The 41,417-nt window shown below is 61.7% G+C and carries 38 protein-coding genes and 1 tRNA gene; 28 read left to right on the forward strand and 11 right to left on the reverse strand.

What is annotated here, in order from left to right:
• Positions 1-12 precede the first annotated feature (12 nt).
• From CHY22_RS08160 to aroF, 10 genes are all read right to left on the reverse strand, one after another.
• On the reverse strand, positions 13-1,014 hold the full coding sequence (locus CHY22_RS08160; RefSeq protein WP_089573425.1) for a hypothetical protein: 1,002 nt from the start codon (positions 1,012-1,014) through the stop codon (positions 13-15).
• Positions 1,014-1,463 carry a DUF4869 domain-containing protein gene (locus CHY22_RS08165; RefSeq protein WP_089573426.1) on the reverse strand — a complete coding sequence of 150 codons (450 nt, stop codon included), beginning with the start codon at positions 1,461-1,463 and terminating at the stop codon, positions 1,014-1,016. Before CHY22_RS08165 ends, CHY22_RS08160 begins: the two co-directional genes overlap by 1 nt.
• Before the next feature lie 131 nt (positions 1,464-1,594).
• Positions 1,595-2,032 (reverse strand): type II 3-dehydroquinate dehydratase, encoded by a 438-nt coding sequence (gene aroQ / locus CHY22_RS08170; protein WP_089573427.1) that lies wholly within the window; start codon positions 2,030-2,032, stop codon positions 1,595-1,597.
• Positions 2,033-2,096: 64 nt separating this feature from the next.
• Positions 2,097-3,347, reverse strand: a complete 1,251-nt coding sequence (locus tag CHY22_RS08175; RefSeq protein WP_089573428.1) for a shikimate kinase — start codon at positions 3,345-3,347, stop codon at positions 2,097-2,099.
• Entirely contained in the window at positions 3,348-4,493 is a 1,146-nt protein-coding gene (gene pheA / locus CHY22_RS08180) for a prephenate dehydratase (RefSeq protein WP_089573429.1), read from the reverse strand.
• Between the two features lie 136 nt (positions 4,494-4,629).
• Positions 4,630-5,727 (reverse strand): chorismate synthase, encoded by a 1,098-nt coding sequence (gene aroC / locus CHY22_RS08185; RefSeq protein WP_089573430.1) that lies wholly within the window; start codon positions 5,725-5,727, stop codon positions 4,630-4,632.
• A 1-nt stretch (position 5,728) separates the two neighbouring features.
• Positions 5,729-7,048: a 3-phosphoshikimate 1-carboxyvinyltransferase gene (gene aroA / locus CHY22_RS08190; RefSeq protein ID WP_089573431.1), complete on the reverse strand. Its 1,320-nt coding sequence runs from the start codon at positions 7,046-7,048 to the stop codon at positions 5,729-5,731.
• Positions 7,042-8,148 (reverse strand): 3-dehydroquinate synthase, encoded by a 1,107-nt coding sequence (gene aroB, locus CHY22_RS08195; protein WP_089573432.1) that lies wholly within the window; start codon positions 8,146-8,148, stop codon positions 7,042-7,044. The genes aroA and aroB overlap by 7 nt, the downstream gene beginning before the upstream one ends.
• 36 nt (positions 8,149-8,184) lie before the next feature.
• Positions 8,185-9,099: a prephenate dehydrogenase/arogenate dehydrogenase family protein gene (locus CHY22_RS08200; RefSeq protein ID WP_089573433.1), complete on the reverse strand. Its 915-nt coding sequence runs from the start codon at positions 9,097-9,099 to the stop codon at positions 8,185-8,187.
• A gap of 3 nt (positions 9,100-9,102) precedes the next feature.
• Entirely contained in the window at positions 9,103-10,125 is a 1,023-nt protein-coding gene (aroF, locus tag CHY22_RS08205; RefSeq protein WP_089573434.1) for a 3-deoxy-7-phosphoheptulonate synthase, read from the reverse strand.
• Positions 10,126-10,329: 204 nt separating this feature from the next.
• On the opposite strand from aroF, the gene CHY22_RS08210 reads away from it, so the two are divergent.
• The 19 genes from CHY22_RS08210 (at position 10,330) to rsfS (ending at position 30,203) form a co-directional block, all read left to right on the forward strand.
• Positions 10,330-10,406, forward strand: a tRNA-Arg gene (locus CHY22_RS08210).
• Between the two features lie 76 nt (positions 10,407-10,482).
• Positions 10,483-13,200, forward strand: a complete 2,718-nt coding sequence (locus tag CHY22_RS08215) for an HAD-IC family P-type ATPase (RefSeq protein ID WP_089573435.1) — start codon at positions 10,483-10,485, stop codon at positions 13,198-13,200.
• A gap of 103 nt (positions 13,201-13,303) precedes the next feature.
• Complete coding sequence (locus tag CHY22_RS08220; RefSeq protein ID WP_158551198.1) at positions 13,304-14,446, forward strand: zinc ribbon domain-containing protein; 1,143 nt, start codon at positions 13,304-13,306, stop codon at positions 14,444-14,446.
• A 107-nt stretch (positions 14,447-14,553) separates the two neighbouring features.
• Entirely contained in the window at positions 14,554-15,096 is a 543-nt protein-coding gene (locus tag CHY22_RS08225) for a peptidylprolyl isomerase (protein WP_055249980.1), read from the forward strand.
• A gap of 11 nt (positions 15,097-15,107) precedes the next feature.
• Complete coding sequence (locus CHY22_RS08230; RefSeq protein WP_233502854.1) at positions 15,108-16,412, forward strand: tetratricopeptide repeat protein; 1,305 nt, start codon at positions 15,108-15,110, stop codon at positions 16,410-16,412.
• A gap of 127 nt (positions 16,413-16,539) precedes the next feature.
• Positions 16,540-17,571, forward strand: coding sequence for a rod shape-determining protein (locus tag CHY22_RS08235; protein ID WP_006236061.1), 1,032 nt, complete (start codon positions 16,540-16,542; stop codon positions 17,569-17,571).
• Positions 17,572-17,649: 78 nt separating this feature from the next.
• Positions 17,650-18,591: a rod shape-determining protein MreC gene (gene mreC, locus CHY22_RS08240; RefSeq protein WP_089573437.1), complete on the forward strand. Its 942-nt coding sequence runs from the start codon at positions 17,650-17,652 to the stop codon at positions 18,589-18,591.
• Between the two features lie 11 nt (positions 18,592-18,602).
• A complete protein-coding gene (locus CHY22_RS08245; RefSeq protein ID WP_089573438.1) occupies positions 18,603-19,169 on the forward strand; it encodes a hypothetical protein in 567 nt (188 codons plus the stop codon).
• A 13-nt stretch (positions 19,170-19,182) separates the two neighbouring features.
• On the forward strand, positions 19,183-21,252 hold the full coding sequence (gene mrdA, locus CHY22_RS08250; RefSeq protein WP_089573439.1) for a penicillin-binding protein 2: 2,070 nt from the start codon (positions 19,183-19,185) through the stop codon (positions 21,250-21,252).
• Between the two features lie 9 nt (positions 21,253-21,261).
• Positions 21,262-22,488 (forward strand): FtsW/RodA/SpoVE family cell cycle protein, encoded by a 1,227-nt coding sequence (locus tag CHY22_RS08255; RefSeq protein WP_022094759.1) that lies wholly within the window; start codon positions 21,262-21,264, stop codon positions 22,486-22,488.
• 18 nt (positions 22,489-22,506) lie between these two features.
• Positions 22,507-23,436, forward strand: coding sequence for a hypothetical protein (locus tag CHY22_RS08260; RefSeq protein ID WP_089573440.1), 930 nt, complete (start codon positions 22,507-22,509; stop codon positions 23,434-23,436).
• Between the two features lie 10 nt (positions 23,437-23,446).
• Positions 23,447-25,324: a TIGR03960 family B12-binding radical SAM protein gene (locus CHY22_RS08265; protein WP_089573441.1), complete on the forward strand. Its 1,878-nt coding sequence runs from the start codon at positions 23,447-23,449 to the stop codon at positions 25,322-25,324.
• Positions 25,321-26,133, forward strand: coding sequence for a TIGR03936 family radical SAM-associated protein (locus CHY22_RS08270; RefSeq protein WP_089573442.1), 813 nt, complete (start codon positions 25,321-25,323; stop codon positions 26,131-26,133). Before CHY22_RS08265 ends, CHY22_RS08270 begins: the two co-directional genes overlap by 4 nt.
• A gap of 67 nt (positions 26,134-26,200) precedes the next feature.
• Positions 26,201-26,575: a 50S ribosomal protein L21 gene (rplU, locus tag CHY22_RS08275; RefSeq protein WP_035138585.1), complete on the forward strand. Its 375-nt coding sequence runs from the start codon at positions 26,201-26,203 to the stop codon at positions 26,573-26,575.
• 33 nt (positions 26,576-26,608) lie between these two features.
• Complete coding sequence (rpmA, locus tag CHY22_RS08280) at positions 26,609-26,866, forward strand: 50S ribosomal protein L27 (RefSeq protein WP_089573443.1); 258 nt, start codon at positions 26,609-26,611, stop codon at positions 26,864-26,866.
• An 85-nt stretch (positions 26,867-26,951) separates the two neighbouring features.
• Entirely contained in the window at positions 26,952-28,418 is a 1,467-nt protein-coding gene (obgE, locus tag CHY22_RS08285) for a GTPase ObgE (RefSeq protein ID WP_199408773.1), read from the forward strand.
• 3 nt (positions 28,419-28,421) lie between these two features.
• Positions 28,422-29,099 (forward strand): nicotinate-nucleotide adenylyltransferase, encoded by a 678-nt coding sequence (nadD, locus tag CHY22_RS08290; protein ID WP_089573445.1) that lies wholly within the window; start codon positions 28,422-28,424, stop codon positions 29,097-29,099.
• A gap of 9 nt (positions 29,100-29,108) precedes the next feature.
• Entirely contained in the window at positions 29,109-29,720 is a 612-nt protein-coding gene (yqeK, locus tag CHY22_RS08295) for a bis(5'-nucleosyl)-tetraphosphatase (symmetrical) YqeK (protein ID WP_089573446.1), read from the forward strand.
• A 27-nt stretch (positions 29,721-29,747) separates the two neighbouring features.
• A complete protein-coding gene (rsfS, locus tag CHY22_RS08300; RefSeq protein WP_006236081.1) occupies positions 29,748-30,203 on the forward strand; it encodes a ribosome silencing factor in 456 nt (151 codons plus the stop codon).
• Positions 30,204-30,301: 98 nt separating this feature from the next.
• Here rsfS and dinB read toward each other — a convergent pair whose 3' ends face one another.
• Positions 30,302-31,555: a DNA polymerase IV gene (gene dinB, locus CHY22_RS08305; RefSeq protein WP_089573447.1), complete on the reverse strand. Its 1,254-nt coding sequence runs from the start codon at positions 31,553-31,555 to the stop codon at positions 30,302-30,304.
• Between the two features lie 201 nt (positions 31,556-31,756).
• On the opposite strand from dinB, the gene rpsP reads away from it, so the two are divergent.
• The 9 genes from rpsP to ppdK all read left to right on the forward strand — a co-directional run bounded on the left by rpsP (position 31,757) and on the right by ppdK (position 41,276).
• Positions 31,757-32,098, forward strand: a complete 342-nt coding sequence (rpsP, locus tag CHY22_RS08310; RefSeq protein ID WP_022094749.1) for a 30S ribosomal protein S16 — start codon at positions 31,757-31,759, stop codon at positions 32,096-32,098.
• A gap of 3 nt (positions 32,099-32,101) precedes the next feature.
• Positions 32,102-32,386: a KH domain-containing protein gene (locus CHY22_RS08315; RefSeq protein ID WP_089573448.1), complete on the forward strand. Its 285-nt coding sequence runs from the start codon at positions 32,102-32,104 to the stop codon at positions 32,384-32,386.
• A gap of 4 nt (positions 32,387-32,390) precedes the next feature.
• Positions 32,391-32,912, forward strand: coding sequence for a ribosome maturation factor RimM (gene rimM / locus CHY22_RS08320; protein WP_089573449.1), 522 nt, complete (start codon positions 32,391-32,393; stop codon positions 32,910-32,912).
• A gap of 10 nt (positions 32,913-32,922) precedes the next feature.
• Positions 32,923-33,681, forward strand: a complete 759-nt coding sequence (trmD, locus tag CHY22_RS08325) for a tRNA (guanosine(37)-N1)-methyltransferase TrmD (protein WP_089573450.1) — start codon at positions 32,923-32,925, stop codon at positions 33,679-33,681.
• Positions 33,682-33,683: 2 nt separating this feature from the next.
• Complete coding sequence (gene lepB, locus CHY22_RS08330) at positions 33,684-34,247, forward strand: signal peptidase I (protein WP_089573451.1); 564 nt, start codon at positions 33,684-33,686, stop codon at positions 34,245-34,247.
• Between the two features lie 59 nt (positions 34,248-34,306).
• Positions 34,307-35,218: a glycine--tRNA ligase subunit alpha gene (locus tag CHY22_RS08335; RefSeq protein WP_006236091.1), complete on the forward strand. Its 912-nt coding sequence runs from the start codon at positions 34,307-34,309 to the stop codon at positions 35,216-35,218.
• Positions 35,219-35,221: 3 nt separating this feature from the next.
• Positions 35,222-37,318: a glycine--tRNA ligase subunit beta gene (gene glyS / locus CHY22_RS08340; RefSeq protein WP_089573452.1), complete on the forward strand. Its 2,097-nt coding sequence runs from the start codon at positions 35,222-35,224 to the stop codon at positions 37,316-37,318.
• A 34-nt stretch (positions 37,319-37,352) separates the two neighbouring features.
• On the forward strand, positions 37,353-38,228 hold the full coding sequence (locus tag CHY22_RS08345) for a pyruvate, water dikinase regulatory protein (protein ID WP_089573453.1): 876 nt from the start codon (positions 37,353-37,355) through the stop codon (positions 38,226-38,228).
• A gap of 297 nt (positions 38,229-38,525) precedes the next feature.
• Positions 38,526-41,276, forward strand: coding sequence for a pyruvate, phosphate dikinase (gene ppdK, locus CHY22_RS08350; protein ID WP_089573454.1), 2,751 nt, complete (start codon positions 38,526-38,528; stop codon positions 41,274-41,276).
• The last annotated feature ends 141 nt before the right edge of the window (positions 41,277-41,417 follow it).

Raw genomic sequence — 41,417 nt, forward strand, 5'->3', positions numbered from 1 at the left:
TCCCCGCCGTATCTAGTCTGCCCTCAGGCACTCGGGCAAGACGCTTGTAACTGCATTCATCGCTTGTGGCTTGAGATACTGCTCGTTGAGCTTTGCCTTTTTGTAGGCATAGCGAGTGTCTGCCGAGTATTTGATCAGCACGTCGGTAAAGAATCGCTCCCAGCTCAGATAGTCACGGCTTTCGATGTAGCTCGATGGGTCCTCGAGAATCATAGGAATGTCGTTGCTGGGGATGAGGCCGGATTGCAGAAGCGTCCACTCAAATGATTCCGGGAGAAACAGACGAACGTTCTTGTAAACGCGCTGTCCCAGCACCTTTTCGATGTAGGGGCCAAACGCTGCGCCGTCTCCTATGGCAAGGATGTTTTGCTCGGGACATTCGTGAATCGTTCGTTTTAGGTTTGCTACGCCGGTGGCGGAATAGCATGGGATTCCCAGTCGGTTGCAAAGGGCGCTGTAGAATTGATAACCCGATTTGCTGTCCTCGACAACTGCGGCGTCGGGTATCTCGAATCCAACATTTAGATCCTGATACAACATGCTTGCCGTGTGGTCATATAGCGGCTTGGTCACCGAGTAGAAGCGTCTGTCGCTCTTGCGGCCATTAATTGTCTTGCTTGTGGTGTTGACTAGCTTTAGGATCTCGTCGACGCTGTAGGGGAGCTCGTTGGCATCGCGACGAGATATCAGAACAAAATAGTTGGACGAGCCGTTTACGGCTTTGGCGAAGTCCTTTGAGTAGATAAACTCGTTGCCCTCATCTAGAAAGACGATTGAATCTTCGATGATCGACAGCTCGCGCTCCCAGCGTCTGCCGGAAAGCGTTTCGCAAGGTACGTCGCAGCTGAGCGTGACGCCGCTCTCCGGTCCACGATCGTTGTAGTCGCGAATCATCGAGATGAGTGTCGTTTTGCCCGTGCCGCTGTTGCCGCGGATGAAGGAAATATTGCGTTTAAAGGTGAGCGTGTATTTGACTTTTGCGCGCTCCACGACAACGGTGTGTGTTCCCTTCATTATTCATCAACATCCAAAAAGTCATTCGTGGCGCCGACAAGCTCCTGCATGTTCCTGACGATGCGGCCATCGTTATTAATGCGAATCTCAAAATGCTTCCAGGGGAATTTCATGATGTGGTAAAGGGTTACCAGCACATCCTGCTCTTTGCCAATTTTGAGCAGCCAGCGGGCGCAGTTATCTCCGCAAGTGGATGCATTAAACACCATGTTTGGTAGATTGCGCATCAGCAGCAGCGTCTTAACGCCGCCGGAAAGCTCGAGGGGCGTAATCGAACCGAGCTGTTTGCTGATGATGTTGTGGGGGCCGATGAGCTCTGATCCGTCCACGCTTTTAATCATCTGTGCGGCCATAGGGTCTTCGAACCATGAGTCCAAGTATGAGTTCCTAAAATAGGTTTCGGTATCGTAGATGGAACCGGGGAAATCCCCCAGGTGAATACTCAGCATGTGGGTCTCCAGACGTTGTGTGACTGCAACGATTATATGCCAGTAATTAAATGTCGGCAGCAGCGAGGTCGCTGCTGCCGGCGCTGGAGTTCTGTTCGTGTGAATCGGTGCTAATAAATTGATCCGCGACGCTACTTTACGAGATGCTTTTTCAGCAGCTCCAACGCGTGGGCGTAGCCTTGGAGGCCTTCGCCGGTGATGGTGGCGAAGCAGGCCAAGCGGGCGTAGCTCACCTGGCGGAAGTCCTCGCGCGTCTCTACGGCGCTGATGTGTACCTCGACGGCAGGGATGGCGACGGCCTTGAGGGCGTCGAGGATCGCCACGCTCGTATGCGTGTATGCCGCCGGGTTGATGACGATGCCGTCGACCTTGCCGTAGGCCTCCTGGATCTTGTCGACGATGCTGCCCTCGTGGTTGGACTGGAAAACCTCGACCTCGTCGAAGCCCTGTGCGGCGCCCGCTTCCTGGCAGATCTGCACTAGGCGGTCGTAGTTGTCGCTGCCATAGATGCCCGGCTCGCGAATGCCGAGCATGTTGAGGTTGGGGCCGTTGATGACGAGTGCTTTCATGTTTGCTTCCTTTGCGGTCGAGAAACCGCCACATAGGTGCCTGTCCCCTTTGTGGTGGTTTTGGTTAGAGAGCGGATGGGAGGGTGTCGAGGAGGGCTTGGGCGGTGTTGGCAGCGCAGTCGCGTGAGTCGATGATGTAGTCGGCCCAGGCGCGGTAGCGCGGCATGCGCTGCTCGGCCAGCTTGTCGATGCCATCGCGGGCGGTGATGGGGCGACCCTTGTGGGCGAGTTCGTCGAGCTTACGGTTGAGCATCACGATCTGGCTGTTCTGGTGCAGTAGCGGGTAGTTCTCGTCGCGCGTGACCACGCCGCCGCCCGTGGAAAGCACCAGGCCGCTGCGCTTGGAGATGCCGGCCAGCGCCGCCGTCTCCTGTTCGCGGAAGGCCGCCTCGCCGCGCTCGACGATAAAGTCGGCGCAGGGCATGCCCAGGCGCTCCTCGAGGGCGCGGTCCAGGTCGATGTGCTCTCGCCCCGTGAGCAGGGCAATCTGCTCGCCCACGCGGGTCTTGCCCGAGCCCGGCATACCGATCAGCGCGATGTTCTGTTCGCGGCGTGACAGGCGCTCCGTTACGTCCAGAATGCGCTCACGCGAAGTGACCTGGCCGGTGTAGCGCTCAACGGCTTGCACCGCCTGGGCCACGAGCATCAGCAGGCCGCCTATGCAGGGGATGCCGCGGCGCTCGGCCTCGAGCATCAGGCCCGTGCGTGCAGGGTTGTAGACAATGTCGATGACGCCTTCGAGCGCATCGAGCCCCTCGAGCGTGCAGGGGGCATCGGGACAGTGGGGGAACATGCCGGCGGGCGTGCAGTTGACGAGCAGTGCGGCGTCGGACTGCTGCGCGATGTTGTCGTAGTTGACTTCGCTCGTGCGGCCGACCGGCACGACGATGGCGCCCAGGTCGCCGAGCACCATGCTGGCAGTGGTGCCGGCGCCACCGGTGGCACCGAGCACGAGGGCCTTCTTGCCGGCAACCTCTACGCCCAACTCCTCGACCAGACACTGAAAACCAAAGTAGTCGGTGTTGTCGCCGCGCAGGCGGCCGTCGGGCAGGCGCGTGATGGTGTTGACGTTTCCCATACGCTCGGCGAGTGGACTCAGCTCGTCCAGGTATTCCATGACGGCGCGCTTGTAGGGGATGGTCACGTTGGTGCCCTCCCATTCGTCACCCGTCATAAAAGCCTGGAGGTCCTCGGGCTCGCGCTCAAATCGTACGTACTCGAGCCCCGCGAGCTCCTTGTAGATGGTCGGGGTGTAGCTGTGGCCCAGCACGCGGCCCAGCACGCCGTAGGGGCGGGTTGCGGCGACATCGGTCATCTAGAGCACCTCCGTGTAACTGCCAAAGTAGGTGAAGCTCTCGCACACGTCGTCGATGGAATCGAGCAGGTCATTGAGGGCCTTGCTGCCAAAGGGGCAGTCCAGGTCAAAGTAGAACATAAACTCAAAGTCGTGCCCGGGGATGGGGCGGCTCTCGAGCTTGATGAGGTTGATATTGAGCGCGTAGAAGCGCTCGAGTACGCGATAGAGCGCGCCCGGCTCGTTGGCCGTGGTAATCATGAGCGAGGTGCGGTTGGCGCCGGGGTAGACGCGTGGCTCGCGGCTGATGACGACAAAGCGCGTGTAGTTGTTGTCCGAGTCCTGGATGTTGGGCTCCAGTACCTCCAGGCCGTAGAGTGCGGCGCAGCTGCGCGATGCGATGGCGGCAACATCGGTGCGCTCGGAGCTGGCGACCATCTCGGCCGACATGGCGGTGTTGGGGTACTTGGTGGCGTGCAGGCCGTGCGCCTCGATAAAGCCAGCGCACTGCGCGATGGCCTGACCGTGGCTGTAGACCTCGCGTATGCCCGCGAGCTTGGTGCCGGGCTTGACGAGCAAGTTGTGGTCGATCTTGAGGCGCAGCGAGCGCACGATGTGGAAGTCGAACTGGGCGAGCAGGTCGTAGACGGCGTTGACCGAGCCGGCGGTGGAGTTTTCGATGGGCAGCACGCCAAACTCGCAGAAGCCGTCGCGCACGGCTCGCATAACGCCTTCGAAGGTCTCGAAGAACGCAATATCGGGCACGTCGAAGAGTTTGCACGCGGCGATTTGACTGTAAGCGCCCTCAACGCCCTGGCAGGCGACGGTAGCCGTCTGGGGGAAGGGCGTGTCAAAGGCCACGGCCGTGGCGTGGGCCTTTTGTGAGACGGTGATGCCCTTGAGCTCGTTGATGTAGCGCTGCTGCTCGGCCTTGCTCATGCTCATGAGGAGGCGGAACAGGGTGATGGTCTGCGCCTCGTAGCGCTCGGGCGCGCGGCTGGCAAGGTTGTTGAGCTTGGAGCGCTCACGGGCGGGGTCGAAGACGGCCTTGCCCATCTCGATTTTTGACTTGGCGACCTCGGTGGCAATGTCCATGCGCTCGACAAAGCTGTTGAGGAGCGTGGTGTCGATGCCATCGATGGCCTGACGAATATCGGCAAGGTCCATGGAGACCCCTTTCACGAGTCGGTGATTTTTCTGGGACGGGGATTAAAAAATCATTAGGTACACAATGATTTTTTAATCCCCGTCCCAGAAAAATCACTGGGTGGGCGTGGGGGCCGGAGTTGGCCCCCGGAGATTTTTAGAGCTGGCCTGCGTCCTCGAGGAGAGCGTCCCAAATCGCGAGGGCGGCGGCTGCTTCGGCTACGGGGACGGCTCGGGGGACGATGCAGGGATCGTGGCGGCCGTGGACCGAGAGCTCGGCATTTTCCATAGCGTCCATGTCCACCGTCTGCTGCTCACGACCAATGGAGGGCGTCGGCTTTACGGCCATGCGCCACATGACGGGCGCGCCGGTCGAAATACCGCCCAGGATGCCGCCGGCGTTGTTGGACTCGACCTCGATCTCGCCGGTCTCGGCATCGATGCGATACGGATCATTGTTCTCGCTGCCGCGCATGGCGGCCACGGCAAAGCCCATGCCAAACTCCACGCCCTTTACGGCGGGAATGCCAAACGCGATCTGCGCGATGCGGTTCTCGATGCCGTCGAACATGGGGTCGCCGATGCCCGCGGGAAGCCCGTAAATGCCGCACTCCACGATGCCGCCGATGCTGTCGAGTTCGTCGCGCGCGGCTAGGATTTCCTCGCGCATGCGGCCGGCTGCGGCGGCGTCAATGCAAGGAAGATCGTTCGTCAGGATCGCCTTGCGGTCGGCCTCGCGATAGACCATATCGTCCATCGGCAGGTCGGAGATGCCGCCGATCTGCGCCACATGCGCCATGACCTTAATGCCGCGGGCCTCAAGTGCCTGCAGCGCGATGCCGCCCGCGATGCATAAGGGTGCTGTTAGGCGGCCGGAAAAGTGCCCGCCGCCGGCGACATCGTGCATGTTGTGATACTTCATGCGCGCAGGGAAGTCCGCATGTCCCGGACGGGGCTTGCGGCGCAGCTCGGAGTAATCCTTGGAGCGCGTGTTGGTGTTCTCGATAATCGCGGCAATGGGCGCGCCGGTGGTGTGCCCATCGACCACGCCGGCGATGATTTGGGCGGCGTCGGCCTCGCGGCGCTTGGTCGCGGTCTCGTCGCGACCGGGGGCGCGACGGTTCAAAAAGGCCTGCAGCGCTTCTTGGTCAACGGCGATGCCGGCGGGGACGCCATCGAGCGAGCAGCCGATGGCGGGGGAGTGCGACTGGCCGAAGATGCTTACGTGCAAGACGTTGCCAAAGGTCGAGGACATGCTATTCCTCCTCGAGTGTGACCTTGCCGCCCAGCAGGCGGTAGTGGTCGAAGAAATCGGGATAGGACTTGTTGACGGCCTCGGCGCCGTGGATCACGACCTCGCCGGCGGCGCGGCTCGCGGCGATAGCGGCCATCATGGCGATGCGGTGGTCGTTGTGCGAATCGACCTCGCCGCCGGTGAAGGCATCGACACCCTTGATGATGAGGTCATCGCCGGCAATGCGCACCTGCGCGCCCAGCGCGGTGAGCTCGCGGGTGGTGGTGACCAGGCGGTCGGATTCCTTGATGCGCAGACGGGCGCAATCGCGGATAAAGGTGCGGCCCTGTGCCAGTGAGGCCACGGCCGAGATGACGGGCACCAGGTCCGGAATGTCGTGGGCACTCATCTCAAAGCCGGCGAGCTTGTCGGACTGCACGGTGGCGGCGTTGGTGGAGCGCACGATGCGGGCGCCAAAGCGCGAAAGCGCGGCAAGCACGTTACGGTCGCCCTGTGCGGAGCTCAGCGACACGCCCTCGACGGTGATGGGGTCGTTGCCGATGGCACCGGCGCACAGCCAAAAGGCGGCGTTGGACCAGTCGCCCTCGACGGCTACGCTGCCGGGCGTGCGGTACGAGCCGCTGCTCACGCGGAAGTTCGTGACCTCGGGCTGGCCGTCCTTGGCCGGAATACGCTCGACGTTGACCTCGACGCCAAAGGCCTTCATGGCCTGGATCGTCAGGTTGATGTAGGGACGGCTCTCAATGAGGCCGGTTACCTGCACGCAGGAGGGCTGGGCCAGCAGCGGGGCTGCCAGCAGAAGGCCGGAGATATACTGCGAGCTCACGTTGCCCGGAAGCACAAAGGTGCCCGGGCGCATGCGGCCGCTCGTCTTGAGCGGAAAACCGCCCAGACCCTGTAGGTCGCAGCCGGCGGCGATGATCTCGTCCGAGAGCGGGGAGAGCGGGCGGGCGCCCAAGCGCCCCTGACCCACAAAAGTTGCTTCTGCACCCAGCGCGCAGGCGACAGGCAGCATAAAGCGGAGCGTGGAGCCGCTTTCACCGCAGTCAAGCGTGCCGCCGGCAAGGGCCTTGAGCAGGCCAAACTCAACACTCTTCATGGTGGGGTGGACCTGGAAGCCGTCCTCGACGGTCTCGATGCGAGCACCCAGGGCCGTAAGGCAACGCACCGTGGCCTCGATGTCGGCGCAGGTGGTGTTGCAGGTGACGTGCGTCTCGCCGTTGGCGAGCGCAGCGCAGATGATGAGGCGATGCGCCATCGACTTGGACGCGATGGCGGGAACGGTGCCCTTGAGCGGGGACGGGGTGATGCGGGCTAGCATGCGGATGCGTCTCCCTTCTGGCCGAGGCCCTCGGCAATGAGTTCGTGGAAAGTGGAAAGTGGCGTGCGGTCGATGCTGCAGCGGCCAATGCCGTGCGGAATCACCAGGTCGATGGTGTCGCCCGCGCGCTTCTTGTCGTGGAGCGCCTCGGCAAAGACGGCATCGGCATCTAGGTCGCAGCGGGTCTTGAGGCCATGGCGGGCGCAGAGCTCCTCAATACGACCGGGCAGTGCAGCATCGCAAACGCCGTGCAGGGCCGCGGCGCGCGTGATGATGCCCATGCCGATCGACACGCAGTTGCCGTGTCCGAGTTCAAAGTGCTCGCAGGCCTCGACGGCGTGTCCGGCGCTGTGTCCAAAGTTGAGGAGCTTGCGCTGGTTGGTTTCGCGCTCGTCGGCGACGACCACGGCGCGCTTGATGTCGATATTGCGGGCTATGATGAGCGCTACGCGGGCCACATCGCGGTTGAGCAGCTCCAGCGTGAGCGGAGTCTTCTCCAGCTCGGCGAAAAGCTCCGGGTCGGCGATCACGGCGTGCTTGATGACCTCGCCGCAGCCATCGGCGAACTGCTCGGGCGTGAGGGTGGCTAGGCACCCCACGTCGGCGATAACCACGCTCGGCTGCCAAAAGGCGCCGGCCAGGTTCTTGCCGGCAGCCAGATCGATGGCGGTCTTGCCGCCCACCGACGAATCCACCATGGCGAGCAGGCTCGTCGGGATCTGCACAAACTTGCAGCCGCGCATGTAGGTGGCGGCCACAAAGCCCGCCACGTCGCCCACGACGCCGCCGCCGAGTGCCACGATCACGTCGGAGCGCGAAGGCTCGTGCTCGGCCACAAACTCCAAAATGGCAACGTAGGTCTCGGCGCGTTTATGGGCCTCGCCGGCCTCGAAGGTGCAGATGCTCACCTCGTAGCCTGACGCCTCCAGGCTCTGCTTAACGGGCATCTGGTAGAGTGGGCCCACGTTGGTGTCCGTAACGATGACGGCCTTGGTGCCGCCGGCAGTGGCGCGCACGAGCGGTCCCGCCTGCTCCAGCAAAAACGTGCCAACATGCACCTGGTAGGGGCGTGCGGTGTCGATATCGATGGTAATCGCCATAAGCTTCGGTCCTTTCGACCTGGCGTGATGGGTGGTCTAGTGGGAGGCCTCGTCGTCGAGTGCGCGCTTAATTCGGTCGCCCTCGGCAAGGAGATTCTCCAGATAGCGCTGGTCGCGGTCTTTAAGGGCGCGGCTGTAGGCGCCGAGCGATTCGATCAGATGGTCGATCTCGAAGGCGAGCGCATTGGCGTCGTCGATCATGAGCTCGGACCACATCTGGGGGTTGAGGTGCGCCACGCGGGTGAGATCGCGGTAGCTACCGGCCGAAAAGCCGTGGTGGACCTGGGCAGTGGGGCTTTTGACGTAGGCGTTGGATACCACGTGCGCAAGCTGGCTCGTGAAGGCGATGACACGGTCGTGCTCGGCGGCGCTGGTCACGCTGAACTTGCCAAAGCCCAAGGGGCGCACCATCTCGCGCACCTGGCCCAAAAGCTCCAGCTTGAGCGCATCGTCCACCGCGGGCGGTACGAGCACCAGCGGGGCGCCCTGGAACAGGTCGGCGCGGGAGTGTGCATAGCCCGAGTACTGCGTGCCCGCCATGGGGTGCGCGCCCACAAAGTAAAAGCCGTGCTCGCGGGCAAGCTCAAAGGCGCGCTCGCACACGATACCCTTGACGCCCACCGTGTCAATTACCACGGGGCCCATGATGGCCTCGGTATCGGTGGCGTCGGCGAGTGCCTGGGCGTGTGCCTCGAGCCACTCGATGCAGGCTTCGGGGTAGCAAGCCAGGACGATGATGTCGCATTCGCCGAGCGTCTCGTCGTTGAGCTCGCCGGCAACGGTGCCCATGCTGGCAGCCGTCATGACATCGTCATCGGGATCCCAGGCCAGCACGCGGACGCCCGCCTGCGCATAGCCGCGGGCAAAGCTGCCGCCGATGAGGCCAAGGCCGACGATGCCGGCGCACTTGGGGCCGCCCTGGTTAACGCGCGCGTTTCTCACTGTACCCATGGGCTACTCCATGGTCTCTTGGCAGACAACCTCGCGGATGGCTCGGATGCGACGCATGGTGTCGTCGAACTGATCGGGGGTGAGGGCCTGAGCGCCGTCGGACCATGCGCGGCTGGGCTCGTCGTGGACCTCGATCTCCAGGCCGTTGGCACCGCAGGCGGTCGCGGCGAGCGCCATGGGCTCAACGTAGCGGGTGTAGCCGGTGGCGTGGCTGGGGTCGGCGACGACGGGCAGGTGCGACAGGTGGTGCAGCACCGGCACGGCATTGAGGTCGAAGGTGTTGCGGGTGCGGGTCTCGAAGGTGCGGATGCCGCGCTCGCACAGGATGACGTTGTCGTTGCCCTCGCTCATGATGTACTCGGCGGCCATGAGCAGCTCATCGATCGTGCCGGACATGCCGCGCTTAAGCAAGATCGGAGTCTTGGTCTTGCCGACCTCTTTGAGCAGAGGGAAGTTCTGGGCGTTGCGGGCGCCGATCTGCATGACGTCGATTTTCTTGTCCAGGAAGACCTGCACGTCGCGCGGGTCCATGATCTCGGTGACGATCGGCATGTCGAGCTCGGCAGACGCCTCGCACAGCAGGTCCAGACCGGCGGGGCCCATGCCCTGGTAGGCGTAAGGGGACGTGCGGGGCTTGTAGGCACCGCCGCGCAGCATCGTGGCACCGGCGGCCTTCACGCGGCGGGCGATGCGGATGAGGTTCTCGCCCTCGACGGAGCACGGGCCGGCGATGACCTGGAACTGATCGCCGCCGATCTTGACGCCGTGGCCGCAGTCGATGACGGAGTCCTCGGGATGGAACTTGCGGTTGGCGCGCTTGAACGGCTCGGAGACGCGCTGCACGCGCTCGACGACATCCATGGACTCGAGCAGGAACGGGTCGATCTTGGTCGTATCGCCCACCAGGCCGATGATCGTCTCATTCTCGCCGCGCGAGACATCGGTCTTCAGGCCCTTTTTCTCAATCCAGCTGACGATATGGCTGACGGCCTCGTTGCTGGCGCTCTCTTTTAAAATTGCAATCATGGTGTGCCTCTCACCTCGATGGATAACCCTTGCAAAAACGGCCCGCATCGCGAGCCGTGTATATATGGTGCATGAGAGTTTATACTATCTGACTCGCTTTTGCCTTCTAAAGTGGGCCGTTGCGCCGCGTCTTCCTCGGAATTGCAAAGCTTTTTCTTTTATTTTGATAGCCCGTGGTGCACTTGGGTATAATGCCAAACGTTGGCCCTATTAGCTCAGGGGATTAGAGCGTCTGCCTCCGGAGCAGAAGGCCGTTGGTTCGAATCCAACATGGGGCACCATCGAACGTGAGACCGTCCGAACCTCGCATGGTCCGGGCGGTTTTTCTTATACCGACGCGACGTGATGGGACGTGGTATGGCAGCAACGGATATCGAGCGCGGACTCTCGACCGCCGAGGTCGAGGAGCGCATCGCCGCCGGTAAGATCAACCGCAACATGGAGCTCAAGACCAAGTCGGTCAAAGAGCTCATCATCGAGAACCTCTGCACGCTGTTCAATTTGATCAACGTGATCTTGGCGTTCCTGGTCATTTTGACCGGGTCGTTTAAGAACCTGACGTTTTTGTTCGTGGTGTTTCTCAATACCGCCATCGGTGTCATCCAGTCCATGCGCTCTAAGAAGATGGTCGATAAGCTCACGCTGCTGACCTCCAAGAAGGCCATCGCGGTGCGCGACGGCTCCGAGGTGGAGCTCGACCTGGACCAGATCGTGCTCGACGACATCATCCGCCTGGGGCGCGGCGACCAGATCCCCGCTGACGCCGTGGTGGTTTCGGGCGAGGCGCTCGTGAACGAGAGCCTGCTGACGGGCGAGAGCGATCTTATTAAGAAACAGCCCGGTTCCGAGCTCATGAGCGGCAGCTTTATCGACTCGGGTCTGCTGCGCGCCCGCGTGATCCATGTCGGCGCCGACAACTACGTGGCCAAAATTAATAACGAGGCCAAGTACGTCAAAAAGGTCAATTCCGAGATCATGAACGCGCTTAACGCCATCGTGCGCTTTGCGAGCATCATCATGATCCCGCTCGGTTTGGCGTTGTTTGCCTCGAGCGTGAGCGAGCTGTGGGATGCCGCGGGAACCCCGGGCAATAGCGCGCTTTCGTGGTGCTTCTCCGAGCTGCTGGCCGGCCGCGTGCCCTCGTCGGCGCTGCTGTCCACGGTGGGCGCTCTGCTGGGCATGATCCCGCAAGGCCTGGTGCTGCTGACCTCGTCGGTGCTCGCCATCGCCACGGTGCGCCTGGCCCGCCGCAAGGTGCTGGCGCAGCAGCTCTACTGCATCGAGACGCTCGCGCGCGTCGACGTGCTGTGCCTGGACAAGACGGGCACCATCACGTCGGGTCGCATGGAGGTCGAGGGTACCTATCCGCTACCGGTCGAGGGTATGGGTGTGGGGGAGAGCGACGCCGCCGTTCCCGTCGATACCACGGTGCTCGATTTTGCGCTGGCTAACGTGGCGCGTGCGACCTCGGCCGATGCCAACGAGACCTGCCAGGCGCTGCTCAACTATTACGCCGATCGCCCGGTCGAGGTGTCTGAGCCGCTGTCGGTCATTCCGTTCTCGTCCTCAAAAAAGTGGAGTGGTGCCTCGTTTGCGCAGGGCTCCTATGTGATGGGTGCGGCGCAGTTTGTGCTCTCTGATCGTGCGTTTGCCCAGGTCGAGAACCGTGTCGCCGAGCTTGCCGATACCTGCCGCGTGCTCGTGGTGGCGCGCGTGGACGGCTTTACGCCCGATGGCGATATGGTGGGCGAGGCCGAGCCCGTGGGCTTTGTGACCATCCGCGACGAGATTCGTACCTCGGCGGCCGAGACCATCGGCTACTTTAACGAGCAGGGCGTGGCCCTTAACGTGATCAGTGGCGACGACCCGCGTACGGTGTCGTCGATCGCGCGCGTGGTGGGCGTGCCGGGGGCGGACGCTTATGTGGACGCCACGACGCTCGATACGCCGGCCAAGCTCGATGCCGCAGTGGACCGCTACCATGTTTTTGGTCGTGTGACCCCGCAGCAGAAGCGCGAGCTCGTGCAGGCACTCAAGCGCCGCGAGCACACCGTGGCCATGACGGGCGACGGCGTCAACGACGTGCTGGCGCTCAAGGAGGCCGACTGCTCCGTCGCCATGGCGGCCGGCTCCGATGCCGCGCGTAACGTTGCTGAGATCGTACTCGTCGACAACGATTTTGCCTCGATGCCCGCCGTGGTGGCCGAGGGCCGTCGCTCCATCAACAACCTGCAGCGTTCGGCTTCGCTGTTCTTGACCAAGACGCTGTTCTCGATGGGCCTGGCGGCGCTGTGCATCGCGCTGCCGCCGTACCCTTTCGAGCCGATTCAGATGACGCTCATCAACTTCTTCTGCATCGGCGCGCCGGGCTTTGTGTTGGGCCTGGAGCCCAACAATGCTCGCGTGAAGGGGTCGTTCCTGACGAACGTGCTCAAGCGGGCACTGCCGGCGTCGATTGCGGTCATTTTGGCCGCGGCGCTCGATATCTTTGTGGCGCGCGTGTTTGGCTTTAACCAGCTCACGCTGTCTACGATGTGCCTGCTTACGTCGTGCGCGGCGAGCGTCAGCCTGATCTGGCGTATCTCGCAGCCCCTCACGCCCTTACGTGTGGCGCTCTTTGTGTTTGTAGTTGCCGGCATCCTGGTGGGCGTTATCGGATTCCCGGAGCTGCTGTCTATTGCCAACCTGTCGATGGGCCAGATGGTTATCTTGGCTGTCATCGTGGTCTTTACCTGCTCGGTGTTCTTTAAGCTCGCCACGATGATGGATTCGCTCAAGCCGCGTCGTCGTCATGCCGCAACTGGATTTGGCCGTGGTGTGCGCGTCCACCTGGGTCGCGGTGGCGGCAAGGTGAGCTCGACGGGTTCGACGGCCGAGCGTTTTGCCAAGCGCGTCGCCGCCGACATGGCGCAGCGCCGCGAAGCTCGCACCGTTCGTGAGGCCGAGGCCCGCGCACTCGAGGGCGTGGCCCAGGTCCAGCCCAAGAAAAAGAAGGGTAGCGGAGCCAAGCGCTCTCGCATAACCAAGTCCGCCCAAGGCATCAAAGTCTCGATGCCGAGCAAAAAGAAGAAGTAACTACGCGCCCTGGCGATGTTGAATTGGTGCCTTGCTCCTGTGGGGCCGTGGCGATGTTATGCTCTAACCTCGATTATTTGAATTGCTTCGAAAAGAGGATGCCGTGATCTGCCCGCATTGCCTTAAGACTATCGAGGACGGCGCCTCGTTCTGCCCCTACTGCAACGCCTATGTGGGTCCGGGCGATGGTCCCGAGCACACCGAGTTCGTGTTCTGTGAGGGCTGCGGTGCCCGTCTTTCTCCGCATGATCGTACGTGCCCCAAATGCGGACGCCCCGCTCCGGGCATCCTCTCCAAGGACGCGGCAGCATCCGACCTGGCAGCGGGCCGCACGGCGGGCTTTCCGCGCCTAACGCAAGAGCAGATCGATACCGAGGTGCCGCATGCGCCGGCCTCTGCCGCTGCGGTGCTTTCGGACGCCGCCGACCCCAATGATACCTGCGTGCTGCCAGCTTTCGATAAGGATTTCGGTATCCCCAAGGTCGATATTCCCATGCCCGTTTCCCTGCATGACGATGCTCAAAAACCCAAGCGCAAGGTGCACCCCGACGAGGACGCCTATCACAAGCACAAGCGTCATATCCCCAAGCCGCTCATTATCATCGCGGTCCTTGCCGTCGTTTGCGGCGGTGCCTATTGGTTCGTGACGGCCGATCCTATGGGTGTCATGCCTGGCTTCTACGACCAGTTTGGCCAGGCCGCGCAGACGACCTTCCCCACGCGCCAAAAGGGCGAGGCCACTGAGGACGATACCAAGCAGGACGATTCTGCCGAGGTGGTCCAGGAAGAAACCGTGCTCACCGATGATCAGCTCTATACCAGGCTCGACGGTCTGTATCAGACCATCGTGTCCTATGCTGACGAGGATCAGATCGGCGAGGTCATCGATTCCTTTAACAACGGCTATCTCCGAACGCCGCTGTCCACCCGTCAGGAGCTGTCGCAGAGTGCCTACGCCCTGCGTGACCAGATTAAAAAGACGCAAAATGAGCTCAACAATCTTAAGTATCAGGACGATACGGTCTATGCGGATGACATCGCCCACTTAAAGCAGCTTGCCGAGTGGATGTATGAGCGCGTCGACGTGATCTGCCAGAGCTGGGACATCTCGCTGGCCATTCCCGATGGCGAGTCGATGAGTTCCCACCAAAGCGAGATCCTGGCGCCCATCGCGCAGGGTGGCAACAGCGCGCTGAACCAGTACGACGCCAATGTGGGTTCCTGGAAGCCGCAGCAGCGTTCCTAAAATTAGTTCGCCATAGTCGGCATAACCTACGTGCGCAATTGATGTAAACCCGTGCTTATTGCTACAATTCGTACAAATATGCTTTAAACGCACGAGGAAGGAACCACATGTTTGGTTTTAAGAAAGAGCTCTACACGCCCGAGTATCAGCTTGTCGGCGACGAGTGCGCCGTAATCGAGACGTCGAAGGGTACCATCAAGGTCAAGTTTGACGGCGAGGGCGCTCCCATTCATGTCGCGAACTTCTGCGAGCTTTCCACGATGGGCTTCTATGATGGCCTTAAGTTCCATCGCTATGTGCCCGGTTTTGTTATCCAGGGCGGCGACCCCAATACCCGCGACATGTCCGGCGCCGACGTCGCTGCCGGTCTTGAAGGCCCCGACGGTATGCCCGGTACCGGTGGCCCCGGCTACTGCATCAAGGGCGAGTTTGCCACCAATCCGCGCAACAGCCATGTCGATGGCGCCCTTGCCATGGCACGCTCCATGGACCCCGATTCCGCGGGTTCGCAGTTCTACTTCTGCCTGGGTGCCCAGCATAACCTCGATTCCGGTTACACCGTCTTTGGTACCACGGTCGAGGGTCTCGATGTGATTTCGCAGCTGCGTGCCGGCGACGAGATCGTCCATGTCGAGATCGTTCACGAGTAAAGGGGACTTCCTTGAATAGCCAGCTGATCCAACAGGGCCGCGCCGCTTACCGCGCGGGTGATTTTTCTGCTGCAGCCCAGATGCTTGGGGCGGCAAAGACTCCCGATGAGATTATGGGCGAGGCCGATCACCTTCGTGGCAACGCCTTGATGCACCTTGGCATGTATGCCGAGGCCGCCGAGGCCTATGCCGCCGCCCTCAACGACGGTACCTACGGCAAGCGCGGCGCGCTGCTCACCAACCGCGGCAAGGCGCTCGCCGCCGTGGGCGACTACACGACGGCCGCTCAGGCTTTCTCTGCCGCTACGCAGGATGCTTCCTATGCCACGCCGTTCAAGGCCTATCTGGGCCTGGGCAATGCGCTGTTCCAGTCGGGCGACTATGCCAACGCGGGAACCGCCTTCCGTCAGGCTGCCATCGACGGCGCCAATCCGGCTCCTGCCGCCGCACTCGGCGAGCTCGGTCGTTGCTTCATTAAGCTCGGCCGTCCGGCGGATGCCGTGGAGACTTATCGCACGGCTATCGACTTTGCCGGCCCCCGCGACGACACGCGCGCGCTCAACGCCGGCATGGGTCAGGCGCTTTCTGCCGCCGGCCGTCCCTCCGACGCACTCGACGCCTTTAATGCCGCTACTGCCGATGGCATCTACCAGCTCACCTCCGAGCAGGCCGATGAGCTTGCCCGCGTGCAGGATTCGCTTGCTGCGCTGTCTGCCCAGACGGCTATGGCCACGGCTCCGGCGCCCGCGATGGACGCTCCTGCCGTCGATCCGCTCGATCCTACGGGCGCGACCGGTCAGTTTATGCCCGATCCCTCGGACACCGGCTTCTTTACGCTGTCCGAGTCCGAGATGGTCCAGCAGGACCGTCAGGATCGTAAGCAGGCCAAGGTCCGTCGCCGCCATCGCCACACGGGCCTCAAAGTCTTCATCGTGCTGCTTCTGCTCATTTTGATCGCCGCGGGCGGTCTGGGCTTTGCCTACACGCGCGGCTTTGGCTTCCCGTCTCAGGAGTCTGTCGTTACCGATCTGTTCCAGGCTGCCGGTGACGGTGACACCGCAAAGGCCGAGTCTTGCCTGGCCTCGAGCCTGTCCGAGGACGCTAAGTCGATGATCATCTCCTCGATTCCGCAGGGTGCCACCATGTCCGTCGAGGGCATGGATCAGTCCATGACCGAGACGACCGCTAAGGTGAAGGCATCGCTGTCCAAGGGCGGCGAGCAGGAGTACACCGTCAAATTCGTGCGCTCCGACAATCATATCGGCTGGGCCGTTTCTTCGCTCGATATGGATTTCTCGGCTGCTGACAACCAGTAGTGACCTTATGGGATTTAGCTTTGCCCGGCGCTTCACCGCAAGTGAGGTGCCGGGCTTGCGCTAGTATGATGAGCTAGTAGTTTTCCAGCAATCATCCAACACATCAGGAGTTGCGTTGTTTTCTTTGATGGATATGTTCTTCGGTAGCTATGCGGGCGATCTTGCCATCGACCTCGGCACCGCAAATACGCTTGTCTCCGTGCGCGGCAAGGGCATCGTCATTCGCGAGCCCTCCGTTGTCGCTATCGACAAAAACGACGAGCGCATCCTGGCGGTCGGTATCGAGGCAAAGCGCATGCTCGGCCGTACGCCCGGCAACATCGTGGCCGTTCGTCCCCTGAAGGACGGCGTCATCGCCGACTTCGATGTTACCGAGGCCATGCTTCGCTACTTTATCGATAAGGCGTCCGAGAAGCGCTATCCGTGGACTCCGCGTCCGCGTGTTGTCGTCTGCGTTCCCTCCGGTGTCACGTCGGTCGAGAAGCGCGCTGTCTTTGAGGCCACGATCCAGGCCGGTGCCCGCCAGGCCTATCTGATCGAAGAGCCTATGGCCGCCGCTATCGGCGCCGACCTGCCCGTCGAGGAACCCACCGGCTCCATGGTCATCGACATCGGTGGCGGTACCACCGAGGTTGCCGTTATCGCTATGGGCGGCATCGTCGTCTCGCAGTCCATCCGTATTGCCGGCGACGAGTTCGATCAGGCCATCCTCACGCACGTTCGTGATGCCTACAACCTGGCCATCGGCGAGCGTACGGCAGAGGACATCAAGATCAAGGTCGGCTCCGCCGTGCCGCTCAAGGATGAGCTCGACGTCGAGGTCAACGGCCGCGACGTGATCACCGGTCTGCCCAAGACCGTGCGCATCGAGAGCGAGGAGATTCGTCGCGCACTCAACAAGCCGCTCGACGAGATGGCCAAGGCCGTCAAGGACGCACTCGACGCTACGCCTCCCGATCTTGCCTCGGACCTTATGTACTACGGCATTTTGCTGACCGGTGGCGGCGCGCTGCTGCGCGGTCTCGACGTGCGCCTGCGCGATGAGACCGGCGTTTCGGTCAACGTCAGCCCCACGGCGCTCGATAACGTTGTTAACGGCTGTGCCCGCGTGCTCGAGGCCAATGCGTTTGATGGCGGCTTCGTCCAGACCAATGCTTAATTTCCAAAAGGTGGATTCCATTTGGCACGATCTTCGGGTTTCTCCACAAATCTGAATACCAAGCGACAATCAACGGGTATGCGCCCGTTGATTGTTTTCAGCCTGATTTCGGTGTTGCTGCTCACGTTTTACATTCGCGAGGGCGAGACGGGGCCGATTCATGCCGTGCGTTCGGGCGTGACGACGATTACCTCGCCGGTGCGTTTTCTGGGCTCGGCTGTGGCGGCTCCCTTCAATGCGGTCGGTAACGTGTTCTCTAACCTTACGGCGTCGCAGGACACGCTTGACGAGCTTAAGAAGCAAAACGAGGAGCTGACCTCTAAGGTCGCCGAGCTCTCCGAGGCTCAAAAGACCGCCGAGCGACTGGAGGGTCTGGTCGGTCTGCAGTCGACCTACAACCTCAAATCAACCGCAGCTCGTATCGTCGGCGCTTCGGGCGATGCCTGGACCTCGACCGTCACCATCGATAAGGGTTCTGCCGACGGTCTTACCATCAACATGCCTGTGACGAGTTCTGCCGGTGTCATAGGCCAGATTATTGAGGTCTCGGCCAAGACGTCCACCGTGCGCCTGATTGGCGACGAGAACTCGGGCGTGTCCGCTATGGTGCAGGACACGCGCGCCCAGGGCATGCTGCAGGGTCAGGCTGACGGCACGCTGCGTCTTGAGTACGTGAGCGTCGATTCCGACGTTAAGGTTGGCGACATCATCGTGACCTCGGGCATTGGCGGTGTGTTCCCCAAGGGCCTTCCGCTCGGCACCGTCTCGTCGGTTGAGAAATCGGCAAACGACGTGTACTACACCATTGTGGTGCGCGCTCAGACCACGGCCGAGAACAACGAGGAAGTGCTGGTCATTACCTCGCTGACCGACGAACAGTCGGCCTTGGATGAGGACGTGAACACGGCCAACAGCACGCCGCAGGGAACGTCGCGCGATGCTGCGACCAAGACGAAGGACGAGAGCCCGGATGACAGTTCCGACACGTCCGAGACGACCGATTCCGGCTCGAGCGAATAGGGGGCATGTCCATGGATCTACACGAGCAGGGGATGAGCTCCCGTACGTTTGTAATCGCCGCCATTGTGTGCGTGCTGCTGCAGGCAGGCCTGGCACCGCAGATCTCCATTGCGGGCGGTCGCGTCAACTTTATGATTATCCTGGTGTGCCTAAGCGTGTTCTCGGGCGACCCGACCCGTGCCGTCGTGTGCGGTTTTTGCAGCGGCTTGTTCTATGACCTTTCCGCTGCCGTGCCGGTGGGCGTTATGTCGCTCCTGCTGACCGTGGGTTCTTTTGCCCTGGTGCATAGCGCTGCCGGTCAGACGGGCGGTACCCCGAGTGCGCGCGGCATCACTGTGGGCGCCTTCGCGTTCGTCGTTAATGTGATCTACAGCATCATCTTGCTGTTTATGGGTTTGGAGACGAGCTTTGTCGTGGCGATCTTCGGCCATGCGCTGCCGTCTTCGATCCTGACGGGTCTGGTTGCCATTCCGTTTTTGATGTCCGGCGTCGTGCCGCAGTCCGGTTATGGATTCTCCGCACGTGGCGGACGCCAGACGGGCATGCGCTTTAAGCCCAAGACCCGTAAGCTCAAATAGGGGAGGCTCGTAGATGTCTTCCCAGATGACGGTTATTATCGCCGGTATTGTGCTGGTTGTGGCCATCGTGGTCGCACTGGTCATCATGCGTCGCGGCGATTCTCGTTTTACCTACGATACGCAGCATGGAACGGCCCCGCGCGCCACCGAGGGCGAGGGCAATACCGCGGCGACCGCCTTTAAGGGCCGCTTCTCCATCCTCACCACGGGTGTGGGCGCGATGTTTGCGGCGCTTGCCGTCAAGCTGTGGGGCATGCAGATGGTCTCGTCGGACTATTACGAAAAGCAGGCTAATAGCAATCAGACGCGCACCGTTACCACACCCGCTGTGCGCGGTCGCATCCTCGACCGCAATGGCGTGGCGCTTGTCCAGAACCGTCCCTCACTTGCTGTCGTGGCCTATCGCGACCTTGCCGAGGATGAGGTTCTGGTTCGTCATCTTGCCAACGTGCTCGGTATGCCCTACGTGGCGGTTCTGCGCAATATTCAGGACAATTCCGAGGGCGCCCAGAGCCTGCATACCATCGCGACGGACGTCCGTCGCTCCACGGTTGCCTATATTCAGGAGCACGCCGGCGAGTTCCCGGGCGTCAAGATTGCCGAGCGTACCGAGCGCCAGTATCCATATGGCGAGACGGCATGCCATATCTTGGGATATACCGGCACCATTACCTCCGAGCAGCTCGAGGCCCAGAATAAGAAAACCTCTGGCGATGATGATGCTTCTGCTGGCAAGATTACGTACCAGTCGGGCGATATCGTGGGCCAGGCGGGTGTTGAGAGCTACTACGAAAACCTGCTGCAGGGTATTCGTGGCGAGCAGACCGTCAAGGTCGATGCTTCGGGCAATGTGACCGGTCAGGCCGGCGCCGTGCCCGCCAAGGCCGGCTCCGACATTAAGCTCACGCTCGACCTTAAGATCCAACAGGCCTGTGAGACGGCGCTGGCGAGCGCCATCGAGCTTGCCAAGACCACTGGCTACAGCAATGCCGGCAACGGCGCTGTGGTGTGTCTCGATCCCAACAATGGCGAGATCCTGGGCATGGCGAGCGAGCCCAAGTTCGATCCGTCCGTCTTTATCGGCGGCGTCTCAAATGACGTGTGGACCGAGCTCAATGATGACAAGGGTTCGCACCCGCTGCTCAACCGCGCCATTAGCGGACAGTACATGTCGGCCTCGACCATCAAGCCGCTCTCGGCACTGGCCGGTCTTGAGTTTGGAACCTACACTTCAACGCAGACAACCAACTGCACGGGCTATTGGACGGGCCTGGGCAAGGCTTGGGGCAAGCGCTGCTGGCTGACGTCTGGACACGGCACCATGACGCTGCAGTCGGGTATCGCCAACTCGTGCGACCCCGTCTTCTACGACATGGGCAAGGCCTTCTTTTATGACGAGCAACATTCCGAGGGCCTGCAGGAGGTCTTTCGTCGCTGGGGCCTAGGCAAGACCTGCGGTATCGATCTGCCGAGTGAGGGCGCGGGCCGTATTCCCGATGCCGAGTGGAAAGAGTCGTACTTTACCGACGCCTCTGCCGAGGACCGCAAGTGGAATGCCGGCGATATGACCAACATTGCCATCGGCCAGGGCGACATCCTGGTGACGCCTCTGCAGATGGCATGCGCCTACATGGGCCTTGCCAACGGCGGTAAGCAGTACGTGCCTCACGTGTTTTTGTCTGCCGTGTCGCGCGATGGCGACGGCGATGCCTATAAGTACAACGGCAAAGGCAAGAAGAAGCGCCTGGAGGCCAAGATCAACAGCGATTCGGATTTGGCTCTTGTTCGCAACGGCATGCACGACGTGATTTACACGGCATCGACGTCCCTGGCGGCTCACTTTGGCACCCTGACGCCGCAGGTATACGGCAAGTCGGGCACGGGCGAGAAAAGCGGCGAGGACGAATACGCGTGGTTTTGCGCCTATGCGCCGGCCGATGATCCCAAGTATGTCATCGCTACTGTTCTGGAGCAGGGCGGCGGTGGCTCAGATACCGCGATGCATGTCGTGCGCGATGTGCTCGGCGTGATTTATGACGAGCCCGATACCTCTTCGGCCTCGGGCGATTCTTCGGTTCGATAGGAGGTTGCGATGGATTTTTCTCCGGCGGATCTGTTCCGTTCAACCAAGACCGGCTCTCGCAGCAGCCTGGACCGCGTCAACAAGCAACTTTCGGCCTCGCGCGGCACGTTTCGCCAAAAGGTGCATATCGGTGTGCTCGTGGCTACAGTGGCGCTCGTCGCCTACGGTGCCATCATTATCTGGTCGGCTTCGCAGTTTAAGGCCGATGCTTCGTTCTCACGTCATCTTCTGGGAATTGGCATCGGGGCGGTGCTGGCGGTGCTGGTCTGGCGTACCGACCTGCGCGGTATTTCCAATTTCTCGACAGCGTTGCTCGTCATCGACCTGATCGTTATCTTCTCACCCAAGATTCCGGGTCTGTCCTATACAGGCGGTCTGGGCATGACGGGCTGGATCAAGATTCCCGGTATCGGCTTGACATTCCAGCCGGTTGAGCTTGCCAAGCTTATCACCATCTTCTTTATCGCCACGCTTGGCTCGCAGTATAACGGCCGCATCGATACCGTTCGCGACTACGTTAAGCTCTGCGGCATGCTGTCCATCCCGTTTTTGGCCGTCGTCGCCATGGGCGACCTGGGCTCGGGCCTGGTCGTGCTGGTCTCGGGCGCCATCGTCATCTGCATGAGCGGTGCGCGCCGCGAATGGGTGCTGTCGACCCTGGCCCTGCTCGTGGGCCTGGTGGCCCTCGTCCTGGCGCTCGATTCGGTTTTTGATTCGTTGCTCGGCCACGATGTGCTCATCAAGCAGTATCAGATGAACCGCCTGACGGTCTTTATCGACCCCGATAATGCCGATTCGGACGATGCCTACAACCTGCAGCAGTCGCTTATCGCCGTTGGCTCGGGTGGCTTCTTTGGTAAGGGTTTGGGCCATGCGACGCAGTCGGCCGGCGGCTTTCTGCCTGAGTTCCACACCGACTTCGTCTTCGCCTTCCTGTCCGAGACCTTTGGCTTTTGCGGTTCCTTTTTGCTCCTATGCCTCTACGTGCTGCTGATCTTTTCGACGATTCGCGTCGCCTTTAAGTGTGAGTCGCTGTTCTTGCGCCTATCGTGTGTGGGCATCGTTGGCATGTGGGCGTTCCAGACCTTCGAAAACATCGGCATGTGCATCGGCATGATGCCGATTACCGGTATTCCGCTACCGTTTATTAGCTTCGGTTCGTCTTCGATGATGATTCAGCTGCTGACGGTGGGTATCGTACAATCCATATGGCGGCATCGTTCGGGCGCCGCGTAACCGCTGGAGGGGTTTGCTATGAATATTCCCGTAGATAAGCTGACCCGCGCTTTTAAGATGGGCGCGTCCGTTAAGAAGGATTCCGATACGCCGGTGCGCGTCTCGGTCTATCTGGATTCGTCCGCCTCGCGCTTTCTGGCCGAGACGGTGCGTGACGCCTTTGTGCCGCAGACGACCTCGGGCATTGTGCGCGTCGAGCGTCTGGGGGAGGAGCGAATTGCTCCAAAGACCGATACCGATGTGGTACTGGTGCTCTCGTGCGGTTCCGACCGCTTGGAGAGTGCCGTGCAGGAGCTCGTGATCGCCGGCGCGCCCGTGTGCGTGCTTGCCGAGTCTGCTGTGGAGGTGCCGTTTATCGAGGAGTCCACGCCCATGCTCGGCGTGGTGGCGGCAACCGATAAGACGTATCTGCTCGAGACGCTTGCCCGCTGGATTCTCGATCGCACCGAAAAGGAAACGGCTTTTGCGGCGAACTTTGCCTTCATGCGCATCGCGGCGGCCAATCGTATCATCACCTCGTGCGCGCTCACCAATATGGCGACCGGTGCGCTGGTGTTTTTGCCGGGCGCCGATTATCCCGTTATGGCGCTGGCGCAGGTGGGCATGCTCTTTGAGCTCGCTGCCGTCTTTGGACGCGGCATTAAGCCTGAGCGCGGCTACGAGGTCGCGGGCGTGCTTGCCGGCGGTCTTGTGATCCGCGCGGTCACCCGCGCGCTCGTCAAGCAGACGCCGCATATTGGGTTTGCCGTTAAGGCGCTCACTGCTGCCGCGGGCACCTATGGCATGGGCCGTGCGCTTGTTTCGCTCTACGAGCGCGATGTCGACTACAGCCGTGCCAACGAGGTGGTCACTGCCACGTTCTCCCGCGTTCGCGATCTGGTGACCACGGTCGCGGGCGCTACCCGTCCTATGGCGTCCTATCAAGACGCATCCGATCTCGCTGCTTAGGGGTTTTCCGTTGCGCGTTCCGTATCAAGACTGCTTTCATTTAATTGAGCCGCTGCTCGCCAAGGTCGAAAAGCCGAGTCGCTATATCGATCACGAGTGGGGCACGCTTTCCAAGGCCGATGCCGACTACCGTTGCTGCCTGATCTACCCGGATGTGTACGAGGTTGGTCTGCCCAACCAGGGTATCGCCATCCTCTACAACATCCTTAACCAGGCCGAGGGCATCTCCTGCGAGCGTGGCTATGTGCCGTGGCCCGATATGGGTGACGCTATGCGCGAGGCAGGCATTCCGCTGCTCTCGCTCGAGGGTGCAGCGCCGGTCGCTTCGTTTGATATCGTCGGCCTGCATGTGCCGCACGAGATGGCGGTGACGAACTTCCTTGAGGCACTCGATCTCGCTGGCATTCCGCTGTTAGCGGCCGACCGAGGTGAAGACGACCCCATCATCATCGCCGGCGGCCCCTCGGTGTACAACCCCGAGCCGTACGCGGCCTTCTTCGATGCCATCCTCATCGGCGAGGGCGAGGAATCGCTGCTCGAGACCTGCCAGCTGCATCGCCGCCTGCGCGACGAAGGAGTCCCGCGCGCGCAGATTGTTGAGCAGCTTGCATCCATTGCCGGCAACTACGTGCCGTCGCTCTATGAGGTTCGTCACGACGAGCCCTGCTCGCCGCACGGCTACACCGTGCCGCGCGAGGGCAAGGATGCGCCGACCGTGGTCTACAAACGCGTCGTCGAGGATTTCGGCGCCACGAATCCGCTGTCGCAGTCGTGCGTGCCCTATGCGCAGCTGGTTCACGACCGCCTGTCTATCGAGATTCTGCGCGGCTGCGCTCGCGGCTGTCGTTTTTGCCAGGCCGGCATGACGTATCGCCCGGTGCGTGAGCGTTCGGCCGACCAGATCGTCTCGTCGGTGATTCAGGGTCTGGAAAAGACCGGCTATGACGAGGTGTCGCTGACCTCGCTCTCCACGACCGACCACTCCTGCATTCGTGACGTGCTTGACAGGCTCAACCGTCGCCTGGAGGATACGGGTATTCGCGTGTCTATTCCGTCGCAGCGCCTGGATTCGTTTGGCGTGGATATGGCCGAGTCGGTCGCCGGCGAAAAGAAGGGCGGCCTGACGTTCGCACCCGAGGCCGGCAGCCAGCGCATGCGCGACATCATTAACAAGAACGTGACCGAGGAGGACCTGGACCGTGCGGCCAAGGCGGCCTTCGAGGCCGGCTGGAACCGCATGAAGCTCTACTTTATGATGGGCCTTCCCGGCGAGCGCGACGAGGACATCGTGGCCATCGCCAATCTGGCCGATCACGTGCTGGAGCTCGGTCGTTCTGTGGTGCCCAAGGCTCGTCGCGGCTCGATCTCGGTGTCCATCTCGGTTTCGGTGTTTATCCCCAAGGCTGCCACGCCGTTCCAGTGGTGCCCGCAGCTCGACTACGACGACGTCAAGCGTCGCCAGAAGCTGCTTATCACGAGCGTTCGCAACCGTGCCGTCCGCGTGCATTACCACGATGCCGAGACCTCGCTCATCGAGGCCGCGCTGTCCCGCGCCGGTCGTGACATGACGCCCGTCATCATCGATGCCTGGCGTGCCGGCTCGCGTTTTGACGCCTGGGTAGAGCATTTCTCGCTCGATAACTGGAAGGAGGCTGCTGCCAAAAACGGCATCGACCTCAATGAGCTTGTGCACCTGCCCTACGAGTTGGGCTGGCGCCTGCCGTGGGAGCACGTGAGCCCCGGCTGCACGCGCGGCTTCCTCGAGCGCGAGTACCGTCGCTCGCTCGAGGGCGTCACGACTCCCGACTGCACCCGCACGTCGTGCACCGGCTGCGGAATCTGTCCCACGCTCCACGCCAAGAATGTATTGATGGGTGATCGCGCATGAGTGAGCGCCTGACCGACAACCCCACGCTCTTTAGGCTTCGTGTTCGCTATGGCAAGCGCGATCGCCTTAAGTACCTGGGCCATCTCGAAGTAATCCATACCATTGAGCGCATCGTGCGCCGTGCGGGACTTCCCTATGCCGTCACGCAGGGCTTCTCTCCGCACATGCGCGTGGGCTTCTCTTCGGCGCTACCGGTGGGTACGTCGTCGACTTGCGAGTGGTATGACCTGTTTATGACCGAGTTCGTGGCGCTCGACGAGGCGTTTGGGCGCCTGGCTGCGGCGTCTCCGGCCGATCTGGCACCCATCGAGGCAGCGTACATCGACGTGCGCACGCCGGCGTTGACGGCGCAGCTCACGCGCCTGTCGTATCGCATCGACCTGCACTTGGATCCCGAGGCGCCCGTAAGCGCCGATGAGGTGTGTCGTGCGATCGATACGCTGCGCGCGGACCATGGCATCGACTACGCGCGCGGCAAAAAGAGCAAGCGCGTGGATTTGGATCACACGCTCGTGGGCTATGAGCTCACGGCGGGGGAGCGCCCGGATCATTTGGTGCTCATGCTCGACACCCATGCCGACAACGAGGGCTCCATGCGTCCGGAAATTTTGCTTTCCGCTGCTGATGTTTTGTTGCAGGGCTTGACCCCGGGCGTGGATGCACCTATTGTTTCCACCGGTATGCAAGACCTCGTGACCATCTGCTCCTACGATGTCGAGCGTCAGAATCAAGCATGCGAGGACGACGAGGGCCGACTCGTCAGCCCCATACCTGTGCGAACTTGTGGATTTGCTCCACATACTCGTTGACGGGGGTATTATCGCCTGCTACTATATTCGGCTGTTGCACTAACTGATGCATGAAGGGCAAGTAAACATGTACGCAATCGTTAACACGGGCGGCAAGCAGTACAAGGTCGCCACCGACGATGTCATCACCGTCGAGAAGATCGAGGGCAATGAGGGCGACAAGGTCACCCTGCCGGTCATCTTCCTCAACGATGGTAAGAAGATCGTCACCGATCCCGACAAGCTGGCCAAGGCCAAGGTTACCGCTCAGATCGTTGAGCAGTTCAAGGGCGAGAAGCAGCTGGTCTTCAAGTTCCACAAGCGTAAGCGCTATCGTCGTCTGAAGGGTCATCGTCAGCAGCTCACCAAGCTGAAGATCGTGAAGGTCCAGGCTACGTCCCGCGCCAAGAAGGCTGTCAAGGCAGAGGCCGAGGCTGTTGCCGAGGCTCCCGTCGCCGAGTAGATTACACTCGTAACGAAAGAGTAGGTATACACAATGGCACACAAAAAAGGACTCGGTTCCTCCCGTAATGGCCGTGACTCCCGCGGTCAGCGCCTTGGCACGAAGCGCTTCGCCGGCCAGACGGTAACCACGGGCACGATTCTCGTCCGTCAGCACGGCACGCACATCCACCCGGGTGAGAACGTTGGCCGTGGCAAGGACGACACGCTGTTCGCGCTGGTCGACGGTACCGTTGAGTTCCACAAGGGTATCAAGCACAGGGTCAGCGTACGCCCGCTCGCGAACGCGTAATTCACCCTTCATAGAGCACATATGTGGGAGGCACTTGAGTTTTAGGATTCAAGGGTCTCCCTCTTTTTTGTAGGAGGCGATTCTGTTGTCACAGTTCACCGATATCAGCCGCATTAACGTTTGCGGCGGCGACGGCGGAGCCGGATGCATGTCGTTTAGGCGCGAGGCATTTGTTCCCAAGGGCGGCCCCGATGGCGGCGACGGCGGTCGTGGCGGCAATGTCGTCATCCAGGCCGATGCTCAGCTGTCTTCGCTGATCGATTACCGCTTTAAGCATCACTTCCGCGCTGAGCGCGGCACGCACGGGCAGGGTGCCCGTCGTAACGGTAAGAGCGGCGAGGACCTGATTTTGAAGGTTCCCATGGGCACCGTAGTCCGCGAGCTCGATCCCGAGACGCAGACCCCGATGTTCGAGATTGCCGACCTGGTGCACGACGGCGAGCGTGTGGTCGTAGCCCCCGGTGGTGCCGGCGGCCTGGGCAACACGCACTTTGTGACGTCGGTGCGCCGCGCCCCCGCGTTCGCTCAGCTGGGCGAACCGGCCGAGGAGCACTGGATTGAGCTCGAGATGAAGCTTATGGCCGATGCCGCGCTCGTGGGCTTTCCCTCGGTGGGTAAGTCCTCGCTCATTGCGCGCATGAGTGCCGCCCGTCCCAAGATCGCTGACTATCCGTTTACCACACTCGTGCCCAATCTGGGCATGGTGCGTGCCGGCGAGTATTCTTACGTTGTTGCCGATGTCCCCGGTCTCATCGAGGGTGCGAGCGAGGGCAAGGGCCTGGGTCACCAGTTCCTGCGCCACATTGAGCGTACGGCCCTGATTATGCATGTCGTCGACATGACGGGCGGTTTTGAGGATCGCGATCCGGTTGAGGATTACCACATCATCAACCGCGAGCTCGAGCAGTATGGCGCCGAGCTTTCGGAGCGTCCGCAGGTCGTTGTCGCCAACAAGTGCGATGCGCCGGGCACGGCCGACAAGATTGCCGACCTTAAGCGTGCAGCGCTCGACGATGGCCATATGTTCTTTGCCGTGTCCGCCGTGACGGGCGCCGGCCTCAACACGCTGATGCTTGCCGTGGGCGAGCAGGTGGCTAAGCTTCGCGCCGAGCTGGCGGTCTCCGATGAGCCGGTCGTTCTGCGCGACGATGAGTGGGAGCGCCGCCGCCTGCAGCGTGAGAAGCGGTTCCGCATTGTCCAGGAAGAGCCCGGTGCCTTCCGTGTGGTTGGTCGCGCGATTGAGCGCATGGTCATCCAGACCGACTGGGAAAACGAGGAAGCCGTCATTTACCTGCAGCATAAGTTTGCGCGTATGGGTGTTGACGACGCGCTCGAGAAGGCCGGTTGCCGTGCGGGCGATGAGGTCCGTATTTGCCAGCGTGCCTTTGACTTTGAGGGCGCCGAGGACTTCTCGGAGTACGAGGAGCTCGATGATGCTGGCGAGGACGTTGCCGTTGAGGCCATTGACGTGGCCGATGCTGCGGATGAGGGCGTCGAGGTTGTCGATGTGGCAGACCTCGCGGACGATGTCGAGACCCCGGAGGGCGAGTAAGCCATGTCGCTGCGCGGTGGAATCGGTCTGCCCGAGCTTCCTCTAGAGGACGGGCAGGAGTTTAGGCTTGGCATTATGGGTGGCACCTTTGATCCCATCCATTACGGACACCTGGTGACCGCTGAGCAGGCTCGCGAGTCCCTCGACTTGGATGCCGTGCTCTTTATGCCGGCGGGCACGCCTGCCTTTAAGCTTGACAAGCCGGTGACGCCTGCCGAGGACCGTTATGCCATGACGGTTCTCGCCACCGCCGCGAACCCGGCCTTTTTGGCGAGCCGGTTCGAGATCGACCGTCCGGGCGTAACCTATACGGCCGATACGCTTCATGCCCTTCGCGACTTTTACCCGCCGCAGGTAAAGCTCTACTTTATTACGGGCGCCGACGCGATTATCGATATTGTGACCTGGCATGATGCCGAACGAATCGCTGAGCTTGCTACCTTTATTGCGGCGACGCGACCGGGCTTTGATATCGATACGGCGCGTGCCCGCATCAAAGAGTCTGGGCTGCCGTTCGATGTGCGCTATATTCAGATTCCGGCGCTGGCGATCAGCTCGACGAACATTCGCAAGCGTGTTGCTCGCGGTATGAGTGTGCGCTATCTTACGAGCGAGTCCGTGCTCGGCTACATTCGCAAACGCAGGCTATATGCCGATTTGGGCCAAGAAGATTTTGAGTGATGGGGGTCTATGTTGTCGGTAGAGGATCAGTTTGAGGGCGATGAGCGCGCGCTGCTCAAGCGCATTCAAGAGTTGCTCGATGTTCGCATGAAGGATAAGCGCAAGCGCTATGTGCATTCGCTTGGTGTTGCCGAGACCGCACTTCATCTGGCCGAGGTCTATGGCGTTGACCGCTTTAATGCTGCTGCCGCCGGCTTGATCCACGACTGGGACAAGGTGCTTTCCGATGACGAGCTCGTGGCCCGCGCGCTTCATTATGGCATCAAGGTTGCCGGCTCCCCTTCCGCTGCGACGCCGCTTTTGCATGGCCCTGTTGCCGCCTATGAGCTTCCGCAGCTTTTTCCCGAGCTGTCGCCGGCCGTTTTCCAGGCTGTCGACCGTCACACCGTAGGTGCTTGCGACATGACGCCGCTCGATATGGTGGTCTTTGTGGCCGATGCCATCGAGCCCAACCGTCACGGCGATTATGCCCATGCGCTGCGCAAGATGGTGGGGAAGTCCTCGCTCGACGAGTTGTTCTTCTCCTGTTTTGCGCAGGGTCTGGTCTATGTGATCCAGACCGGGCGTTATCTTTATCCCACGGCTATTACGATTTACAACCATTACGCCCAGCTGCGCTAGCTCGGGCTGTCTAGAAAGAGGTATTCCATGGCCGACGAGACCATGACTGACGAACAGATTCTTGAAGGTGTGGAGCACAAGAGTTTCGTTGCTACGTCCGACCGCACCGCCGCCTCGCTGTCCGCGAGCGGTGTCGCCGCCGAGGATGTCGCCCGCGCCGCCGCGCAGGCCGCCTACGACAAGAAGGGCGAGGACGTTCAGGTGCTCGACCTGACCGAGCTTTCCGATGTGTGCGACTACTTTGTGCTCGCCACCGGTACCAACAACCGCCAGGTCGATTCTATCGTCGACGAGATCGAGGAGAAGGTCGCCGAGGCTTGCGGCGAGCATCCGTTCTCCATCGAGGGCCGCGAGCAGAAGACCTGGATGCTCATGGACTATGGTTCGGTTGTCGTCCACGTCTTCACTCCCGAAGCGCGCGACTTCTACCGCCTAGAAAAGCTCTGGGGCGACGCCCCCCAGCTCCCCCTCGACCTCCTCTAGTGGCTCATTTGATATGGGGCTTTTAGCTAGCCTCGCGCATTTCGCCGGGCAGTTGCGGTTTTCCGCACCTGCCCGGCTTTCTTTTTGCCCAAAGGCGGTTAATCGTCGAAGCGGGATTGGCGGCCGAAAGATAGGGCGGTGTCGCCGAACTTGTCTCGGACGGCATCGATCGCGACGGAGAGGTCGCGACGGTCGCTTGATTGGGCTCCGCGGTCGTCGACTTCGCAGAACAGGTCGGTCTGGATGCCGCCCTGATGGTCAAAGTCGCTCATGCCGATGCCTGCTAAGCGAACATGCATGCCTTCCTGCCAGATGTTGTCGAGCAGTTCGAGCGCAACCGCCACAAAGATATTCTCGTCGTCGGTGGGGTGGGGAAGCCGCCGCTGCGCCGTGCGTCCGCTGCCATACGAATACTTAAGCTTGAGCGTTACCGTGCCGCCCGTCAGTCCCTGACGGCGCAGGCGGCGTCCAACCGACTCTCCCAACAGCGCAATCGCCGCTTCGATGTCCCCACGCTCAGTCAAATCTTTCGCAAAGGTGCGCTCATTGCTCACGGATTTAACCTCGCGTTCCTCATCGAGGCTTGTTACTTCGGATATTTCGAGCCCCAGCGCACGCTGGCGCATGCGTTCGCCGTTGACGCCAAAAATTGCAGCTAGCGTGGATTCCGGCGCGCGTGACAGCTCGCCGAGCGTGTAGATGCGCATGCGGCGCAGTCGCTCCTCGGCCGAGCGCCCGATGCCGCTCATGGCAGATACCGGCAGCGCGGCCAAAAAGCGCTGCTCGGTTCCGGGGCGCACGATGGTCAGCCCAAACGGCTTATCCCGCTCGCTTGCGATCTTTGCGACCGTCTTGTTGCAGCCCACGCCAATGGAACAGGTCACTCCCAGCGCTGCCACGCGGTCGCTTATGCGCCGTGCAACCAGCAGCGGGTCCTCGGGCGCAAAACGACCCGGTGTGATATCGATAAAGGCTTCGTCGATGGATACGCGCTCAACGCGCGGCGTCTCTTCGGCAAGAATCGCCATGACCTGCGCGCTCACCTCGCGGTAGCGATCAAAGTGCCCATGCGTCCAAATGGCCTGCGGACAGAGGCGCCGTGCCTCGGCCGAGGGCATGGCGGAGTGCACGCCAAAGCGACGCGCCTCGTATGAGCAGGTGGACACAACGCCGCGGGAATCGGCATCGCCACCCACGATGAGTGGCTTGCCGCGCCACTCGGGATGGTCGAGCATTTCCACGCTCGCAAAAAACGCATCGAGATCCATGAGGCCCACCGCCGGCCCCGTCCAGGGCGGCGGCGTGACGCCCGCAGCATCTTCATAACCGTATGTATGTTCGCGTCTTTTCATGGCATGAGTATACCGCGCAGCTCATGTGGGGTGCGTGGATGTGCTTGCAAATCGCGAATTCTTGTCTAAGATATGGATTTGCCTTCGACTACACCGAAGAAGTTGGTCTCACGGACTTCACCTGCCCGCGTCGATGGCGTATTATGTTCAACTGTTTGTTTGTAGTTGCAGCCTAAAGCTGCTTGGTTGGAGGAGTTTCCTTTGGCAGTCAAGATTCGCCTTGCTCGTCACGGCGCTAAGAAGCGTCCGTACTACCGTGTCGTCGTCGCCGATTCCCGCGCCCCGCGTGACGGTCGTATCATCGAGGAGGTTGGCCGCTACAACCCGATGACCGCCCCCAAGACCATCAACCTCGACCTCGAGAAGATCGCCGACTGGCAGTCCAAGGGCGCTCAGCTCACCGACGCCGTCGCCGCTCTGGTCAAGGCCGCCAACGAGGGCGAGAAGACCGAGACCGTCGTCAAGAAGTCCAAGAAGCAGCTCGCCAAAGAGGCCGAGGCCGCTAAGGCTGCCGCTGAGGCCGCTGAGGGCGCCGAGGAGTAAATCGTGCCTGAGGTTGACGCTGCACAGCTCGAGGGTGAGGCAATGCTCTCAGATCGCATCGCCGATCTCGTCGAATATCTCGTTGTTCAGATCGTCGACGACCCGGATTCCGTGAGCCTTGAGGTCATCGATGCTGACGACGCCTCTACGATCGAGGTTTCGGTCGCCGAGGATGACGTCGCTAAGGTCATCGGCCGTCGTGGCCGTACCATCAAGGCCATTCGCACGCTCGCCCGTGCACTGGCCGCTCGCCTCGACACTGGTGTCGAGGTAGAGGTTCTGGGCTAGGACCTTGAGGTCCCAGTACAAAAACATCGCCCGTGTGGTCAAGCCGCACGGAAGGAAGGGGGAGGTCCTCGCGCAGCCGCTGCGGGGGCTTCCTTCTGTATTAGAGCCGGGTATGCGCGTCGCCCTGACGCCGCCGGCGCTCAAGCGCGACCGCTTTTGCACGGTCGTGTCCGTCACCGATACGGGCGATGGCGATCTGGTCTCGTTTGAGGGCATTGACGACTTGACGGCCGCCGAGGGCATCACGGGATGCTATGTGTTGGCAAATCGTGACGATTTTGAGCTCGATTCACTCGACGCCGCCTATTCCGACCTGATGGGTCGCGAGGTGGTCGACGAGCGCTTCGGTTCACTCGGTACGATCGTCGAGATCATGTCGACGCCCGCTAACGATGTTTGGGTTGTCGAGGGCGATCGGTACGGCGAGGTACTGATTCCCGTGATCGAGCAGGTTGTGCTCGATCTTCCCGACACAGGAACAATTTCCGTCCACGTTATGGACGGCCTGATCGATATGGACAAGTAGGGAGGACAACATGCTGATTGAGACCCTTTCGGTCTTTCCCGAGATGTTTGAGCCCGTCATGTCCACATCGATTTTGGGCCGCGCCCGCAAGGCCGGCCTTTTTGATTTTAAGGCGTATAACCTGCGCGACTGGACGCACGACCGCCATCGTACCGTCGACGACGAGCCGTACGGCGGCGGGCAGGGCATGCTCATGAAGGTCGAGCCTATCGCCGAGGCCATCGAGGCCATTAGCGCGGAGGGCCCCAAGCCGACGGTGGTGTTCTTCACCCCGTGCGGCGAGCCTTTTACGCAGCATGTGGCCGAGCGCCTGCTCAAAAGCGAGCGCCTGCTGTTTGTGTGCAGCCGTTACGAAGGTGTCGACGAGCGTGCCTATGCGTATGCCGACGAGCGCCTGTCGATCGGCGATTACGTGCTCACGGGCGGCGAGCTTCCCGCTATGGTCGTTGCCGATGCCGTCGTACGCCTGATCCCCGGCGCCCTTGGTGATGAGATGAGCAACGTCGACGAGTCGTTCTCGACCGCCGAGGACGGAGGCCTGCTCGAGTACGCGCAGTACACCCGTCCCGCCGAGTTCAACGGCGAGGGCGTGCCTCCGGTGCTTGTGAGCGGCGATCACGCCAAGGTCGATGCCTGGCGTCGCAAGAACGCCATCGAGCGCACCTGCCGCTGGCGTCCGGACTTGATCGAGACGGCGCGGCTCACGCCCGAGGAGCGCGCTTACGCGCAGGTGATCCTTGACGCTTCGTATTCGCAGAGCGAGGAGTGAGTATGGTTCCTACGCAACATTCCGCGTTGAGGGGCGCTTTTGAGTGGATCGCGGTCATCGCGATCGCACTGGTCGCCACCTTCTTGATTCGCTCGTTTGTGGTCGAGCCCTTTGTAGTGCCCACCGGTTCCATGGAGGACACGATCGAGATCGGCGATCAGATTCTGGCGCAGAAGGTGACGCTCGAACTCGGACAGCCCGTCAAACAGGGCGATATCGTGGTGTTTCACAACCCCGATGCCACATCCGAGCATGACGTGCTGGTAAAGCGCGTCATCGCCACGGCCGGCCAGACGGTCGACCTTCAGGACGGCAAGGTCGTCGTTGACGGCCAGGCGCTCGACGAGGACTATACGACGGGCATGAGCTGGCCGCTTTCGGTCCAAGCGCCTGGCGCCCAGGTGAGTTATCCCTACACCGTTCCCGACGGGTGCGTGTGGGTGATGGGCGACAACCGCGAAAACTCTGCCGACTCGCGCTACTTTGGTCCCGTCGATCGCTCTGATTTGATCGCTGTGGCGCTTGTGCGCTACTGGCCGCTCAACCGCATCGGCGCTATCGACTAAAAACCGCTATAGTACAGTACCTAACCGTGTAATCGTTTCGACGAGGGGATATTAGAGGCATGAACGCTTCATCGCTTTCCTTCCAAGACATCATCCTGCGCCTCCAGCAGTACTGGGGCGAGCAGGGCTGCGTCATTATGCAGCCCTATGACTCCGAGGTCGGTGCCGGTACCTTCCATACCGCGACCACGCTGCGCTCGCTCGGTCCCGCCGAGTGGCGCACCTGCTATGCGCAGCCTTGCCGCCGTCCCGCCGACGGCCGCTACGGCGAGAACCCTAACCGCATGCAGCACTACTATCAGTTCCAGGTGCTCATCAAGCCGTCGCCGGTCAACGCCCAGGAGCTCTACCTGGGTTCGCTGGCCGCCATTGGCCTGGACCCCAACGACCATGACGTCCGCTTTGTCGAGGACGACTGGGAGAGCCCGACCCTGGGCGCCTGGGGCCTTGGCTGGGAGGTCTGGCTCAACGGCATGGAGGTCACGCAGTTTACGTACTTCCAGCAGGTGGGCGGTATCGAGGTCGACCCCGTGCCCGTCGAGATTACCTATGGCCTGGAGCGTATCGCCATGTACGCCCAGGGCGTCAACTCGGTCTACGATCTGGTGTGGAGCTACCTGCCCGATGGCACGCCCATGACCTACGGCGACGTGTTCCTCGAGAACGAGCGCGAGTTCAGTGCCTATAACTTTGAGGTCGCCAACGTCGAGATGATGCGTCAGAAGTTTGACGACTACGAGGCCGAGTGCCATTCCTGCCTGGAGCGCAAACTGCCGCTGCCGGCGTACGACTGCGTCATGAAGTGCAGCCATGCCTTCAACCTGCTCGATGCCCGTGGCGCCCTGTCCGCGGTCGAGCGTGCCAACTACATCCTGCGCGTCCGCGCCGTCGCCAAGGCGTGCTGCGAGGCCTACATGGCCGAGGTCGCCGGAGTCAACGAGAATGCCGACCAGGAAGGCGAGGTGGCGTAAGCCATGGCAGACGCTAAGGATTTCCTGTTTGAGATCGGTACGGAGGAAATGCCCTCCGCACCGCTGAACAATGCTGTCAAGCAGCTTGGCACCATGATCGCCAAGGGCCTCGACGAGGCCGGTCTGGCCCATGGCGAGGTCCGCGTGATCTCGAGTCCGCGTCGTCTGGCTGCGCTCGTGGCCAACGTCGCCACTGCGACCGATGAGGTTCACGAGGTCAAGCGCGGCCCCGCGGCAAACATTGCCTTTGATGCCGACGGCAACGCCACCAAGGCCGCCCAGGGCTTCGCCCGCAAGTGCGGTGTGGCTGCCGAGGACCTGGTCCGTCGTGAGGATACCGACGGTCGCGAGTATGTCTTTGCCGAGAAGAACATTCCCTCCGCACCGGCAACCCCGATCCTGACGGCCCTGTGCGAGAAGACCATTGCCGGCCTGCAGTGGCCCAACTACCGCTCCCAGCGCTGGGGCCACGAGCACGCGACGTTCGTGCGTCCGGTCCGCTGGATTTGCTGCCTTCTGGGCGAGGATGTTGTGCCCGTGTCGTTTGCCGACGTGACGAGCGGCAACACCACGCGCGGCCATCGCGTGCTCGGCCCCGGTGACCACGTTGTCGCCAGCCCCGCCGCCTACGAGCAGGTACTCGAGGACGCCGGCGTGCTTTCTGCTGAGCGCCGTCGCGAGGCGATTCTCGCTGGTATCGCCGAGGTCGAGGCTGCCCGTCCCGGCTGCCATGTCGATACGCCCAAGAAGGTCTTTGAGGAGGTCATCAACCTTTGCGAGTGGCCGACGGTGCTCGTCGGTACCTTCGACGAGGAGTTCCTCAAGGTCCCGCACGAGATCATCTGCGAGTCCATGCTCACCAACCAGCGCTACTTCCCGATCTATGACGGCGAGGGCAAGCTCACGCGTGAGTTCGTGGTCGTCTCCAACAGCAAGCCCGAGAATGCCGAGCGCGTGATCGACGGCAACGAGCGCGTCGTGCGCGCCCGTCTGGACGACGCTAAGTTCTTCTACGAGGAGGACCTGAAGATCTCCCTCGACGAGTTCCGCGAGCGCCTGGCCAAGGTTGCCTTCCAGGAGAAGCTCGGCAGCGTGCTCGCCAAGTCCGAGCGCATCGAGCAGCTCGCGCTCGCTATTGCCCGCGAGGCTCATCTGGGCGCCCATCTTGCCGCCGACGCCGCTCGCGCCGCGCACCTGTGCAAGGCCGACCTGGTGTCCAACGCCGTCGTCGAGTTCACGAGCCAGCAGGGCGTGATGGGCGGTTACTACGCCACCGCGATGGGGGAGAACGACGAGGTCGCCCACGCCATTCGCGATCATTATCGTCCCCGCTTTGCCGGTGACGAGCTGCCCGAGGGCACCGCTGGCTGCATCGTGGCCTGCGCCGACAAGCTCGATACCATCGCCGGTATCTTTGCCATCGGCGAGCCCCCGACCGGCTCCTCCGACCCCTACGCGCTGCGTCGTGCCGCTATCGGCATCATCAACATCCTGCGCGACCGTCTGCCGATCGACCCCACGTCGCTCATCGACTTTGCCCTCGAACTCTACAGTGAGCAGGGCATTGAGTTCGACGCCGCCGAGGTCGCCCAGCAGGTTCGCGACTTCTTCCACGGCCGCCTGGTGAGCATGGCCCGCGACGAAAAGATCCCGGCCGATACCGTCGCCGCCGTCTCCGCGGTGCACATCATCGCCCCGTCCGTCTTCTTCGCCCGCTGCGCCGCCCTCGACGAGGCCCGCAAGAACGACGCTGAGACGTTCGACAACCTGGCGACCGCCTATGCCCGCGCCGCGCATATCTCCAAGCCCGAGCTGGGTGCGGAGTATGACCGCAGCCTGATGGGCGAGGCCGAGCTCGCGCTCGCCGACGCCTCCGAGGCCGCTCAGACCGCTGTCGATGCCGCCCTTGCTGCCGAGGACTACCCGGCCGCATTTGCCGCCCTCGCCGCCCTGCGCGCGCCCATCGACCGTTTCTTCGATGAGGTCATGGTCATGGACAAGGACGAGCAGCTTCGCGATAATCGCCTTAAGCTGCTCAACCGCTTCGAGGCCGTTTTCTCCGGCATCGCCAACATCGGTGAGCTTGCCCGCAAAAAGTAAGCCAGCCTTCGCATAAGCGCAAAAGGAGCCCCGCATGGATTGCCCGGTCACCGCTCGTCCCACCGTTATCGTTATCTCCGACTCGCTCGGTGATACCGCTTGTGAGGTGGTGCTTGCGGCGTCCGGGCAATTTGATGAAGGGGCTTTTCGCGTTTTGCGTCTGCCTAAGGTGACCTCTGTGGAGCAGGTCAAGTCATTTGTGGGGCCGCGCGTCGATGCGGACCATCGCGATATCGCCGTGTTCCACACCATTGTCGATCCGGCGCTTCGCGCCCGCGTGCTCGATTACCTGGGTATGCTGCATATCCGTTCGGTCGACCTGATCGGCCCGACGCTTGCCGTGCTGTCGTCGCTCATCGGTGTGCCGCCCAAGGGCGTTGCGGGCGTGATTCACAAGACCGATGACCGCTATTTCCATCGTATCGAGGCCATGGAGTATTTCGTTGAGCACGATGACGGTCGTGGTTGCGACGATCTGTCGGGTGCCGATATCGTGCTGCTGGGTGTGTCGCGTACATCCAAGACGCCGCTGTCGATGTATTTAGCCTATCAGGGCTACAAGGTCGCCAATGTCCCGTTGGCGCATGGCATGGAGCCGCCCAAGTCGATTTACGAGGTCGACCCGATGCGCCTGTTCGGCCTGATTTCGACCGTCGATGTGATTTCCGAAATTCGCGATAGCCGCTTGGGCGATGACTACGCCCGTGCCGTTGCCGGCTCCTATGCCGAGCCCGAGAGCGTGCGTAGTGAGCTTGCGGAAGCCCGCGCGCTCATGAAGCGCTTAGGCTGCTTTGTAGTGCGTACCGACGGCAAAGCCATCGAGGAAAGCGCTGCCGAGATCATTGCTCACCTCGAAGAGATTCAAGAGGCAAGAGCCCGCCGTGCCGCCCGCCGAGCCCAGCAAAGCTAGCTTATTGGGGTAGCTAAAAATGCCCGTCTCTAAAAGACTACCTAAAAATAATGCACGATATTGGTAAAGCGATTTAGCAAAAACATCGCATCCTACCTGCATTTCCCTTGTAGTGGTATCTTCATAAGGTAACCACCTTTACCTACCGTTTACCGCCGGTTTTAGCACGTTTACCAAACCGCGCACCCTCTGCTCAAGCCTGTCCAAAACCCGCCGTATAGTTCCCTCACGGCCCGCATCCGGCGGGTCGATTCGTTACCACGGTCGTGCGCGTAAGCGCATGGAAGGGGAAGTATCGTGAGCGATTGCAAGAGGGTTTACCGTTTTGGAACCGACGCCCAGGGCACCTGTGTCACTGAGGGCGACAAATCCATGAACTTCGTGCTTGGCGGCAAGGGCGCTAACCTTGCCGAGATGAGCCGCATAGGCCTGCCGGTTCCCGGTGGCTTTACCATTACCTGCCAGACCTGCGTCGAGTACTCCGGTGCCGGCAACGTGTGGCCCGAGGGCGCACTCGACGAGATCGTTGCCGCCGAGGCCGACCTCGAGGCGCGCTGCGGCAAGAAGCTCGGTGACGCCTCCGACCCACTGCTCGTGTCGGTTCGCTCGGGCGCTCCGTTCTCCATGCCCGGTATGATGGACACGGTCCTCAACCTGGGCCTCAATGACGATTCCGTCCAGGGCCTTATCGCCCAGACGCAAAACCCGCGTTTTGCCTGGGATAGCTACCGCCGCTTTATCCAGATGTTCTCCAACGTCGTTATGGGCGTCGACGCCGACCTGTTCGAGAACGCTCTGACCCAGGCACGCCTGGTCGCCGGCGTTCGCGTCGATTCCGAGCTTTCGGCCGAGGACCTGCAGGAGCTCGTCGAGACCTTCAAGGGCATCTTCTCCGAGAACGTTGATGCCGCCCTGTACCCCGAGCTCGAGGTCGCCGACGGCAAGCCTGTCTTCCCGCACGACCCGGAGCTCCAGTTGCGCCTTGCCATCCAGGCCGTCTTTGGCAGCTGGATGAATGAGCGCGCCTGCATCTACCGCAAGCAGCATGGCATTTCCGACGAGCTCGGCACCGCCGTCAACGTCCAGGCCATGGCCTTTGGCAACAAGGGCGAAACTTCCGCGACCGGCGTCGCCTTTACGCGCAACCCGGCCGACGGCACCAAGGAGTTCTACGGCGACTTCTTGGTCAACGCCCAGGGCGAGGACGTCGTCGCCGGCATCCGCAACACCGAGCCCATCGCCGACCTCAAGACTACCCCGGGCCTCGAGTCCGCAGGCGAGGAGCTCGAGCGCGTGTTCCTGACGCTCGAGGATCATTACCGCGACATGTGCGATATCGAGTTCACCATCGAGCAGGGCAAGCTCTGGATGCTCCAGACCCGCGTGGGCAAGCGTACCGCCACCGCCGCCCTGCGTATCGCCATCGAGATGGTCGAGGAGGGCCTGATCACCCGCGAGGAGGCCGTGAGCCGCATCGACCCCGCACAGCTTGACCAGCTCCTGCACCCGCAGTTCGACGCCTCCAAGAAGTACGAGGCCCTGGCCAGCGGCCTTAACGCCAGCCCCGGTGCCGCCGTGGGCGAGGTCGTGTTCTCGAGTGATGACGCCGTCGCGCGTTCCGCCGAGGGCCACAAGGTCATTCTGGTTCGCTGGGAGACCAACCCCGACGACCTGAAGGGTATGGTTGCCGCCGAGGGCATCCTGACCAGCCACGGTGGCAAGACGAGCCATGCCGCCGTTATCGCCCGCGGTATGGGTACGCCCTGCGTCTGCGGCGTCGAGCGCTTCCATATCGACGCCGCCGAGAAGGTCGTGCACATCGAGGGCAGTGACCGCGTGCTGCATGAGGGCGATGTCATCTCCATCGACGGCACCCAGGGTATCGTCGTCGACGGCGCCGTTGATCTGGTTTCGGCCGAGCTCACCGGCGACCTGGACACCATCCTGTCCTGGGCCGACGAGATCCGTCTGGACGAGACCGACGGTCACGCCAACCACGTGCGCGTCAACGCCGACAACCCCGAGGATGCTGCGCTCGCGCTCGAGTTTGGCGCCGAGGCCATCGGTCTGTGCCGCACCGAGCACATGTTCCTGGGCGACCGCAAGAACATCATCCAGAGCTTTATCCTGTCTGACGAAGAGGCCGTGAAGCAGCAGGCCCTGGCCGATCTGCTCAAGGTTCAGACCGAGGACTTCCTGGCCATGTTCAAGACCATGTCCGGTCGCGATGTGGTCGTCCGCCTGCTCGATCCGCCGCTGCATGAGTTCCTGGATGATCCTCGCGAGCTCGAGGTCGCCATCACCAAGAAGGAAGCCGCTGGCGCCAGCGAGGAAGAGCTTGCCGCCCTGCGTGCCCGCCTGCGTCGTATCGACGGCATGGTCGAGTCCAACCCGATGCTCGGTCTGCGTGGTGTGCGCCTTTCCATCGTCTTTGGCGATCTGCCGCTCATGCAGGTTCGCGCCGTCGCCACGGCTGCTGCTCGCCTTATCAAGGAGGGCGTCGACCCGCGCCCCGAGATCATGGTTCCGCTCGTTTCCATCACGGCAGAGCATGTCCAGACCCGCGAGGTCATTGAGCGCGTGATCGCCGAGGTTTCCGCCGAGGAAGGTGTCGAGCTCAACATTCCCGTGGGCACGATGCTCGAGCTGCCGCGCGCCTGTATGGTCGCCGACGAGATCGCCCGTCACGCCGATTTCTTCTGCTTTGGCACCAACGACCTCACCCAGACGACCTTTGGCTTCTCGCGCGACGATGCCGAGGCCAAGTTCATTCCGCTGTACCTGCACAAGAAGATCTTGAAGGAGAATCCCTTCGAGACCATCGACTCGGCGGTGCTGGAGCTCGTGCGCATGGCCGTCGAGAAGGGTCGTGCCACCAACCCCGGCATGCACTTTGGCGTGTGCGGCGAGCACGGCGGCGACCCCAAGTCGATCAAGGGCCTGTTTAACGTGGCCGACGTGGACTACGTGTCCTGCTCGCCCTATCGCGTGCCCCTCGCGCGCCTGGCTGCCGCTCAGGCCAAGCTCGAGGCCAAGCGTTCCGCCTAGCGTTTAGCGTTTAGACGCCTAGCGTAGTCCCCCTTCATACCGCCCGTCTCATTCGTGAGGCGGGCGGTTATCATGTGCGGGTTTTGTCTTGGTTGATTTTCAATCTCAGCGCAACAGCCTGAACGGCCCCCGCGTTTCCGC

This window comes from Collinsella sp. TF06-26 (assembly GCF_002232035.1).
Lineage (GTDB): Bacteria > Actinomycetota > Coriobacteriia > Coriobacteriales > Coriobacteriaceae > Collinsella.

Coding starts and splice junctions, on each gene's coding strand:
- rplU (WP_035138585.1), top strand. CDS start 26,201: ATGTACGCAATCGTTAACACGGGCGGCAAGCAGTACAAGGTCGCCACC.
- glyS (WP_089573452.1), top strand. CDS start 35,222: ATGGCAGACGCTAAGGATTTCCTGTTTGAGATCGGTACGGAGGAAATG.
- CHY22_RS08345 (WP_089573453.1), top strand. CDS start 37,353: ATGGATTGCCCGGTCACCGCTCGTCCCACCGTTATCGTTATCTCCGAC.
- mrdA (WP_089573439.1), top strand. CDS start 19,183: ATGTCTTCCCAGATGACGGTTATTATCGCCGGTATTGTGCTGGTTGTG.
- pheA (WP_089573429.1), bottom strand. CDS start 4,493: ATGGACCTTGCCGATATTCGTCAGGCCATCGATGGCATCGACACCACG.
- CHY22_RS08225 (WP_055249980.1), top strand. CDS start 14,554: ATGTTTGGTTTTAAGAAAGAGCTCTACACGCCCGAGTATCAGCTTGTC.
- aroB (WP_089573432.1), bottom strand. CDS start 8,148: ATGGCGATTACCATCGATATCGACACCGCACGCCCCTACCAGGTGCAT.
- mreC (WP_089573437.1), top strand. CDS start 17,650: ATGCGCCCGTTGATTGTTTTCAGCCTGATTTCGGTGTTGCTGCTCACG.
- nadD (WP_089573445.1), top strand. CDS start 28,422: ATGTCGCTGCGCGGTGGAATCGGTCTGCCCGAGCTTCCTCTAGAGGAC.
- CHY22_RS08245 (WP_089573438.1), top strand. CDS start 18,603: ATGGATCTACACGAGCAGGGGATGAGCTCCCGTACGTTTGTAATCGCC.
- CHY22_RS08255 (WP_022094759.1), top strand. CDS start 21,262: ATGGATTTTTCTCCGGCGGATCTGTTCCGTTCAACCAAGACCGGCTCT.
- aroC (WP_089573430.1), bottom strand. CDS start 5,727: ATGTCCTCGACCTTTGGCAACGTCTTGCACGTAAGCATCTTCGGCCAG.
- aroF (WP_089573434.1), bottom strand. CDS start 10,125: ATGATTGCAATTTTAAAAGAGAGCGCCAGCAACGAGGCCGTCAGCCAT.
- CHY22_RS08165 (WP_089573426.1), bottom strand. CDS start 1,463: ATGCTGAGTATTCACCTGGGGGATTTCCCCGGTTCCATCTACGATACC.
- CHY22_RS08260 (WP_089573440.1), top strand. CDS start 22,507: ATGAATATTCCCGTAGATAAGCTGACCCGCGCTTTTAAGATGGGCGCG.
- CHY22_RS08215 (WP_089573435.1), top strand. CDS start 10,483: ATGGCAGCAACGGATATCGAGCGCGGACTCTCGACCGCCGAGGTCGAG.
- trmD (WP_089573450.1), top strand. CDS start 32,923: ATGCTGATTGAGACCCTTTCGGTCTTTCCCGAGATGTTTGAGCCCGTC.
- dinB (WP_089573447.1), bottom strand. CDS start 31,555: ATGAAAAGACGCGAACATACATACGGTTATGAAGATGCTGCGGGCGTC.
- aroA (WP_089573431.1), bottom strand. CDS start 7,048: ATGCTAGCCCGCATCACCCCGTCCCCGCTCAAGGGCACCGTTCCCGCC.
- aroQ (WP_089573427.1), bottom strand. CDS start 2,032: ATGAAAGCACTCGTCATCAACGGCCCCAACCTCAACATGCTCGGCATT.
- CHY22_RS08270 (WP_089573442.1), top strand. CDS start 25,321: ATGAGTGAGCGCCTGACCGACAACCCCACGCTCTTTAGGCTTCGTGTT.
- rsfS (WP_006236081.1), top strand. CDS start 29,748: ATGGCCGACGAGACCATGACTGACGAACAGATTCTTGAAGGTGTGGAG.
- rpmA (WP_089573443.1), top strand. CDS start 26,609: ATGGCACACAAAAAAGGACTCGGTTCCTCCCGTAATGGCCGTGACTCC.
- CHY22_RS08235 (WP_006236061.1), top strand. CDS start 16,540: ATGGATATGTTCTTCGGTAGCTATGCGGGCGATCTTGCCATCGACCTC.
- CHY22_RS08175 (WP_089573428.1), bottom strand. CDS start 3,347: ATGACCGATGTCGCCGCAACCCGCCCCTACGGCGTGCTGGGCCGCGTG.
- CHY22_RS08335 (WP_006236091.1), top strand. CDS start 34,307: ATGAACGCTTCATCGCTTTCCTTCCAAGACATCATCCTGCGCCTCCAG.
- CHY22_RS08200 (WP_089573433.1), bottom strand. CDS start 9,099: ATGGGTACAGTGAGAAACGCGCGCGTTAACCAGGGCGGCCCCAAGTGC.
- CHY22_RS08160 (WP_089573425.1), bottom strand. CDS start 1,014: ATGAAGGGAACACACACCGTTGTCGTGGAGCGCGCAAAAGTCAAATAC.
- lepB (WP_089573451.1), top strand. CDS start 33,684: ATGGTTCCTACGCAACATTCCGCGTTGAGGGGCGCTTTTGAGTGGATC.
- yqeK (WP_089573446.1), top strand. CDS start 29,109: ATGTTGTCGGTAGAGGATCAGTTTGAGGGCGATGAGCGCGCGCTGCTC.